Origin of the sequence: Bartonella sp. AA23NXGY (assembly GCF_042197165.1) — a bacterium.
In the GTDB taxonomy this organism is placed as follows: domain Bacteria; phylum Pseudomonadota; class Alphaproteobacteria; order Rhizobiales; family Rhizobiaceae; genus Bartonella.
Window position 1 is genome coordinate 71,736 of the sequence record NZ_JBHIRO010000004.1, and the last position, 57,671, is coordinate 129,406.

The window sequence follows — 57,671 nt, forward strand, 5'->3', positions numbered from 1 at the left end:
GGAGCCGCAATGAAAGGGCTGAGTTGCTTTTTCATTGTGGTGACAATGGTGTACGTTATGCTTTCGTTCTTGGGGGGAGAGAGCTTTGCGGGGGCTTGGGGGATTTTCTTAGCCGATATGGAAAAGGGGGAGATACGCGGCTTTGGGAAGAGAAATGTTGGAGCGGGATGAGGAGGAAATGGTGGGGATGAAGGGGGCAGGTCGTTATCCTGTGACTTGGAGTGACACGAAAGCATGCTGGAGAACAAAAATGAGGTTTAGGGGGAAGGGAAGCAGCAGTGCAGACAGGTTCCAACCTATAAAAAGGCACGTTCAAGGAGGAAAAGAGCTGGTTTTTGTGTTGGAGGAGGGTGCAAGCAAAGAGCGCAAAGAGTGCAGGGAGCACAAAGAGCTTGGTCATGAATGTGAAAGCATGGTGGGAAAATGGGGAAAGAAAGGGTGCTTGGAGCGCATGCAAGGCGGCGCGGTATGCTGGAGGGGAAAACGAGAATGGGGAGTAAGGCTAAGTGTTCAGAGGTATGGAGGCTGTGATTTTGGGTGCTTTTGTGGTGAGTGTTGGGGGGGGGGAGCCGCAATGAAAGGGCTGAGTTGCTTTTTCATTGTGGTGACAATGGTGTACGTTATGCTTTCGTTCTTGGGGGGGAGAGAGCTTTGCGGGGGCTTGGGGGATTTTTTTTAGCCGATATGGGAAAAGGATGTAGGGGCATGAGAAAAAGTCTGTGTGGAGTCAAGTGGGCTTGTTGGGGAAAAGATTGGGGGCAGGTTGTGGAAAAAAATAGAGGGGTGGAGGAAACGGGAGAATAAGAAAAGAACGGATAGAGACATTATAATCTCTATGTTTTTCTACACTACCTTGTTATAGAAAATCAAAAATTACCACACCTTGTGAATTCACTGTGGGACTGATCTTAAAGCTCTTCAGATTTTACAAAAATAACTATCAATAGAATATGAAGGGAACGGCAATAACAGCTAAGGCGGTCATTATTGCAAATAAAAACGCTGGAATCTTTAACCTAAATCACCAAAGTATGTTAATCGGAAGAGACATTTATAGATCACTCTGTTTCATTAAGTTCCTCTAATCAAAATACCGAAATATAATAATGGTACCGCCAATATATATTACGAAAAATAGTATTAGAGCAATGACAAAGACAGCTATTTTTTTTAAAGGTGATATTAACACTAAACCTATATTATCTCGGCTTTTATTACTTTCAGAAGCCTTGTCATTATCTTTAAAAGTTTCATGATAGAACTGATTGTAAGCAGCTCTCTTTTGAGGATCTTTAAGAACTTCATAGGCTTCACAAATTTTTCTGAATTTTTGTTCTGCTTCGGTACTAGAATTATGATCAGGGTGGTATTGCAGAGCTAATTTACGAAAAGCAGATTTTATCTGTTTATCGTTGCATGCGTAGCTTACACCAAGAATTCCATAATAATCGTCTTCATTTACTATCATTAAATACAGCTACTTTGTGTATTGCTCTTATTTTATAAGATCGTTTAATTGATCTCTTTTGAATGTATCGACATGTGTTATTTTTATGTTAGAAATATGTGCAAAAACATGTTTAATGAAAATGGCTATAGTGATTATACTGTATCTAGATGAGAGGAGATACAGTTCAAAACGCTTAAAAATGCAGGGTGTTTTTAATATCTTAGAAATATTTTTTACAAAAATAGATTAAAAGAGAGACGATAAATCAAATGTAAAAGGGACGGCAATAATAGCCAAGGTTGTCATTATTGTAAATAAACAGGCAGAAACCTTAAATCTAAAACGCCAAAGTAAACTTATGGGAACAGACATTATCGTTGTTATTACGAATGCTACGATAAACCATTGCAGGAATAAGTTCATTATATTAATTTCATTATTAAGACGATTTTGTTTTAGTTCTTCCTCTCAAAACACAATCGATAATAGAAAAGCCATAATAAACAGGAAATTTTCCACCTGGACAAGCGCTAACAGAAAATTGTTCAAGCTCTAACCATTCTCTTTCGCGTTCTTTTTCTAATAGCTTCTTTTTTATTTTCTGTCTTATATATTCTTTTGAAATACAATTGATCGGAGAAGTACTTCCAACAAAAAGACCATCTGTTGTACATCCACTCGTTGTATGATGCGTAAATAAAACAGCGCTTATTACGATAGCGAAGAAAATAAAGTGTTTAAACATAAGGTATTTATTGTCGTTTGTTTCTGATGAGCTTTTATAAGTCATTTCTGTTGAATAAATCAATATGTGTTATTTTGTGTTGGTAAAATACAACAAATTGTATGATAACGTTACTGTACTTTGGCACTCTGTATCTAAAGATGGCGATAGATAGTTCAAAGTGCTTGAAAATAAAAGATATCCTTTGAGAAGCACTTTTCATAAAGTTATGGAATGAATAGATCAAAGTTTATGGTAATTTTGTATATTCTATGATAACTTTGTATAAGATCTCAATTTCATGATCAAGTTTCTCAAGTTCTTTCTTGTTTTTAACTATACGCTCTTGATATGTCTCTATGTGTTTCATAAGGTTTGAGAGATGTGTATGCTTATGAGAGTGTTTTGCTTCATTCACATGTCGCATTGCATCTATTTCTAATTCTATAAGGGTGCACAGAGTATTAAATACATGATGTCGTTTTTTGATTATATTCTGCCATTTTTTTATTATATTGACATGTTTTTCATAGAGCGGTTGCGATAACTGCTGCTTGTTTTCCAAAAAAATGTTTTTTCTATCCAGAGAATTTGGTAGAATTTTTCTTCCCACCAGCGACTTCCATTAACAAGGAAAATGCGGAAGAATCTCTCTCTTTCTGTAATTTCTTTTGAAGAGAACACTTCATTCGAATGAGTATATCCCTTTGAAGAATAAAAAAGATGCGTTGTTAAAAGAGCGATAATTAAGACGCTTCTCAATAAAGACTGTTTAATTAACATTGTTTTTTATACCTTCTTTGTGCCTGATTATAGTCATTGTGAGGGGGGCTTAATGGTTCTTTAGAAGTATTTTGAAAGGCATTTTATGATCCGTTTAAAGATTTTTTAAATACTGCTTCCATTTTTCAAAAGTGCTATATCTTACGGGCGGTTTTACATTTTCTTTGGGCATCATGGCAAGGTATACCTCTCTAGCCATAACGCACATTGTTGCTGTGTTTCTAAAACGAGTGAGTTCATTGCCTATTATGAGCAGCTCTGTCTGGAGAGTTTGTTCTTTTCGACTAATGCCATTAGGGGAATCCAAAAATTTTTCTGCGTACGCAAACATTGGATCATCAAAGTTTGTTTCAAACTTTGCTTTGAGGAAAATATTTTCTATATAATCCCAATTTTTCCTGTATTTCATCCCGTTAGCTTTAAAATCCTTCAGTCTTGTTGGTAAGTCGTTAAAGGTAAGTGTGGGCATCGTTTTATCACCTTGCCATAAATCAAAAAAACGTCCACAAAAAACAAGCAATATGTGATAATGTTTAAAAATATTGAATTCTGGAGGATTACTGGGCAATGTTATTAAATGCCTCCAAAATTGACTTTTGTCATGGGGTATGTCTACAGTCCATTCCATATACGCTTTTAAATATTCTACCTCTTTTTTTGCTTTTTCTAATTTCTGAGAATATGCTAAAGGAGTGTAATTTTCATGGACATATTTTTGGTAAAGCCTATCGTATTCAGCAAGGTCGCTTACTTGAGTACAACCCAATAATATGAATACAGAAAAAAACGTTATAAATATTATGACGTACGTTCTGAATAATAATTTCATCATTTTAACTTTTAATGATTATCATGAATATTTAATTGATTTCTGTTAAATAAATCAATATGTGTTATTTTTGTGTTGAAAATATACGTAAAAACGTATTTAATAAAAATGGTTATAGTGATCATAATGTGTCTAAATAAAGGTGTGGTACTGGCTAAAACCCCGCATATGTGGGGTTTTAGCTTATTGGAGGAGATATGACAGCAGAAAATATGCAGAATATATAAGGGGATCTGTAGACAAAATGGTTGTCCTAGGGTGGGGAGAGTAGGCAATATCCAAAATACTCCAAATGAAATATACTTGTTGTTGTACATTCACGCACTTGTTTTAATAAAGATATCTCGCTCTAAGCTCATTTCACAGCCATTTTATGCCGGCGTTCATAAATTTCATACTGCCGCTTGTGAATAATATCGTGAGGGGTATAACGGTCAAGCCCCGTAGATTATAAACCCCAGAGGTTATAAAACCCTGTAGATTATAAACATTGCGCACCCTATCTTACTTTATGAAAAAGTAAGTTGGTATTATTGGGGCCCGTTGCCAAAATTGCGGCATGGGCTGTAGCTCTTGAGACGATTCATAATCTCGTTTACTGGGAGGCTTCTTACGAAGAGATATGCTTTTCTTGGAAAGTTTCTCGCCATACGGATCTTTCTGCTTGTGAAGTGTAAGCGAAGAGGGGTGATTAATTTCAATAGAACAGAGGGAGAGAGCTTTTCGCTCTTGGGGCTCTTATGCAAGACGAATAACGCTATCCGTATCAATCAAAGTATTCGTATAAAAAAGATGCGTGTTGAAAGAGGGATGGCTTAGAACACGTGGAAAATCATAGTGTATAAAATTGGTAATGAGGGATCTTCTTTGAAACCGCGGGCTATCAATTTTCTGGTATATGGGATGTCTGGTATATGGGATTTTTGCCATATGGGAGCGTGGGGTGGCTTCTTGAAAGCTTCACTGTGGAGGGGTATCACTGTTTGTTTTTTTTCTTTTGGTAAGGGGTGGGGAGAATGGGAAAGGCGTTGAGAGGAGGTTCTGGAAATGGCTCTGTTAGATTTGTTGTAAATGACGAATAGGATCGATGAAGCTTATTCTAATTTTTACAGGGAATACTTGTGTTGCTTGAGGTGGGTAGAGAGGCTGGAAAGATAAGATTATTCGTTTTGGGGCGGATAAAGGTATCAATGGGATATGTTCAAACAATGAGTTTATAATAATTCATTATTGAGATTTAATTTGAATTTCAATGAGAGCCCGAAATAGTGTGAGATGTTCTTATTTCAACCCTTCTTATTCAGACGCTCTTATATTGAATCAAGTAAAATCGTTTGTTTGCATATTACAAACAGGGTGAGCTTGTGGGGAAAAATATTCAAGAAATAAAATATTGAAAAAATAAAAATGCCTATACCGTCTCAAGTGCTAAGAGCTGTTGCAACAGTGAGGCTTGGTAAAGAGAAGGAGTAAAGGGGGACAATCTTACAGAAATGAAAGAGAGGGGAGGCAAGGAAAGGGGAGGGAGGCAAGGGGTGGGGGGATATTCTTTGGGGGCGGTCAATTTCAAAAGCCGTTCGTAAGGCATTTTAGAGATTAAGCGTGGCATTGAGGCTCTTGATTTTGAAGCTACTGATTTTGAGGCTATTGAAGCGCATGGTTTAAAGGATGGAGGATTTGATGAAGCCGATGAAGGTTGGGGGAAAAGATTTAGGCTTATAGGGAAGACTTATAAGGGCAAGAAGAGAGAGGCAAAAGAAGAATAAAATGGTGCTGCGAGAGAGGATTGAACTCTCGACCTCTCCCTTACCAAGGGAGTGCTCTACCACTGAGCTACCGCAGCCCTTTTCAATCTTTGCGCTGTCTTGTGCCATATTGTCAGAAAATAGGCAAGAGAACATTTGTATATTCTTGCAAGAAAACGTATCTTATGTCATGACATATGTTTCTTATATGCTTAAATATTTAAGGTTATGAGTTGCTTGGATAGAAGCTCAACACTGTTTAAAAGGTTGCGCAATGACACAAATGCATCAAAAACAAAAACAAAATGAAATTAATCATCAAGATGAAAAAGCAAAACGACGTCAAGAAAGATTGGCACAACAATTGCGTCAAAACCTGAAACGTCGAAAAGAGCAAAGTCGAAAAAGAGCACAACCAGAGCTCTAAAATGCAAAAAGCTCTAAAATGCAAAAAAATGTTTTTTAGTAAATTTTTGCAACCAAACTTCTCAATAATTTGTTCTCATAGTTAGAATGCGTTCTAAAACGATTAATAAAGCATAACTTCCCGAAGGGGGACAATCCTTTGGAAGGGCAGGCACAAAGGAAAAGAGGGAAAACACGATGGATTCTATTCAAATTGTTGGGGGAAAAAAACTTCAAGGAACAATTCCTATATCAGGGGCAAAAAATGCTGCATTGCCTCTTATGATTGCGGCGCTGCTGACAGAAGAAACGCTCACTTTAGAAAATATTCCGCATCTGGCCGATGTTGAATTGCTTATTCGTATTCTCAATAATCATGGTGTTGGATATGCCGTTGATGGACAAGAGTTTAACGATGAATGTGTGAATTCAAGAACAATTCATTTTACGGCGCAAAAAATAGCCACAACACGGGCACCATACGAACTGGTGAAAAAAATGCGTGCAAGCTTTTGGGTTATCGGACCACTGCTTGCACGATGCGCAGAGGCTTATGTTTCGCTTCCTGGAGGATGCGCTATTGGAACAAGACCTGTCGATTTTATCCTTGAGGGACTTAAAACTTTAGGCGCACAGATTACTATCGAAAATGGATATGTTCATGCAAAAGCGCTAAAGGGGTTAAAAGGTGCTCACTATCGTTTCCCTAAAGTCACTGTTGGTGGAACCCATGTGCTGCTGATGGCGGCGACAATGGCAAAGGGAACAACCACTCTTGAGAATGCAGCTTGTGAGCCAGAAGTGACAAACCTTATTCGAACCCTGAATGCTATGGGGGCTCAAATAACCGGTGAAGGAACAACAACGCTTACAATTGAAGGGGTTAAAAAACTCAACGGTGCTAGAGTACGCGTTATTGCTGATCGAATCGAAGCGGGAACATATGCAATGGCTGTTGCTATGACGGGAGGAGATGTCTTTCTTAAAAATGCAAATCCTAATCATCTCACAAAGGTGCTTAAGGTGCTCCAAAAAACAGGACTCGAGATTCAAATAGAACCTCAAGGAATTCATATTAAGCGAAATCCAAAGAACACCAAAATTATGCCCGTTGATATTAAAACAGGACCTTATCCTGCTTTTCCAACTGATCTCCAAGCGCAATTCATGGCGCTCATGACACGGGCTGAAGGAATCGCGCATATTACAGAGACGGTTTTCGAAAATCGTTTTATGCATGTTCAAGAACTCAATCGCTTAGGAGCACAGATAAAGCTTGATGGGCAGACGGCAACTGTCTATGGAACAGAGAATTTGCAAGGGGCTCCTGTCATGGCGACGGATTTGCGTGCTTCTGTTTCTCTTGTGATTGCAGCATTGGCAGCAAAGGGAGAAACAATCGTCAATCGTGTTTATCATCTTGATCGTGGATTTGAGAGATTAGAAGAAAAATTGGCTCGTTGTGGCGCAAAAATCCAACGTATCACAGTGTAAAGCTTTCAAAGTGTAAACCTGTTAAAGATATGCTGAATGCTTTGCGCTGTGGTTGAGGGGGGCGATTGCTTGGGGGCGTTTTAACACAATGTTTGCTTGTTGGAGGGGCTGGGCTTGGGGCGCTGGGCTTGGCTGGTGCATTTTTAATGGTTTACTCTCTTGCTTGTGGAATTTTGGAGCCGTACATTCTTGATGATTTTCTCAATAGTTCTTTCAAATCTCCATCTTTCAAGGGTATGGCTTTTGTGGCTGCTGTTTTCTTTTCGGAATGGTTTTTCTTTCGTGTAAAGTTTTGCTTCTCTCACTCTTGAGGAGGCTCGTGATTATTGTCTAAGTTTCGTTCATGGCGCTCATGACGCGGGGTTGAGGGAAGCGCGTGAAATTACAGAGACGGTTTTCGAAAATCGTTTTATGCATGTTCAAGAACTCAATCGCTTGAGGGCACAGATAAAGCTTGATGGGCGAGAGAGCAACGCATCTCATAAAACAGAGAATTTGCAAGGGGGCCTCATCATGGCGACGGATTTGCGTGCTTGTTGTTTCTCTTGTGATTGCAGCCCTCTTACTCTTGTTACATTGGCAGCAAAGGGGGAAACAATCGTCAATCGTGTTTATCATCTTGATCGTGGATTTGAGAGATTAGAAGAAAAATTGGCTCGTTGTGGTGCAAAAATCCAACGCATCACAGTGTAAATCTGTAAGACGTCTCTCAAAAATGGCTTTGGGAAGGGGTGATATGTTGTTAGGTGTGCTTTTGGGAGGCTTGATCTCAAAAATAAAGGGTTATTAGTCCTCTCAATAAACGTGGGTTTTATTTCATGGTTTTGGAGTTTTTACGAGCGGGCATAAAAGTTTGAGAGGCGGGGGTGGAGCTCATAAAATAAAGACTGTTTTTAAATTTTATTGCTAATTTCATGAAATTACTTTATACCTTAAAGGGTGACTTTGGTCGTCTACGCAGCGATCAGTAGGGTCTGAAAGCCCTAAAGTTCGATCATAAAATGAACCTACTCTTGTAGGTATCTCGGAATTCTGGGAGTTTTTGCTATGTCTAGGTGCTCTCTAGCACTAAAAGCAAAAAAAGCTGACTGAACTCAGTACTTTCAGACTCCCAGAATACGCATAAGAGGCGCTCGCAACCGGCAGTGGAGCTTGACGTGCAAACTAAAAATCCACACTTTAACGATATTTCGATAGGCAGAAAAATTCGCTTTAAAAGAGCAATGCTGGGAATGCCGCAAAAGAAATTAGGTAGCCAGTTAGGTGTGACTTTTCAACAAATCCAAAAATATGAAAAAGGCTCTAATCGTATAGGAGCGGGGCGTTTACAAGAAATTGCTGATATTCTCAATGTTCCCATTTCTTTTTTCTACTCCGATCTCTCAACAAAAGAAAATGTCTTGTATTGCTGTGATGATGAGATCTCAAGCAAAGAAGAGCACATCCTTTTGAAAAGTTTTAGAGAGCTCAAACCTAAAAAGCAGAAAGCAATTTTAAGATTAAATTTTCGTTAGAATCAAAAAAAGATTAAAGAGGCTCTTGCTAAATAATAAATTATTATATAAAGCTTTTTCTAGAGAAGGGGGTTAACATTTCTCCTCCCCCCCCCCCCGCAGAAATGTCCAAATAAAACCTCCTTCTCATCGTTTTAAAAATCACGAAAAATTTTATCCTTTATCCTTTATTTTTTTTAAAAGAGTGACTTATTTGTGCTAGAAAAGTTGCTGTATTAGGCAAATTGGAGGGCGGGGTGTTTTTAGTAGGGATTTGGGAAGGGCTGGAAAAGTCGTCTTGCCAAATAGAGTTCTCAAAAGAAAATCTTGGAAAGAAACTATCAAAGGGGTGGCTTAAAAGAAGCTACCAAAAATCCGGAACTTCAGGCTTTAAATGAGGACCAATCCGTACCGCTGAGACCTTTTCTGCTAAACCGGTGCGATCTGAAATCTCAACCGCTAAACCACAAAGGGTGGCGGGACCACACGCCGGTTCAAAACGATCTTGCTTCGTCTTATAAAGAAAACGGTGTAAGGGTTCTTCTTTATCCATTCCAAGAGAGGAGTTATAATCTCCACACATGCCTGCATCTGTTAAATAGGCGCTCCCACCTTCTAAGATCTGCGCGTCAGCCGTGGGAATATGCGTATGGGTGCCAACGATAACACTCACACGACCATCAAGAAAATGGCCAAAACATTGCTTCTCGCTTGTCGTTTCTGCGTGAAAGTCAAAAATAATCGTATCGGCTTGCTCCATCAACGAACAGGCAAGCAGAATATTTTCCGCTGTTTCAAATGGATCTTCTACTTTACACGGCATAAAAACGTTGCCCAACAGATTGGCGACAAGAACACGGGCGCCATTTTTTGCCGTAAAAACACCAGAACCTTTTCCAGGAGTTTCTTTCGAAAAATTGGCAGGGCGTAAAAAACGATCACTCTCATGGGCATACTGCAATGCTTCTTTGTGAGAAAAAGCATGATTACCTGTGGTGACAACATCAACACCGGTCATCAAAAGATCTTGATACGTTTCTTGTGTGAGACCAAAACCACCAGAGGCATTTTCACCATTTACCACAACAAAATCAAGCTGCCATTTCTCAATCAGTTGAGGAAGGTATTCAAAAACAGCTTTACAGCCTGTGCTACCAACAATGTCACCTAAAAATAAAAAACGCATAGGCGCTTTAATCACATTTTAACATTTTAAGAAACCTTTTTCTGTAAAAATTCCTTGTACCTGTAGATCATATTCTGTCGGAGGAATAGAGGAAACCTCCTGACATGAAAATCCTATGCCCCATAATATCATTTGATGCCCTTGTTTTTCAAGAGCTGCAACAGCACGGTCATAGTATCCTCCTCCATAGCCAAGACGGTGACATTGACGATCAAATGCAGAAAGCGGAACAATAATATTATTGGGGGCAACAACGTCATTGTCTGCACCCGGACCAAAGGTGCCAAAACGCATGGGCTCTAAAATTGTGCTGGGCAAAAATGCACGGAAAATCATGGTGGTGGAATCAAGAACTGCTGGTAAGGCTAAATGCCCACCGCGTAACGCTACAGCATCCAGTAAAGGACGCGGGTCAATTTCCGATTTAATGGGCCAATAGCCTGCTAAAATGAGGCGTGAAAAATCGGTTCCCTTCTTTTCAAGGTATTCAATAAAGTGGCAACAAGCACGCTGCGAAAAGAGTGCACGCTCTTCTGTTAAAAGAGCATCACGACGCGATAAACCGCTTTTGCGTTGCTGTGTGCGAAGGGATGAAGCAGATTCATAGAGGGGATTATTTGTCATTGTCTCGTCAATTGTTTTATAAGATGCTGGTATTTTATCCATTGTTGGCGTTTTGTAAATCTCTGTTAGGACAAGAGCTGTGCTCATGAAAAAAAAAGCATGAAAAAAAGTGTGTGCTCTTTAGGGGGTATTTTGGTGCGACAAGCCGCTTTTGCGTTGCTGTGTGCGAAGGGATGAAGCAGATTCATAGAGGGGATTATTTGTCATTGTCTCGTCAATTGTTTTATAAGATGCTGGTATTTTATCCATTGTTGGCGTTTTGTAAATCTCTGTTAGGACAAGAGCTGTGCTCATGAAAAAAAAAGCATGAAAAAAAGTGTGTGCTCTTTAGGGGGTATTTTGGTGCGACAAGCCGCTTTTGCGTTGCTTGCGTGCGAAGGGGTGAAGCAGATTCACAGAGGGGATTATTTTGTAAGTGCTGTCTGTTTTATAAAATAAAGCTTATCGTAATTTTTATTTCTTGAAAAGAGAGTATCGTCATTGGTCTTATGTAAAAGGACGCTCTCAATTTTAGCTGGAAAAATTTGATGTAAAAAAGTTATATAAATAAAGGGTGATCCACAACAGCCGATGGAAAAAGCTGATCCCGGGAACCTATACAAATAGGTGGGCGCCATATGAAAAAGCCCACGGGCTTGATCAGGGACAGCTCCCTTGGAGATCATTAAGGTCTCAGGAATACATTATTTCCTGTCGAGAAGCGCAGAACACCCTCCTTAATATAAAACAATTTCAGAGTTTCTGCTAGAGATAAAATAACCTCGCTCTCTTCTTTTTCATAAAGTATTTCAGGAGAGATTGATGATATTGTCGGTGGTTGCTCGAAATGGCTGTATGATGGATGGCTTATTCAAAGTAAAAAAGCAAAAAATATGAGTGGGGGTGGGTGTTTGAGTGACGTAGAACGGTTTATTGCCAATTGCTTGATTTTTATGTTTCGGGGGGAATGTTTCTGGGAGCTTTGAAGGGGAAATATTTTTTATTTAAGGATGTTTGTTGAATTGATATTGCTTCTTTGAAGTTTTTTCCTTGTAGGGAATATTTCAGTGCTGTTTTATCAACTTTGAGGGCAAATTGTGAACGCTTTTCGTTTCTATGATTTTCTAAGTGTAAAAAGGTATCTCCAATCATGGGGTGAAGGCTATGAGAGTGTTCGTGAAGAGCGAAATATAGTAAAAGATAAATATTTTTTGTCTTTAGAATGAAGCAAACACAATAAAGAGGTGATAAAATCTAAAAAGGGAGGAAACATGAGACTTATCAACTTTAGAAAATTATATACTTTTACTTTCAAGGCGACAATTAAAGAACCTGTTAAGCCCTATATGGTTTCAATTGTTAATGTTGAAGATCTAACAGATATCACTGTTTTTACAATAAACGATGGTGATCCTGTTAGACTTTTTTTAGAATTTGTGAAAAAAATAGAAAACAGTACAAGATTTTATGCTTATAACCTAAACTATGATTATGCTATTATTCGATCTTGGTGTCATTTTAATCAAAATGATCTTATAACACCTAAATTTTATGATTTTATCTCGCAAAATGCTAGAGTTCTTAGATCGGAACTTGCATTTCAATCAAATAAATCAAAAAGAGTTTATCTATTCGATTCATTAGAGTTATTTTTAGTTCCTTTGCAAGACATAATAACAGCTTTTACCGATTTAAAACAAAGTGAATCTTCTCTCTTTGAGTGCATTGATGATGTTATTATTCATCAAAATGATATCGATTGCTGTGTGAATGAAAGCAAGGGATTAGCCATTGCTCTCAAAAAAAGACTCCAATGGGGAAGAAATAAAATGACTTTTGCAGCTGATGCTAAAGCTGTATGGTCAGAAAAAATGTTTAAAAAATTTACAAAAATTAAAGCAGAAACATATTTATTCCCATCTTTAGAAGAAGGTGATGATTATATTTTTAGAAAAGCAAATGACGGTGGTTTTTGTTTTTTTAATAGATATATGGGTAAATTCATAAATAAAGAAATTGAAATTTATGATGTCAATAGTATGGGCCCTGCTATGATGTTAAAACAATTACCTATAGGGGCACCTCTTTATAAAAAAGGTAAAATTGAAACTAATGACTTACACCCTCTAGGTCTTCAAAGATTTTATATAAATTCAGCAGAATTAAGAGAAAACAAAATACCTATTTTAAATAATAACACACAATCATCATCTGGGGGTGTTGAATATTTACAAATTTTATCTGAACACGAATGTGAACATAAAAAAATATTCATGTTAACATTACAAGAATTTGAATTGTTTAAACAATCTTATCACTACCAAAATTTGGAATTATTAGATGGTTATCTCTTTCAAGCAAGAGATGACCTTTTTACTGATTATATTGATGAATTTTTTGAATTGAAAAATTCTTCAGATAAAACAATCAGCAGAATAGGAAAAATGTTTCTTAATTCATTATGTGGAAAAATGGCTGAACGTCCTCATAGAATTAAAAGATATATCGAATTTGAAAATGATGTTCTTAGATTTATTTGGGGTGAAACAATATTCCAAAAATGTGGTTATTTGCCAATTTCTTTATTTGCTGGAAGTTATGCTCGTATGTTTTTAATTGAGTCTATTTACAAAATTGGACTTGAAAATTTTATCTATTGTGACACTGATAGTATCCATTGTTTCAAAACTGAAAATGCTAAAAAATTAGATATTCATCCCTCTAAAATAGGGGCTTGGAAATTAGAAAATAAAAAGAAAATTATAGCAGCTAAATATTTAGCTCGTCGTCGGTATTGTTTGCAATTTGAAGATAATACCTTTCAAGCAGTTTGCCCATATATACCTTCTGACAAATTAACGCCTCATATCAAGTCATTGGATGATTTTCAACTTGGTAAAAGCGTTAAAATGACAGATTTTAAAATGGGTGTTGGTGGTCTATACCCAATAGAAAGATTTGTTCCAATTTAAAGGAAAATAGGAAAGTGACTATACTGGGAGATGAAAACGTGCATAGAAAGTCGTGATGGTATCAAATTTTATCCTGTTATGGCGTAACATACTGTTATTTACTGGCAATATAAGGTTGCTATCCTTGATAGGTTCAATGTTTTTATGTGTGTGGTCAATGTCCTTAAGTTTAAGAAAATCCCATATGTGGGAAACCAAGTGAAGTCTACTAGAATTCGGATTGTTTACAGTCCGAAGTGGGTTAAGAGACTTCGTGCTTTAAGGTGTGGGGAGGATATGCATTGGCAATCGCTTGATTTTTATGTTTCGGGGGGAATGTTTCGGGGAGCTTTGAAGGGGAAATATTTCTTATTCAAGAATGTTTGTTTAACTGACGTTGCGTCTTTGAAGTTTTTTCCTTGTAGGGAATATTTCAGTGCTGTTTTATCAACTTTGAGGGGGGAAGAGAGCCGATATGGTATGTGCTGCTATGGTTTTATAAAAATAAAAAAAAAGACGATGACTATTTATCAGAGGGGCTAAGCGATGTTTTAAGCTTTTTTCAAAAAATATTTTTTGAGGATCGTGTTTTATCATCTTTTTATCCATGATGGAGGGATAGTGAAAAAAAGAGGCGGTGTGAAGAGAACGCAGGCGTGCAGCGTTTTTTTGCTATGAGAGAAATTCTGAAGGAAGTATATTGGAAGTGTTTGGACCCTGCCTTCAATACAAAAAAGGTCCAAATTCAAAAAAGACATTGTCAATTGCTTGGGGGGGGAATTTCTTGGGATGGTATTTGATGGCGTGTGCAGGGACTGAGTTTATTGAGTGGAATGTGAAGCCGGCTTGCGTCTTATCTAGGTTTGAAAGGATGTCGTAAAGTGTCTCGTTCTTGAATGGTTTTAAAGAGCTTGGGGTGATTGTTCGTCTAACAGAGCTTGCACGCGCTTTTGAATTCTGCGCATTTGTGGATAGTAATCCAATGCTGTTTCATAAGCTTTAAGAGCAAGTTTTGGACGCTCCGTTGCTTCCATGACAACGCCAAGTTCAAAAAAAGCACTATAATTGCGCGGCTCAAGTTCAAGAGCATGGTTGAGATCAAGCAGGGCAAGCTTGAAATCGTTCAGTTGAATGTGAATCCAAGCACGCCTTACCCAAGCTTCAGAATGAGTAGGTAAAAGTGCAAGAGCATTGTCAATATAATCAAGCGCAAGTCCATAATCGTCGCTGTTGAGTGCATTTTCAGCCCATGACATTAAAAGATCAATCGTCTCACTCCCCGATTGGGACCATAAATGTTGAAGTTGTTGACTGATCTTTTTCGCTTTAGCAACATCAGCACAATATTTCAACTCTTTGAGTAAACGTGAAATTTCTGCTTCTTTGCGCTGCTTAACTCTGTCAACATGGGAAAGCTGCTCTTTGTCAAGATCTTCAAGAATAACCGCCGAGGAATCAGAATCGGAGGGCGTTGAGGAAGGGGGAGGAGAATTGGGAATAAGATCATCTAACGGTAAAAGCGATTGTGGAGAAGGCCGATCTTCAGGAAGAGAAGGAGGATTTTGCCCATAGCTCGAGGGAACAAAACAAAAAACGCCAACAAAAAAAAGAAAAAACGCGCGCTGAAAAATACAGAAAAAACGCAGCTGAAAAAATCGAAAGGCTTTTAAAAAAATAGAAGAATCCATAAAAACAAGCCCCCAAAAGATAAATCACCAAATATTATCAAATACTAGACTTGTAATCAACGGACTTATAACCAAAAAAACGCAATAAAATTTTTCTAAGCCTACAATTAAAGTAGGCATAAAAACATTGATCCTAAAGAAATTAGTCCTAAAAGAATTAGCCCTGACGTGCTCTAAAACGTGGGTTCGTTTTATTAAGAATATAAACACGACCCTTACGACGCACCAAACGATTGTTACGGTGGCGCTCTTTTAGTGCTTTAAGCGAATTTTTAATTTTCATCATATTCACCGTTTAAATAGTTTACGTAACACAATACTATAATACAATATTAAAACACGAAAATACAATATTACAACCCCAATAGACTGCTTACTCTATGAGCATTGCATTGCGATATCGTACTTGCATGATAACATCACACGATACACCTTTTCACTGTGATCACAAAAAGAAAAGCGCACTCTTAAGGTACGCATTAACCACTTCATTAGCACAACGATAAGTGAAAATTGCAAAAAAGTAGGAGAGATTTAACAAGAAGTCTTATTCTTGTCAAGGGTATATCCCTTACAAATTCCTTAGGGTGTGTTAATGGTTGCCTTGAAGGTAAAAATTTTCTCGTAAAAAAAGGACACAAAAAAGCACAAAGAGTGGAAAAAAGTAAAAGCCTTTTCAGCTTTAAACAAATAAGCTCTGTTAGGGAGTGTTGAAAGATCAGGAGCGCTGTTGAGCCGTTGGATTGTTGAAGTGGTGTGGGTTTTTGTCGTTAAGGGCAAGGTGTGGCTTCTTAAAACGCAAGGGGCTTGTTTGTGGGGGCTCGTGAAGCCCTATCAGGTGCATGCGCCGGCTGAAATGCTTGAAGTGGGGGGAAGAGGGGACGCCGTTGGATTGTTGAAGTGGTGTGGGTTTTTGTCGTTAAGGGCAAGGTGTGGCTTCTTAAAACGTAAGGGGCTTGTTTGTGGGGGCTCGTGAAGCCCTATCAGGTGCATGCGCCGGCTGAAATGCTTGAAGTGGGGGGAAGAGGGGACGCCGTTGGATTGTTGAAGTGGTGTGGTTTTTGTTGTTAAGGGCAAGGTGGCTTCTTAAAACGTAAGGGGCTTGTTTGTTGCGGGCTCGTGAAGGCCCTGTCAGGTGCGTGCGCCGGCTGAAATGCTTGAAGTGGGGAAGAGGGGACGCCGTTGGAATTGTTTCTTGTATTGGCTATACGCACATAATATCATGCCGATAGTTTCAAACGTCCCCTTATGAAAAATCTCATACCCTCAATATGGGTCATCAATAACTGGTAATCACATTAAATACGTCTAGAAATATGAAAATAAGGATTATGGTATTTTAATACCACGTTTTTCACGACTTTTTTTATTTATTAATTTCTTTATTACATTTTTGAATTGCTAAGTTTAGTCCTGTAAGCGCTTTACGGTACAGTTTTCGATATTTAATGGTAGAATAAACAAGCCAAACGGATAATGTTATTATTGCACAACCGACAATGATCCCTAGAATGCGCCCTAATATTATAGCTTCAGTCATTTTCTCTCCTTATTGTATTTTGATTAGCAACCGCTTCGTCTAGTTGTTTCATTACTTTTTTCAGTTTCTTCTTTACTATGATCCGTAGCACCAAAGAGATTGGTATCGAACCGTACAGAATTAATGCGCATATCAGCCCGATTGCAGTTGCTACATTCATCTGAGGTTTATCCGCACTGCCTAATATTGAGAGGAAAATGTATAAACAGATGCTTATAAAAATTATGAATATAAACTCTCTCAGTGAAACAACACCAGCCTTTAATGTTTCCTTAACTTCTTTTTGGATATCGAGGACTAAGTCCCATTGAGAAGATGTATCATTTTGTTCTTTTGGTGATGCATTTGATAGGTTTGGTTTTGTCATGTTGATATTCGTTTGTTTCTTGAGGGTTTTGTCTTTTGATAAAGCGAATAACTCAGTTTCTCAGACTATGTTTATGAAATGAAAAAAGATTTCTGTAGTTGTTAAAATGATAATACGAATGACTTGCTACGTCTGTAGCGCATCTTCCCTTTATTATTATGAGGCATGTACAATTTTTCGTGCCGCTGTATAAAAGATTCGTTTTGTGAGTACAATTATATTTTATGACTAAACTATAGGCGAAGAGGCATTTAATATTGAAGTGTTCATATTGGCTAGAATTTACTTAAGAGAAGCTTGATTGTTGATAGATCGGCACAGGAATCTTCGTCCTTGAGCGCGGTTAGGCGCGCAAATTTGAATAATGTAACTTTATAGGGGAAAGAACGAAGGCGATAGACATAACGGAGGTCACAAATATTACAAATGTTAAAGTGAGTGATATTTTAAGCGGTTGGTGTTTTAGCGTGTAAGCTAAATTTACGGTTTTCTTTCAGTGTGGAGTGTATGTACATCTGCTCTTTTAAGCCTTATCGCGAAATGAAATAAGGAGAGACGCTTCAAGCCCTAGAAAATACAACACAGGTAATATCGCCTTATGAGGGGAGAGAGGATATTGCTATGATGGATAAGCTTAGTACTGTAATTATATCTTTGACATGAAACTCAAGGGGTGGTGCGGAGCGGCGCTTGGCACTTTTGTGAAAGAATGAACACAAGAAGGGAGACTAGAGGCAATGAGAACGCATTGTTAGAATGCTCTCTATAGGCCGCAAGAGGTAAGTTTATCCTCTAAAGGTTGGAATTAAAAGGCTTAAAGATTGGCATTAAAAGAAAAATGAAGGGGCTGCGTATGTTATGGGGGAATATTTATGCTGTGGGAGGTGGAGGGGTAGTGAAGTTGGGGGCTGGTGGATTATTTTTAGCCGGGGGGATATTTTTGAGAAAAGGAAGGGGAGAAGAGCTAGGGGGTGGAGTTGAAGGGTTGGGAGCGCTTGTTGTACTGCTTGGATATTGGTGTGGAGTGAAGCTTTGTTTTTGAGGGCGGATGAGATGTTCGTGTAGGATGAAGCGGTTTGGAGGGGGAAGAGGTGATGTTTTTAAGAGAGAAGGAGCTTGTAGGAGGGCTTCACGCCCTTTCAGGGGAGAATTAAAAGGTTAGGGGCGCTTTTGAAGCCGATGGATATCGGTGTGGGGGGAGAGGTTGTTTTTTCAGTTCATTTGGGGGAAAAGTGTGAAAAAGTATTTGTATATATGTGGGCTTAAGATTTGTTGGCTGGTCCCAGTAATTGGATGATATGCCCCATTTTGCGGTTGGGGTGAACAGTGCTTTTGCCATATAAATGGATCGAGGTGCGCTCTTGTGTGAGGAAATATTTTAACGTGCTAAAATTGTTACCAATAAGATTGGTCATTTGGCAATCGCTATGGCGATAGGGACTGCCTAAGGGAAGTCCGCAAATAGCACGGATATGCTGTTCAAATTGTGAAGTTATGCATGCCTTTTGTGTCCAATGACCAGAATTATGGACACGCGGTGCTAATTCATTCACTAAAAGATGACCATTCGTTAAGACAAAAAGTTCAATACAAAGAACACCAACATAATCGAGGGCATCCATGACTGTTACACTGATTTCTTGAGCTGCTTTTTGCACGTCAAGTGGAATATGTGATGGAACAAAGGATTTATGAAGAATTCCATTTTTGTGTTGATTTTCAGGGCAGTCATAAAAAATATGTTCTCCTTGTTTTGTACGTGCCGAAAGAACCGAAATTTCCGATAAAAAAGGGACTATTTCTTCTAAAATACAAGGCTGTTCCTGAAAAGTCCTTAAGGCTTCGTCAAGGGTTTGTTCATCTGGGTGATCAAGCTTGATCTGGTTTTTTCCGTCATAACCAAAACGACGCGTCTTTAAAAGACCACGTCCGCCTAAGGTATCAAGAGCGGAAAGAAGAGAAGAAGAATTGTCAACAGCGTGCCATAACGCGGTGCCAATCCCTTGATCACGCAAAAATTGCTTCTCAAAAAGTCGATCTTGCGTGATCTCTAATGCTTTGGAAGAAGGATAAACAGGCTTACTCTTTTCTACATATTGAACCGTTTGAAGCGAAAGATTTTCAAATTCATAGCTGACAACATCACACTGAGAAATAAAATGATCTAAAGCTGATATATCGTCATAGGAGGAAACAATATGGTTGTTTGCTGTTTGAGCGGCTGGGCAATCGGCTTCAGGGCAAAAAATAACGGTTCGAAATCCTAATTCTGCGGCCGCTATGGCGAGCATCCGCGCTAATTGTCCCCCCCCGATTAAACCAATGACGCTGCCTGGAGGTAACATGGTGAAGGGAGTGGTGTTGGACGAGGTGGTGTTGGACGAGGTGGTGTTGGCTAAGGTGGTGTTGGAGGGAGTGGTGTTGGAGGGAGTGGTGTTGGAGGGGGTGGCGTTGGATGAGGGGGGGGTGGAAAACGGTGCCATTTTAAACCTCCGTTACAGGCGTTTGGGCGACATTGGCTGTTTGTTGTTGACGCCAATCTTCTAATCGTTGGGCGAGATCATGGTCATAAACGGCCATAACGGCTGCGGCTAAAAGGGCTGCATTAATTGCGCCTGCTTTGCCAATTGCTAATGTGCCGACGGGTATCCCTGCTGGCATTTGCACGATTGAAAGCAAAGAATCTTGACCAGAAAGAGAGTGAGAATGCACTGGAACGCCAAAAACAGGAAGAGGAGTAAGGGCTGCTAACATACCTGGAAGATGCGCTGCCCCCCCCGCACCGGCAATTAAAACTTTAAACCCTGCTTCTTTTGCTTCTTTGGCAAATTGATAAAGGCGTTCAGGAGTTCGGTGTGCTGAGACAATATGCGAACTATGAGAAATACCAAGATTCGTCAAAATATCTGCACTATGGCACATCGTTTGCCAATCCGATTGGCTCCCCATTAAAATCGCCACATCACATGATTTTTTCATCATTCTCTATCCTTTTCAAAGGTTCAATGCGATTCTTTATCATTATTTTTTTAAAGTTTTATATTCTTTTTGCAAAGCCAATTGATGACAGAGAAACAGTTATTTTTCAAATAAGGCGGAAAGCTAAAAATTTAAAGGGGATCTCGAGAGATGAAAAACTAAAGTATTGAAGGCATGAAGCACTTCTTGTGAGGGGGGAGGGGAATGCCACGGGGTGGTGTGGGACCCATGAGGCTGTTGAGCTTGCGGCATTGTCTTTTATTTAAGATAAGAGGGAAAAATGCATTGAGGAAAAGCCATTGATTATAAGTTTTTTTTAAAAAAATGTCTTATTTTTTATTTGCTAAAATAAACAAGATCACCATATGATATAAAATCTGTTGCAATTTGAAACATTGCTTATGAGAAAAAGAGATTTTTATGTCAAAAATGTGTTGCAAAATGAGGATATTCTTTTGAGAAAAAAAGAGATGTATATCTCTCGATTTCAAAGCCTATTTATTTTGTTGTTCAAGTGATTCTTTTGTGAGTGGGGGATATAATCTTTATAGGGGATATAATCTTTATAATTGTCGATATATCTTTAACAATGGCAGATATAAGGGGAAGCGAATAATCAACGCTTTTGTGCTTTTAACGCTTTTGTTGAGATGTGCTTCTGAGCGATTATATCGTTTTTTCACTTAAATATAATGGCAATATCAATCGCGAGTGACGAATTGTGAATAATAAATCCATGGTCTCTTTTTTGCCCAATTTTGTAATATGGTGAACGCTGAAATAAATAAGAGTTAAACAACGGATGTAAAGGAGATTTAAAAGCTATGTTTCTTCCATTTTTAATCGCTTTAGGTACTGCAGTAACGACTATGTGTGGTAAAAAAAATATAAGTTATGCTTTGTGGGCAATTTTATTCGTTGTCATTCTTCTCACTTTCAATCATCACGCAACTTCTACTTTAAATTTATCTTTTTGAGAGAATAGCCATGGAACATGTTGAACAAAAAAATCCTCACTTCGTCATCTTTATGAATACGCTAGGACTCTTTGGGTTATCTATTGTCTTGGTGGTGGCTTTTTATTATCAATTGGTAAAGTTTGAGTTACCTTGTCCCCTTTGTTTGCTGCAGCGCGTTGGATTGATGCTGGCAGGTTGTGGGTTCTTACTCAATATTCACCATAAGGTGAAAAATACCCATTATGGTATGGTTATTCTTGGTTGTATGGTAACCAGTGCTGTGGCAGCACGGCAAGTGTTTTTGCATATCACACCCGATGATTTAGGATATGGTTCAACGTTCTTTGGATTGCATTTTTATACTTGGGCTTTCATTATTTCTGTCCTTTGTATCTTTGCTGTCTCATTTGTCATGATTTTAGGCGAATTGGCACACAAGTTCAAAGAATTTTCTCCTTTTCCAGCCTTGAGTAAAACGGCAAGTTTCTTATTTGTGTTTTTGATTGCGGCAAATTTGATTTCTACCATACTGGAATGTGGTGGTGGGCAATGTGCCGATGATCCTGTAAGGTATGAATTGTTATCAAATTGGTTCCCTTCACAGTCTTGAAATTTTTTAATAATCCCTCATCATAATTTTTATTGTTAAAGAGGCGGAAATATTTAAGAATCCGCTTCTTTTTTATTTATTGGGAAGACATTTCAGCAAGATTGTTCGATAATCTGATCTTTTATACCAACGCTGGCTTTTATGAGCGCTGGCGATTGATATTTTTTTAGCGAAGACTTGTACTGTGAACCTTTTATGCTGTCTTTTGAGAGAGATGAAGGGATTGATTGGCTTGGAGGCGTTTGTAGAAGAAGCCCCAGACTTTTGAGCCGCGTAGGTTAAGAAGCCTCGTTTTTTAAAGGTGTATTAACGATAAAAATTTTTTGTTCTTGATTTTTCTTAACATTGTGTTAAATTGATCTTTGTATTCATTTTGGTGCTTCTAAAGCGTTTTTATTGCTTCTAGGGGGATTAATTTAAAATTTTGAAAGTTATGTGAATAATTTTCTGCAGAGGTTTGTTTATTAGAGGCAAACCTTTTTTTTTATCTAAGTTTTAGATGTTTTCTTTCAGTGTGAAGCCTTTTTTTAGAAAAAGGTAAGCGTCTTGATGATGACTCTCTTCTTTATTAATATATTGATTTATAATAATAAATAACCATTTTTTACCGTGAAGCGCGTTGCTGAATATAATAAAATTTCTCATCACCAGTTCTCTCATATTAAATCAATTAAAATTACTTGGCTTATACATCATAAGTGAGTGGGCCATGTGGGTCAAAACTGTACAAGAAAGGCATGCCTTTAATGAAGTGTCTCTTGAACCGAAGGCTGTCTGCAACATTGGGAGCTGGCAGAGTTTTTGTGATGATGCCGGCCTTGTTCTTCCATAAGCGTAAACTTGTTCTTCCATAAGCGTAAAGATAGGGGGGGCTGAATGGATTTTATATCCTTCATGGGAGCTTACCATTCCTTTACGGGCGGCGTTTTGCAAAATGGGTGTGATGGAGCGTTGAGAGATCTTTCTTTAAAACAAGCGCGTGAATATGCAACACAAGTCTATTCCTTTTGGTGCGTTTTGTATTACGAAAAAAATTGATTTATAAGAAGGAGTTATCGTTGTGGATGTTGAACAAGAAAAACGAAAAGCTTCTCTCATTTCAAACTTTCTTATAGTCAATTAATTAAATGTGCTCTTCTACGTTACAAAAAAGCACTGGGTGTAAATAAAAATTCTTTTAAAAGTCGTAAAATGCTTCTTATGCACCCTTTTGATCGCTAGAATTTGTCGAAAAATTTTATGCTGCTCAATACAATAATAAGGCGGTTTATATCTATGATTTAAGTGAAAATAGGGGGATTTAGATGAAAAGGGAGGCGAGATTTTAATGACAGTTGTTGAAAACGTTATTGTGTAATGCATTTTTTACAGATTTTCTGCTTTCTGTAAATATGTAAAAGCGTAAAAACGGAAATGTGCAAAAAAGGAAGCTGGGACTTTATGCGTGGTGTATGATTTTATCATGGCATGGAATGTGGAGAGAAGATTGGGGTGTGGGGATGAAGAGTTTTATGAAGGGGGGGAAGCTTGGATGAAGAGGCGGGTGTGTTGACGAGAGAGGAGAGAGGGTGTGGGGAAAGTTGTTTTTGAAGTGGGATTGACCGGTGCTTTGCGTGATCTTACTTTAGGGTGGTGAAGGGGCAAGAATATTTTAAAATAGGACGTATCTGTCGCGTTTGATGCAACATTATCCTTTGTGGTGTCGTGATCTGAAATCAGCAGGGGAATTGGCTAGAGTAAGAAGCTGTATTGTTGACAAACCTATGTTTACAAAGTGGTGCGGGGGGGAATTTGAAAGTTTCATTTGGCTGCTTTCTGTAAATGTGGAGAAGCATCAAACCGTTGATCCGTAAAATAAAAACGTATATCCGTAAAATGATGCGGAGGATTTATGCTTTGTGTGCTCTTTTGCTTAATCAGAAATCAACCATAAGATTGCTTTTTGTTTTTTCGGCTGGAGCTCTCTAAAATTTTTCAAAAGGGAATGTTCTTTTTCGCTGTATGTTTCTTGATCATAGTGTGCGGCATGTGTTGAAAGATTTTCTTTTGTGGCAATATCTGCATAAAAAAAGCTTATGGGAACATCCAGTTTTTGGGCGATTTTGAGTAAACACCCTGCGCTTACACGATTGAAGCCTTTTTCATATTTTTGGATTTGTTGAAAACTGACACCTAAATAGCTTCCTAATTCTTTTTGGGAAAGTCCCATGGCAATTCTTCTATGACGAATTCTTTTGCCTATCAAAATGTCGATAAAATTTGGATTTTTAGTTGGCACTTCAAGCCCCCCCTCCGGTTGCGAGCGCCCTCGCATTGGTATTCCGGGAGTCTAAAAGTACTGAGCTTAATCAGCTTTTTGCTTTTAGTGCTTAAAGCACCTGGACATAGCAAAATCTCCCGGAATTCCGGGATACCCGCAATGCGGGATAAATTTATGTATTAAGCTTTCGGGCTTTTAGCTCCCTATTTGATCGTTGCGTGGACGATCAAAAACACGTGCTTATCAATAAAGTAATTTCAGGAGATTGGCAAGAAAAATCAAAATAATCTCAAAGACTATAAGATTGGGTACTTTTTAAAAAAGTGCGAAATATGGATTATAAATCGCGTCTTTTGCTTAATCAGAAATGTCGAAAAATGTGGATTTTTGGTTTGCATTTCAAGCCCCCCTCCGGTTGCGAGCGCCCTCGCATTGGTATTCCGGGAGGTTGGATTCACTGAACTTAAACAGTCTCTTGTTTTTAGTGCTTAAAGCACTTGTACATAACAAAAGCCCCCGGAATTTCCGGGATAGCCATAATTGTTTATGTGTTAAGTTTTAAGGAATACAACTCCTTATTGACCGCTGCGTAGACGACCAAAAAACACAGGCTAATTCATAAAGTAATTTCAGGAGATTGGCAAGAAAAATCAATATCCCATAAAATGGCGTGATTTGGAGGGGTGTGGAGTGCTGGTTTGAATTTGACTTAAGGGGTATATGAATGGAATAATATTAATTGTTACTCTTTTGCTTAATCAGAAATCAGCCACAAGATTGCTTTTTGTTTTTTCGGCTGGAGCTCTCTAAAATTTTTCAAAAGGGAATGTTCTTTTTCGCTGTATGTTTCTTGATCATAGTGTGCGGCATGTGTTGAAAGATTTTCTTTTGTGGCAATATCTGCATAAAAAAAGCTTATGGGAACATCCAGTTTTTGGGCGATTTTGAGTAAACACCCTGCGCTTACACGATTGAAGCCTTTTTCATATTTTTGGATTTGTTGAAAACTGACACCTAAATAGCTTCCTAATTCTTTTTGGGAAAGTCCCATGGCAATTCTTCTATGACGAATTCTTTTGCCTATCAGAATATCGATAAAATTTGGATTTTTGGTTTGCACTTCAAGCCCCCCTCCGGTTGCGAGCGCCCTCGCATTGGTATTCCGGGAGTCAAAAATACTGAACCTAAATCAGCTTTTTGCTTTTAGTGCTCATCGCACCTGGACATAGCAAAAACTCCCGGAATTCCGGGATACCCACAAGAGTGGGTTCAATTGTACGCTAGGGTTTAGGGCTTTTAGTTCCCTGTTGATCGTTGCGTGGACGATCAAAATTACACTTTAAGTGATAAAGTAATTTCAGAAGATTGGCAAATGAAAATAGTTTTTATTTATAAACTTTATTTTTTAATGAGAGGCTTTCCGCCTCTCAAACTCTCCGGAACGCTCACCAAAATCATGAGATCAGACCCGCGTTTAATGAGGGGACTAACAATCCTAGGTTCTTAAGGTCAAGGAGACCATTACATGGCGCCTAACGGCGTCCTTGACCCCCAGAACTTAACGGCTTGTTTTGTCCCTCTCACGCGGCTCCGAAATCATGATTAGAAGGGGAGCTTAAAAACGTATATTCGTGAAAAAGGAGTAGAGGATTTGTGCATTGTGTATGCTTTTGGCATGGCATGGAATGTGGTGAGATAAATGGGGGAAAGAGTTTTTGTGAATGGAGTGGTAAGCTGGGATGAAGCCTGCGGGAGATTGAAGGGAGAAGAGAGTGTGGGGGCGGAATAGGAATGAACAGACTAGAGGGGGGTAAGAGGCGGTGGTGCGAAGGGATGCGTAAAGGATGGTGTGAAGGAGATAGCGCTTTGTTTTTATGGTACTTGATGAAGTGGTGTCATTTGAGGGGAATCTGAAGTCCGTGGGTGGGTGATCTGAAGTGCTTGGGGAGATTGGCTAGGCAAGAAGCTGGGGTAATACTATTGTTTATAGAGTGGTGCGGTGTGGAAGTTTCATTTGGCTTTATTCTGTAAATACGTAAAAGCGTGAAAACGGAAATGTGTAAAAAAGGAAAAGGCTTTATGTCGTTAGAGGCGTTGTGGTTAATGATACGCAATGTATAGGGATCGTGTTTTCGAAGGTAGGAAGAACAACATAAATGGAAAGAGTGGCTTAGAGGAAGCGTGTGAAGAGAGAGAAAATGGGGAAGGCTGTATGGGAAATGCGTAGAGTATGAAGTGTGGGGCAGTGAAGCATGTTGTGAATGGTGTGTGAAGAATGGAGAAGGTTTTTGAGAAAAGGAAGGGCTTCTGGCGTGGGGGGAGAGTGGTGTTTATCTGAAGGGCGCATGTTTAAGGTGTGGAAGGTGAGGAAAAGTTGGAGAGAGGATGATTGTGAGTAAGTTGTGGAGGGATTAGTCAGAGGTGTTGGGAAAATGCTTTAGGGGAAAAAATTAGCGTAATTTCTTGTCACACTGAAACCAAAATCATCATAAAAATTGAAGGAAATTAGCGGGTAAAATTGGTGGAAAAAAAGTTTTGATTCTTAAGGTGTGGGATGACGTTTTTTGAGAACATGAGAGAGTAAACTTGAAAAACCTTTCCCTTTTTGTGGAATTTTTATTCACAAACTTAAGAAAATAGGATATGAACGCTGGAAATAACGCGCAGCTTAACAAAATATGTGCACTGTAAAGGAAATGTTTGTTTATGTCAAAAGAAGAAGTTTTAGAATTTTCTGGTATCGTTACTGAACTCTTACCTAACGCGATGTTTCGTGTGAAACTGGAAAATGATCATGAAATTATTGCTCATACCGCTGGTAGAATGCGGAAAAATCGTATACGGGTGTTGGCCGGTGATAAAATCATGGTGGAAATGACACCTTATGATTTGACAAAAGGGCGTATTACATATCGCTATAAGTAGCCTCGTGGGTGGCTTGCACTTTTTTCTAAAAGCTATCATATTATTTCTATTATTTTTTAACAGTTTTTTAGTTTGCTTTTCATGAGTGAAAAAAGGGGAGTGTTTGAAGAGCCTTGAAAAACTGTAAAATCGATGCGGAAAAAGGATAAGGAGATCAATAGCGCTTAAAAGGGAGGCTAAAGGGGCGCTTAAAAGGGGGTGCTTAAGGGGGTGAGAGGGAAGTCAATTGTGAAGGGGTGGAAATGAGAAATATAAGAGAGTGGGGGGAAAAACGTTTGGCAGATACTCTTACAGAAGAAATTCATTTGGTGCTTGCCTCCGCTTCGCCAAGGCGTTTAGCGCTCTTGGCACAAATAGGGATTGATCCCCAGCAGGTTTATGCAAGCGATATTGATGAAACGCCAAAATTAAAAGAACATCCTGCAAACCTTGCCAAACGTTTGGCAAAAGAAAAAGCACTGAAAGCCCAAAAAATTTTGCGCTGGTACAGTCAGAATGGTCAAGACGAGTTGCAGAATGGTCAAGAAAAATTACCTGGACAGAAAATGATTATCTTGGCGGCTGATACGGTGGTGGCTGTTGGGCGGACCATTTTCCCCAAACCAGAAAGCGAGGATGAGGCTTATGAATGTTTACGATACCTTTCTGGGCGTTCGCATAAGGTCTATGGTGCCATTTGTGCGCTCAATGAACGTGGAAAAATAACCGTAAAATTGGTTGAAAGTCGTGTTCGCTTTAGACGCTTAACCTCTGCCATGATGAAGGCTTACCTTGCTTCAGGAGAATGGCAAGGGAAAGCAGGTGGCTACGCTATCCAAGGAAAAGCAGGGGCTTTTGTTGTCCATATCACGGGTTCTTATTCTAATGTTGTGGGATTGCCTTTGGCTGAAACAGCCGATCTCTTGACCGCTTATCACTATCCACTTTTCACTCACTGGGCTGAACAAACGCATTAGAAAAACTCTAAGGTAAGATCAATGCAAGGTGAAAAGCAACAAAAAGAGAAAAGCAAAAATGAAAAAAAAGCAACAGAAGAAAAGTTAATGAAGAAGCCAATGACAAAGGTGTGCCAAGAACAAAAAGAGCTAAATTTGCAAAAAGAGACCCGTCCTCCGCATCCTTGTCCTATTTGTGGTCAGATGTCACAAAAATCTTCTTATCCTTTTTGTTCCACACGGTGCCGAGCTATTGATCTTAATCGTTGGCTTTCAGGCTCTTATATTTTACCACCCCCACCACAAGTAAGTGATGAAGAAGAATAAAGAGTTCTCTTGAGAAAGAACGCTAAAGCGTTTTTTTGTGTGGAAACTGAAGGGGAGGCGCGCGGGATTATCGTAAATGTATTTAAGAGCTGGATTAACGGCTTGCTTATTATCGTCATTCGCAAAGACGCAGATTAAGTTCAATCAACGATGGAAGTTTTAATACATATCTAAGACTTATCTCCAGAGGTTTTGTTTACCATGGATAATTATAAATTGCTTTGTTGCATGAAGGTCGATGGAGCTTTGTTGCGTGAAAGTTGTTGGTGCCTTTAGGGTGTGAGAGAAAAATTGGTCATCTAATCAGTATTGCTAACGAAAAAAGAGGGGCGCGTGTTTTGGTGCAAAGAGACGGGGCAGTAAAAAATCGCTTGTTAGTGCTTTGTTGCGTGAAAGTTGTTGGTGCCTTTAGGGTGTGAGGAAAAATTGATCATCTAATCAGTATTGCTAACGAAAAAGAAGGGGTGCGTGTTTTGGTGCAAAGAGATGGGGCAGTAAAAAATCGCTTGTTAGTGCTTTGTTGCGTGAAAGTTGTTGGTGCCTTTAGGGTGTGAGGAAAAATTGATAGTTCAATCAGTATTGCTAACGAAAAAGAAGGGGTGCGTGTTTTGGTGCAAAGAGACGGGGCAGTAAAAAATCGCTTGTTGGTGCTTTTGCTGGGTAATGGCGTGGTGTCATTTGGCGGTTGGATTGATTATATCGTGATTTTGACCGTATCTGTGTTCACGTGGAAAGCTGATCAATATGACGTCGCTTTTATTGGAGCGGCAACATTATTACCTGGTATCGTTCTGTCTAAGCCAATTGGAATGTTGGTAAGTCACCGTTCTATGATCCATTGGTTGCGGGCGTCACTGCTGTTACGGGCACTCTGTACTGTCGGTTTATTGATGGCGACGAGTTTGCAAGGATTTATTATACTGGCAGTTATTCGAGCGACATTCAACAGTCTCGCCATGCCTGCAATTTCCGTTCTCAGTGCAAATTCGGTGCCTGAAAACGGACGGACTCGTTACTATTCTGTGCTTAACATGATCAATAGCGCGGCAAAGATGATAGGACCTGCTTTGGGGAGTGCTCTGTCTGTACTTTTATCAGATACCTATACTTTATTGTTTTCTGGATTTTTGACATTGCTAGGCTTTATGGTGTTTTGTTGTCTTGGTGCACAACCTGTCTCGTCACTCATGATAAAAACAGCGAATACCATAAAATCAAAGCAGAGGCTTTATGGGACAACTTGGTATGCCTATGTGGCGGTGATGTTTGTGTATTTTGCCATGATCTTTATGGTGAATAATCAGTTGCCGGTTATTCTTAGTGCAATGAAAATGAATAAACAGGCTCTTGGGATGCTGGTATCGGCTTCGGCAATCGGTAATTTTCTCTATGGATTTTGGCGTGTGAAACAATCAAAGCATAAACCCCTTACAGGCAAAATATCAGAGTTGTTAATGCCGGCAATGTCAACAATGATTGGTTTTGTCATGATCTCAGTGTGCTTTTTTTACTTTGATTTACTCCGTATTGAGACTTTGTTGCTCTGTTTTTTCCTTATTGGAATGGTTAGCGCTTACTTTTCCATATCTTCTAATGTTTATCTGGTAAGCAATTTCAATGAACAGATTGGATTGGCTTCCGGATGGGTGCAGTCTATACAAAATTTAGCTATGTTGGTGGCGCCGTTTGTTGGAGCGTTTGTTTTAGGTCACACTTCGGCTGGAAAATTGTTCCTTCTTTCTGGATTGAGTGGATTATTCTGTTTATTGGCTATCAGGATATTGCTGAACCGTTCTTTGTTAATTGTTCGATCTCAATGATTGGCTCATCAATAAAACAAATGTTTTAAATCATTTTTCTGAGATTTAGAGGACGTGGAGATAATCCAACATAGAGCAGCTTTTTTGACGTTATAGGTTTAATCTTTGATTTTTACTTAAACGCTCATATGTTTTTTTCGGGGCTTTGCCTTCTTGATACGGTTCCACTGTCTCGTAAACGCAATAGGGGGCATGGTTTTGAGCGACAATGTCATTTTTGTTTAACTCCGCTTTGCTACAAATAGTCAAACTTAAAAACTCAGCTGCCAATCCTTAATCATCTTGACTTGAAGCAATAATGGAAACAGAAAACGAGGAGCTATAGTGTGAATTATCTTATATGCCGTAAAATATCATTCTTGGAGGTATGGTGATATCAGGTATGGGAAACTTTAGGCAGGGGGTATGGTAATTGTTGTGCTTTTGCTTAATCAGAAATCAACCACAAGATTGCTTTTTGTTTTTTTGGTTGGAGGTCTCTAAAATTTTTCAAAAGAGTGTGTTCTTTTTCGCTGTATGTTTCTTGATCACGGTGTGGGGTATTTTCTTTTGTTGAGAGATCTTCTTTTGTGGCAATGTCTGCATAAAAAAAGCTTATAGGAACTTCCAGTTTTTGAGCGATTTCCAGTAAACATTTGGCACTTACACGATTTAAGCCTTTTTCGTATTTTTGGATTTGTTGGAAACTGACACCTAAATGGCTTCCTAATTCTTTTTGGGAAAGCCCTATTGAAATGCGTCTGTGACGGATTCTTTTGCCTATCAGAATGTCGATAAAATGTGGATTTTTAGTTGGCACTTCAAGCCCCCCTCCGGTTGCGAGCGCCCTCGCATTGGTATTCCGGGAGTCTGAAAACACTGACTTGACTCAGCTTTTTGCTTTTAGTGCGGAAACGCACCTGGACATAACAAAAACTCCCGGAATTCTAAGGATATTCGCAAAAGTGGGCTCAATTGTACGTTAGGGTTTAGGGCTTTTAGTTCCCTGTTGATCGCTGCGTAGACGATCAAACTTACGATATTTATTCATAAGGCAGTTTCAGAAGGTTGGCAAGAAAAATGAAAAATTTTCTATTCTGTTATACCGTAAAACGGCGCTATTTGAAGGAGGAGTGAAGAGCTTGAATATTCAGGGTAGGGCTTGATTTGTTGAGCCTGATGAAGTGCTGTCGTTTGAGGAGGGTAGTCTGAAGACTGTAAGGGGACTAGGCAAAAAGCTGGGTTCGTTTTCAGAACAGTGTTTACAGAGCGGTGCGGGGTGGTGATGTGGAAATTTTATTTGGCTGACTTCTGTAATAACGTAAAAGCGTTAAAACGTATATCCGTAAAATGATGCGGAGGATTTGTACTGTGTGTATGCTTTTATTTGGCGTGGAATGTGGTGAGAAAACTAGGGGACGCATTTGTGAGTGGAGAGGGGAAAGCTGGGATGAAAAGGGGTGTTAAATGCATTTTCTGGAGAAGAGTATGTGGAGAATATTTGGAGGAAGGGCTTATTTGTCTTGTCTGATAAAGCGCGTCTTTTGAGGGGTGGTGATAATTATATGAAGTGATCAGTAGTCCTTCCCTAGATAAGAAGCTGGATTGTTTACGGACCAGTGTTTATCGAGCGGTGTGGGGTGGTGAATCTTTCGTTGGCTGTTTTCTGTGAATGTGTAAAAGCGTAAAAATGTGAATCTGTAAAAGTGAAGAGGAGGATTTATGGATTTATGCATTGTGCGTGTTTTGGGGTCACGTTGGGCTTTTGCATGGATGGGGTGAGATAAATGGGGAGAGAACGAGCTTGTGAATCGAGGAGGGAAGCTGGAATGAAGAGTGCTGTAAGTCGTAAATGTTTGATGGGAGAGAAAAAGGAGTGCGTGGAATGGGAGAGTGCCTATGGACAAGGGGGAGGGTGTGGATAAGAGGCGGGGGTAGTTCAGAGGGATGCGTGAAGGGATGGTGTGAGGGTGATAGAAGAGGGAGGTGAGGATTTTATTAAAGGGTGTTGTGGTTTTGAAAGGGGGTGAGAATGGAGAAAATGCGCTGGAAAGTATGATGATGAGGGAAGTTAAAGGGGACGACGGGATGAGAGCAGAGCTCGAAAAAATAACTGGGAAAGGGAGCCGTGGTGGGGAAATGAAAAAAAACTTCCTCACCCCCATTTATTTTTAAAGGGGAGTGAGGGGCTTATCAAGAAGAAAAAAGTTAGTTTCTTTTCATAATCTTCCAAGTTTTTCCATCAGACATATACATAATCTTTTGACCCGTGGTTATCTTTTGTGTGCTGTGAGTGGTGTGAAGCGTAGAACTAGAAGCCGCTAGATGATCTATAAAGATTGATTTCCACTTAAATGAAGCAGGAGATGGAAAAGAGATATTGGGTGCCCAAGAACGATCTTTTGAACGAATAACGACAAGCTCTTTTTGTTTCAAGATGTTAGAAATTGTTTCTGCAGACAGATCTTTCCCATTGGAAATGGGGACTTCTGGTTTAGCTGTAGGCGAGGCTAAACCTCCAAAGTCGCTTATACTTGTCATACAAAAAGTGAACGTACATGATGTTTGGATGAGGTCAGAATCTCGACACTTTCCTTGATTAGAAACTTTCAGACTCCCTTCGTGTAGCTTGTTTTGTTTTAAGCCATTAGGATCAAAAAAAATCGAACTTTGCGGACTTAAATCATAACAGGAGGAAAGATGTCTCTTCCAACGAGAATGGTCTTCAACAAAACTTGAAGATTTACGGAGTTTGCCAAATGTATTTGGTACTTCTATGGTCCCAATATTCACTTTTTTACCCGTTGTAAAATCGACTACTTTCGCTGTAACTAGATTCTCATTTTTTTCAACATATAATCGATATCTGCGTCCCATCTCCCATGGAAAGTTAATTTCACATCGTACTCCTGAACCTTCCTGAGTAAAATGCTTACATTTATCACCCTTCCATCCCGTTGCATTCCAGATAGAAAAATGAATGGTACGGCTGCTCCTGTTGAAAAAACCAATTTGTCCACTTTTTCCGTTTTGGAATTCAAATTTATTTCCCCAGAAATAGATGGAGTTAGGCCCACCATCGTAATTTACTTGCTGGGTGAACACAAATAGATCAAATAATGCATTTTCAGGCCATTCATGCTCTATTGTAATAACTTTGCCGGCAAAAACGGCATAGCTTGGTTTACTTATTAGAAGGAATAAAAGTATCAAAATAACCTTTTTTACAGTATGGTACATACTCAAATCCTCTATCTTAATAAAAATAGTGTAACTTTATAAGTATTAAAGCACATATTCAATGTTTTGTTAAGTAAAATTAGAGAAAATACTTTAATGTTTACTCTAAACTATATGCTGTAAAGACTACTTTGTTTAAAGTGTTTTTGCATGCTCCTTTTCTGCTGTTCAAATTTAAGTTTTAATGGTGGAATTTAGGGGTGATGGTTTAAAAGGGGGAGTGATGATGGGGGTATAAGAAAAGTTGCGGTTTTTATTTAAATGATAGCGTATTTTTTTTCTCCCTCTTGCTATGAGGCTTGTAGAAACCCATATTCTTTTTAGCACTATGGTTCTTCTTCTTGCTGCTTTTTTCGCGGTGTTTTTTAGAGGCTGGAAAATCCTTTCTGGATGTTTCTTTTGTGGAATATTGGAGAGGTTAAAGTGTGGTGATGGCTTGAGATTTAAGGAAAAAAAATGAACTTGGAAAAATATAGCGAACGCGTGCAGGGTTTTTTACAATCAGCACAAAATAGCGCTCTTGCTTCTGATCATCAGCAGTTTATGCCGGAGCATTTCCTGAAAGTGTTGTTAGACGATTCTCAAGGATTGGCTGCATCGCTTATCCAAAACGCTGGTGGTGATCTTACTCTTATTCAAAAGGCGCTAAAAGAAGCACTTGATGCTTTGCCTAAAGTGCAGGGGGGAAATGGACAGCTCTATCTTTCGCAGCCATTGGCAAAAGTTTTCGCGCTGGCTGAGGATATTGCGAAAAAAGCCGGTGATCAGTTTGTGACCGTGGAGCGCATGTTGCAAGCGCTGATCATGGAAAAGACCGCAAAAACAGCCGATATTTTAACAAGTGGAGGATTGACCCCGCAAGCGCTTAATCGGGCAATTAATGCGCTGCGGAAAGGAAAAACAGCAACAAGCCCCCATGCTGAAGGACAATATGATGCCTTGCAAAAATATGCCCGGGATCTCACAAAAGATGCACGTGAAGGAAAACTCGACCCTGTGATTGGGCGGGAAGAGGAAATCCGCCGCACTATTCAGGTGCTTTCACGGCGTACCAAAAATAATCCCGTGTTGATTGGTGAGCCTGGGGTGGGGAAAACAGCTATTGTGGAAGGGTTGGCATTGCGCATTGTTAATGGCGATGTACCTGAAACTTTGCGGGATAAACAGCTTCATGCGTTGGATATGGGAGCGCTTATCGCTGGTGCAAAATATCGTGGGGAATTCGAAGAGCGCCTTAAAGCGGTGCTGGCAGAGGTGCAAGCTGAAAATGGACAGATCATTTTGTTTATTGATGAATTGCACAATCTTGTTGGCGCTGGAAAATCTGATGGTCCTATGGATGCTTCTAACTTGTTAAAACCTGCTCTTGCACGCGGAGAACTCCATTGTGTGGGCGCTACTACGCTCGATGAATATCGAAAATATGTCGAAAAAGATGCTGCTTTGGCACGCCGCTTCCAGCCTGTCTTTGTACCTGAACCCTCTTTGGAAGATACTATTTCTATCTTGCGCGGTATTAAGGAAAAATATGAACAACATCACAAAGTGCGCTTGGCAGATAGTGCTTTGATTGCGGCGGCGCGTTTGTCTAACCGCTATATTACAGATCGTTTCTTGCCGGATAAAGCTATTGACCTTATCGATGAAGCGGCGGCGCGTTTGCGCATGCAGGTCGATTCAAAGCCGGAAGAACTCGATGCTGTTGATCGGCGTATTTTACAGTTGAAGATCGAACGGGAAGCTTTGAAAACAGATGTCGAGCCAACAGCAAAAGAACGGTTGAAAAATGTGCAGGAGGAACTCAAAACATTGGAACAACAGTCCGCTGAGATGACAAGTGCTTGGCAGGCTGAGAAACAAAAATTAGGGCATGCTGCTGATTTGAAAAAACAACTCGAAGAAGCTCGTAATGCTTTGGCTATTGCACAACGTGATGGACAATTCCAACGCGCTGGAGAGCTTGCTTATAGTGTCATTCCTGAACTCGAAAAACAATTGAGTATCGCGGAAAATGATGACCAACAAAATCATCTCGTTGAAGAGACGGTTACTGCTGAACATGTGGCGCGGATTGTTTCACGCTGGACCGGTATTCCTGTTGATCGAATGCTGGAGGCAGAACGTGAGGCGCTGTTGCGGATGGAAGATGAAATTAGCAAACGGGTGATTGGGCAGGGAGAGGCTGTTCAAGCTGTTTCTCGTGCTGTACGCCGCGCGCGTGCAGGGCTGCAAGATCCCAATCGTCCGCTGGGGTCTTTCATGTTTTTGGGTCCTACTGGTGTGGGGAAAACCGAATTAACCAAAGCTCTTGCCGCTTTTCTCTTTCAAGACCCAAATGCCATGTTGCGCATCGATATGTCGGAATATATGGAAAAGCATGCCGGGGCGCGGCTGATTGGGGCACCTCCTGGATATGTTGGATATGAAGAGGGGGGGGTGCTGACCGAAGCTGTACGTAGAAGACCTTACCAGGTCATTCTGTTTGACGAAATTGAAAAAGCACACCCTGATATTTTTAATCTCTTGTTGCAAGTGTTGGATGAGGGACGCTTGACTGATAGTCAAGGACGTACCGTCGATTTTCGCAATACCTTGCTGATTATGACTTCTAATCTTGGTGCTGAGTTTTTAACTGCTTTGCCTGAAGGGCAAACAACCGATCAGGCAAAAAATGATGTTATGAATGTCGTTAAAGCGGCTTTCCGTCCTGAATTTTTAAACCGTATTGATGAGATTATTCTCTTTCAAAGGCTGCAACGTCACGATATGGAAGCGATCGTCGATATTCAGATAGAACATTTGCAAAATTTGCTCAATGAACGCAAAATAACTTTGCAAATCGAGCCAGAGGTGAGAAAATTTCTTGCCGATAAGGGCTATGATCCCCTTTATGGTGCGCGTCCGCTTAAACGGATTATCCAAAAAGAAATTCAAGACCCACTGGCGGAAAATATCTTATTTGGAAAAATTCACGATGAGACAACGGTGAAAATTACAAAACAAGGAGATCGGTTGGAATTTTTGCCTGAAGATTAAGTGTGGAAAAATTCATGGTATAAAGGGCGGTGATAATCCTATTATGTGATAAACACCGCTCTTTGAGGCGTGCTGATTTAGAAAAATTCACGATGAGACAGCGGTATTTTATTGCAAAGCAAAGGGAGTGGCTGGTGTTTTTGCATGTTAAATCAGCGTTTTCGAATATCGTAGGATTCTTTTACTTCTGTTTGTCGTGAAAACTATTTTCTTGCAATTTTATAAGTGAAGTCACAAGCGGGATTGCTTTATTGCTTTGTGCGTAAAAACGTTAGAGAGAAATGCCGTTTATCCGCCGTAAAACATTGCTCTTTGAGGGGGTGTGGGGGATTTTAGACGAAGATATTTTGATGATGGATTGGAGTTTTGCTGTTTAAGAAAAAGGTGGAGGATGCGTAAAATGCACTGCTCTCTCATTTTTTCGGTAATGTGCGTTTTTCTGCTTTAAAATTTTGCTAAAAGTTTTTTTAACTGTTTGATTGATTGCACTCTTGTCGGTGGCTCGTAGATGAGGGAGCATGATTATCTGCACAATCAAGTTTGCTCCTTTGCAGTTTTTTAATCAAGATAAAGACTTAAAAAAAGCTCCCTAACCTGTTTTGGTTAAAATTTTCGCTATTCGTGTTACAAAGACAAGTTTAAGTGGAGGTGTATATTAAAAATATCATCTATATCTTAATTTAGTTTACTTTACTTATTTACCAATAAACTATAATATGGTAAATATTAAGTAAAATAAACAGATAATGAACTTTTTTCAAGAACTTTAATAAGAACTGTATTGGAGTTTATTGATAAAAAGGGTCATTTGAAATTTAAATGGGGGGTATAATCTCATGAAATTAGCTACAAACTTAGCCACAAACAAGGAATTAATTAACAGCTGGTTTGCAAAGGAAGTTAAGAGTTACAATCGGCGTATTCCAGAAGGCTTAAAGGATTTCTACGAGGATAGGAAAGATTCGTTAATAAGTGATGATAAGCTTCAACAGGAAATTTTGGACTCTTTAATACAGCGTATATCGTTAACACCGGATGATTCCAATCCATTAAAGATGTTTCTTGAACAAGGCATTTCTTTTAGGGAGGAGCAAGGGGCGAGAGTTTTTGATACTATTAGAGGTGAGCATTCGATATCTGTTAAAAGTGGAGAAAGCGTTGATCCATTTAAAGTGAATGATCCAAAAATTGACGCATCATCTATACCGGACAAACGAGAAAATACCCATACATTTACGATGACGTGTGATCGAAGAGAGCGTGCTTTTAGAGAAGAGTGTGGGCTGGACAATCTTTTAGAAGAGATTAGATCGTCTGTCCGAGAGCAGGATAATGTTGAGAGTTACAATTGGTTAGAAAAGCTTATTGATCGTGCATTAAACAGTGAAGTTGCACCGTTACAAGAAACACAAGAAATCTACATTCCAGACATTCGTGATCATCGTTTAGATGAAAAATCATATGAGCTCGCTATAAAAATCATTCGACGAGCAGTCGGATGTCTTGGGATTCGCTCACGTTTGTACAATGCTTGTTATTTTCAAAAAGCTTGTTCTTTGCGTGATCTTGTATTCATTTTTGTCAGCAATGCTCAATTTGACATAAATGATCAAGTTCTTAACGAAGTCATGAATATATCGACGGTTTGTGACGCTAAAAATAACCTTTTAACAGTGAAAGATTTTGGTGAGAAAAATAGCGATGTTATTGGTCTTGCTATGTCAAAAAAAGCGATATCTATCGATGACTTAAAAAGAAAAGGGTATAGCGAGTGTGATCCAAGCAATTTGCGCACGAATATCTTTTTTCATATTTCGCAATCGTCATTATTTCGTCCGTTTGAAACAATGATTGTCTTTAAAGCAGGGACTGATGATCAGATTGAAAAAACAATAAAAAGGTACGAAAGCGCCAATGACATGAAGTTAAAAGAAGAAGCAGAGAAAGAAGCTTTAAAAAGAGTAAAAGTGCTATAAAAAGATTAATAGAGGCATTCAAAAGTCATTGGAAAATTATAAGTGACAACAAAAATGCAGCTGATTATCCTATCTGCCATAAAACACCGCTCTTTGAAGGGGTGTGGTGTGCTAGAATATTTGAGGGCAGGGCTTGATTTTTTGAGCCTGATGAAGTGCTGTTGTTTGAGGGGAAGCTGATCTGAATTTGACTTAAGGGGGATATGAATGGAATAATGTTGATTAGTGCGCTGTTGCTTAATCAGAGATTAGCCACAAGATTGCTTTTTGTTTTTTCGCTTCGAGTTCTCTAAAGTTTTTTAAAAGGGTGTGTTCTTTTTCGCTATAGGTTTCTTGATTGTGGTGTAAGAGGGTTTCTTTTGTTGAAAGATCTTCTTTTGTGGCAATGTCTGCATAAAAAAAGTTCATAGGAACTTCTAGTTTTTGAGCGATTTCCAGTAAACATTTTGCGCTTACACGATTGAAGCCTTTTTCGTATTTTTGGATTTGTTGGAAACTTACGCCTAAATGGCTTCCTAATTCTTTTTGGGAAAGCCCTATTGAAATGCGTCTATGACGGATTCTTTTGCCTATCAAAATGTCGATAAAATGTGGATTTCTAGTTGGCACTTCAAGCCCCCCTCCGGTTGCGAGCGCCCTCGCATTGGTATTCCGGGAGTTAAAGGTACTGAATCCGAGTCAGCTTTTTGCTTTTAGTGCCAAAGCACCTGGACATAGCAAAATCTCCCGGAATCCCGGGACACCCGCAAAGCGGGTTCATTTTTACGCTCGGATTTAGGACCTTTAATCCCTCTTGATCGGTGCGTAGACGATCAAAATTACACTTTAAGTGATAAAGTAATTTCAGAAAATTGGCAAGAAAAATCAAGAATTTTCTATTCTATTATGCCCTAAAACATTGCTCTTTGAAGGGGAGCTGGTTTGAATTTGACTTAAGGGGGATATGAATGGAATAATGTTGATCGTTGTGCTGTTGCTTAATCAGAGATTAGCCACAAGATTGCTTTTTGTTTTTTCGCTTCGAGTTCTCTAAAGTTTTTTAAAAGGGTGTGTTCTTTTTCGCTATAGGTTTCTTGATTGTGGTGTAAGAGGGTTTCTTTTGTTGAAAGATCTTCTTTTGTGGCAATGTCTGCATAAAAAAAGTTCATAGGAACTTCTAGTTTTTGAGCGATTTCCAGTAAACATTTTGCGCTTACACGATTGAAGCCTTTTTCGTATTTTTGGATTTGTTGGAAACTTACGCCTAAATGGCTTCCTAATTCTTTTTGGGAAAGCCCTATTGAAATGCGTCTATGACGGATTCTTTTGCCTATCAAAATGTCGATAAAATGTGGATTTCTAGTTGGCACTTCAAGCCCCCCTCCGGTTGCGAGCGCCCTCGCATTAGTATTCCGGGAGCCTGAAAGCACTGACCTCGAATCAGCATTTTGCTTTTAGTGCTCATCGCACCTGGACATAGCAAAATCTCCCGGAATCCCGGGACACCCACAAAAGTGGGTTCATTCTTATGTATCGAGGTTTCGGGCTTTCAGTTCCCTATTGATCGTCGCGTATACGACCAAACTCACCCTTTAAGTAATAAAGTAGTTTCAGAAAATTGGCAAGAGAAATCAATATGCTATAAAACGGCGTTATTTGGAGGGGGGATGATATCAAGTATATCAATTTCCACATTTAGGTGTTTTTTAGAGTGTGTGGTGAATATTTTTGGCTGGGCTTATCTTGTCTGGTCTGATGAAACATTTTCTTTTGAGGGGCGGGTCTGAAGACTGTAAGGGTACTAGGCAAAAAGCTGGATTCGTTTATAGACTATTGTTTATAGAGCTGTGCGGGGTGGTGAACTTTTCGTTGGCTTTGTTCTGTAAAGATGTAAAAGCGTAAAAATGTGAATCTGTAAAAGTGAAGTGGGGGGATTTGTGGATTATATATTGTGCGTGTTTTTGGTCACTTTGGGCTTTTGGGGGCGTGGAATGTGGTAGCGAGGATTGGGGGGAAGTGTTTTCGTGAATGGAGGGGGAAGCTGGGAGGAAGAGGGGTGTTCAGTTGTTAAGTGTGTGACGGGAGAGAAAAAGGGGGAATGGAGGATGAAGAGAGTGCGCATGGATAGGGGGAGAGTGTGGGTAAGGCGGTGGTGCAAAGAGATGCGTGAAGGATGGCGGTTTTGGAGATAGGGCTTGATTTGTCGAGCCTGATGAAGTGTTGTCGTTTGAGGGGGGGGGTGTCTGAAAATTGTAAGGGTACTAGGCAAAAAGCTGGGTTCGTTTATAGACTATTGTTTATAGAGCGGTGCGGGGTGGTGAACCTTTCGTTGGTTTCGTTCTGTAAAGATGTAAAAACGTATATCCGTAAAAGTGAAGTGGGGGATTTGTGGATTATATATTGTGCGTGTTTTTGGTCACTTTGGGCTTTTGGGGGCGTGGAATGTGGTAGCGAGGATTGGGGGGAAGTGTTTTCGTGAATGGAGGGGGAAGCTGGGAGGAAGAGGGGTGTTCAGTTGTTAAGTGTGTGACGGGAGAGAAAAAGGGGGAATGGAGGATGAAGAGAGTGCGCATGGATAAGAGGAGAGTGTGGGTAAGGCGGGTGTTGCAAAGAGATGCGTGAAGGATGGCGAGGAGATAGGGCTTGATTTATTGAACCTGATGAAGTGTTGTCGTTTGAGGCGTGGGTGGGTGTAAGCTTTATTTTGTGGGGAAAGCTGCTTTTTGACGTGGGATTGTAGATTAGTGCTGGTTGGGAATTTTCATTCTTTGAAACGTGGGGCGGAGGTCAATGTACTAATATAGCAGATTGTGATCTCATAATTTTTACATTCTTTCTTTTTTAAAGATATTACTTGATATTAGAGTAAATGCTTATATCAAGAGGAGTATTTCTTTAAAAATTTTCACTTAACTTATTAAGCGATTTATTAGAATAAAAGACTCTTCTGAAGTTCATATCACCAATTGTATCGAAGGAAGTGTAACTTTAAGTGTAGAAAAGTTTAATATCGGATGGTTGATATGAATTTGTTTTTAAAAAAGAGTCCATTAGCTCTTTTTTGCTCTCTCTTTATTTCCAAAGTTGGTGATTATGCTTATGAAGTTGTTTTTATTTTACTGGTCTTAGAATTAACAGATAACACCTTTTTTACAGGTCTTGTGTATTTTTTTCGATTTATCCCTTTTCTCTTTTTTGGCCCTATAGGAGGTTGGTTAGCGGATAATTTTTCTTTGAAGAAAAATATGATCTTAAGTGAAGTTGTGAGATTATTAGCTTCATTGTTTGTTTTTATAACTTATATAACAGGTACGGCACATATCATTGTTCTTATTTTTGCAGCAATATGTACAACGATAGGAAGAAGTATTTTCCAACCAAGTTTTCAAGCTGCTATTCCCAGAATGTTTTCAATAAAAGATCTTACAAAGGCCAATAGCATTGCTCAAATTATCATGGAAACGGCAGCCGTCATTGGCCCTTTGGTTTGTTCCATACTGCTTTTTTTAGCAAATAAATCGGCAGTACTCATTTTTGATTTTTTTACCTATTTTATATCTATTATCATGTTATTTAATCTCATGAATTTAAATTCAAGCGAGAATAAATCATTCAATTTTATAAAAATTTATCGAGAAACAGCTTCATATCTTAAATATATTTCTACAGAACATAATAATTTATTTATTACGCTCGTTGGCTCGTCGTTTGCTATTCTCTTTACGGGTGCAATTTTAAGATTTTTAATTCCAGCTTTTGTTCTCTCTATAGGGGGAGAGGAAAGCTTTGTGAGTTATATTTTTTCTCTCATGGCTGTTGGAACTATTGTTGGTGGTTTGTTATATAGTAAAATTATATTAAATATTACTTCGTTGAAGCTCATGATATTTTGGCTTCTTTATGGGGTTATTCTGTTTGTTATGCCCTTAGCTGCAGAAATTTATTTAAAATTCCTTCTCGTGTTAGCATTTGTTTTAGGATTTATTGGTGCCTTTGTGGATATTGGTTTAGTCTCAGCTATTCAATTATATTCTCGTCGTGAAGATTTTGGTAAGAGTTTTGGAACCTTTTCAACTTTAGCAAACTCTGCGGAAGCAATGTCTGGCTTTATTGCTGGACTTTTGGCACTCGTGGGATTGTTAAGCTCTTTTTTAGCTATGTCCGCATTAATTATTTCCACCGGAATTATTGGCGTTGTAAAAATTAAGAAAAATAAAGAGTTAACACCTCTTAACACGACAGTCGATGACGACCATTGATATATTTGATATCTCCATGCCGTTTCTTTTTTCTAAAGACGGTTCGCTCATTATCTTATTCATGAGGTAAAAACACCGCTCTTTGAAGGGGGTGATCTGAAACGAATGAGTGGTCAGTGGTGGAAATTTGCTAGGCAAGCATTTGAATTCTTTACAGACCGTTGTTTATAGAGTGGTACGGGGTGGATGAAGCTTTCCTTGGCTTTGTTCTGTAAATGTGGAGAAGCGTAAAAATGTGAATCTGTAAAAGTGAAGCGGAGGATTTATGGGGTCATATATTGTGCGTGTTTTTTGTCATGATATGGAGGGGTGAGAAGGATTGGGGGAAGTGTCTTCGTGAATGGAGGGGAAATGAAGGGTGCTATGCGTTGGTTTATGTAATGCAACACACCATGAAAGTAAGTATACATATACTATATGCTTTACATGTGTTTTTTCGTACTTTTAACATATATATTTTGTGTCTTAAACATAAGCTTTGAGTACTATGAGAGATGGTGGTCGTTTTTTAAACAAGCGAGAAAGTGATTAACTAATGCTTGATAGTAAAGCAGTATGTTGTTAAGGCTATTCTTTGAAAGGAGGCTCTTATTTCTGGTGTAGGAGCTTCTCAGAAGAGAATGCAATTAATAGGGGAGTTAAGATGTCAAAATATTTATTTCCGTTACCGCTTGTATTGGTGGCTGGTTGTGCATCTATCAATAATTATTCATCAAGTTATGTTAGTCCAAATATTACGCAAGATGATATAAAATTAATTGCTAACGATTTTGTTCGTAATCTTAAAAAACCTTTACCGCCCGCTACAACAACACTTATTGTGAAAAAAAATAAAACAGAAGACAACTTTACTCCTGTATTTATTGATCTCTTGCGACGGAATGGATATAACGTGATCTATACAGATCAACCAAACAAACAGCAAAATGGTGTAATCTTGACTTATCAAATAACGCCAATAAAGACAGGTATCATGTCTATGGTTTCTTATGATGAGGTTGGAGTAACGCGTTATTATATCCGCACTTATAATCGATGAAACCCCTTTGCCGGTTTGTCTCAAAAAAGTAGATAATGAAGAAATGTGTTTCAGGGGAAGTGTTGGGATTAAATTAATCAATAAAAATTTGCAGATATGAAAATTGCATATTCAGATGACAATTATTCGTCGTCTCGTTTACAATTTCAGTGTTGTAACGAAGAAAGATGTCGTTTTATCTGTTTGCAATTCTTCATGTTCTATCTCAGTTATATAGCGCTTTTATCGTTTCTGTCTTATAGAAAATTACTTTCTGTTCTACGGCTCTATATGCCAATCTAATAGTCAGATCTAAACAATCAAATTCATATGAACTCTTTACAGAAATCTGTTGTTTGAGATTGTTGGAAAGGTGTTTTGTTTTTATCAAATTGTCGCGTGGTGGTTTGGGAGTTTCCTTTGGCTGCGTTCTGTGAAGATGTAAAAGCGTAAAAATGTGAATCTGTAAAATGAAGTGAGGGATTTGTGCTTTGTGAGAGCTTTTATTATGGCATGGAATGTGGTGCGAGGATTGGGGGATGTATTTGTGAATGGAGCGGGGAAAGTTGGGATGAAGAGGGGTGTTAAGTGCGTTTTCTGGAGAAGAGTGTGTGGAGAATATTTGAGGGCAGGGCTTAATCAGTCTTGTCTGATGACACGGTATTCTTTGAGGTGTCGTGATAACCATATGAAATAATCAGCAGGGGAATTTGATAGACGAGAAATCAGATTGTTGCAGACCAGTGTTTGCAGAGCGGTGCGGAGTGGTGATGTGGAAATTTTATTTGGCTTACGTTCTGTAATGATGTAAAAGCGTAAAAACGGTGATCTGTAAAATGATGCGGAGGATTTGTGCTTTGTGTATTGTGCATTTTTTTGTTATGGTATAATGATAAATCCATTGAGCACCCCTATCTTTACGCTTCATAAAAGAGCAAGCCGGCACACTATCATTATATTTGTGCTAGCTCGTGGGTGTTGGCTACAGCCCTTGGCATACAGCCCTTGGCACTTGAGACGGTTCATAAGAGCCATTTTATTCCTTTCTTAATCGTTTTTTATCCATACGGGCTCTCCCCTGCTTTTGACGTGCAAGCGAGTGATTTTGATTGATTCAACATGGGAGGGATTTGAAATGAGAGAATCTTACGATGTTTGGAACTCTTAATCAGTATCAATAATGCTAAATTATTTCTTATAAATCAATATATTGTCATGGTGTCGAGGGGTGAGAAGGATTGGGGAGGTGAAGAGTGTGTGAATGGAGGGAAATGAAGAGTGCTGTTCGTGTGTTGGCTAGAGAGAAGAGTTTTGGAATAGCTGTGAACAGATTGCAGAGCTGATGTGTAAAGAGATGTGAAGAGATAAAAACTGTGGTTGGCTTTTATATTCTATGCGAAATTTAACAATTATATTTGCGTCTATATTTGTATGGGGGATATCCGTGAAATGGGTGTGAGAAGCATTGAGAGGTGTTTTTTTAATAAGTGGGTGAATGAGCAATACAATGAAAGCCTATTTAGAGGGGAAATCCTATTTTAGCTCTTGTTGTTTTAGACATTGTGTTTTGTATAAGGGGCATTTTGCAGGAAAGGTGTTTTGAGGGATGTGGCTCCCTTAAAGAAAAATACAAAAATATCAAAAGAAAAATATAAAAACTTGACAAGGTAAATGTAAAAAGGTATCATAATGATACAATCGGAATTGTGCGTTTAAATCAGAAGAGATCTCTTGATAAAATTCTGTGGGAGGGGTGGGGATGTTTTTCCAAGGTTTTGGTGTTTTTATCCTATTTTGAAGTTTGTTATCCTATGATGTCGTAAACCGGTGCCGTAAACCGTTTTTTTGAGATGTGGTGATATCAGGCGGCAAGGCTTTAGGCAGAGGGGAATATTGGCAAAGGATGTCGATTGATGCGCTTTTGCCTAATCAGAAATTAACCACTGTCTAATCTGAAATTAACCACAAAATTGCTTTTTGTTTTTTCGCTTCGAGCTCTCTAAAGTTTTTCAAAAGTGCGTGTTCTTTTTCGCTGTATGTGTCTTGATCGTGGTGTAAGGCATGTTCTTTTGTGGGAATATCTGCTGTTAAAAGGTCCGCATAAAAAAAGTTCATAGGAACTGCTAGTTTTTTAGCAATTTCGAGCAAACACCCCGCGCTTACACGATTTAAACCTTTTTCATATTTCTGGATTTGTTGAAAACTGACACCTAAATAGCTTCCTAATTCCTTTTGAGAAAGTCCCATTGAAATGCGTCTGTGACGGATTCTTTTACCTATTGAAATGTCATTAAAATGTGAATTTTTAGTTTGCACTTCAAGCTCCCCTCCGGTTGCGAGCGCCCTCGCATGAGTATTCCGGGAGTTTGAAAGCACTGAGCTCAGCCAGCCTTTTGCTTTTAGTGCTGACAAGCACTTGGACATAGCAAAAGCTCCCGGAATTCCGGGATACCCGCAAAGCGGGATAAATTTATGTACTGAGCGTTCGGGCTTTCAAATCCCTATTTGACCGTTGCGTGGACGATCAAAAACACAGAACTATCAATAAAGTAGTTTCAGGAGATTGGCAAGAAAAATTAAAATAATTTCAAAGACTATAAGATTGGGTACTTTTTAAAAAAGTGCGAAATCTGGATTTTTAGTTTGCACTTCAAGCTCCCCTCCGGTTGCGAGCGCCCTCGCATGAGTATTCCGGGAGGTTGAAAATACTGACACTCGGATCAGCTTTTTGCTTTTAGTGCTCATGGCACTTGGACATAGCAAAAACTCCCAGAACTCCGGGACACCCACAAAGTGGGGTAATTTAACGTTTGAGTTTTCGGGCTTCAACACCCTATTGATCGCTACGTGGACGATCAAAAACACAAGCCTATCAGTAAAGTAGTTTCAGAAGATTGGCAAGAACAATTAAAAGATTTGGAAAATGAGAGCATTTTTTGTATCTTAAAAATTGTCTCGTTATCTTCTTATGCCTTATGCTGTAAAATATTGTCATTTGAGGTAGGCTGAGATGGGGGCATTAGAGGCAAGGATATGCCGTCGAGGGACCTTCAAGCATATCAATTTATACGGTGCTTTTTGTGAGAGTGTCTGGATATTGGAGGGTAGGGGTTATGTCCGTTTCTGGTGAAACAGTATCCTTTGAGGCGTGGTGAGGGGTGTTTTCCAAGTGCAATATACGTGATAAAAGTTGAATTGTTTACAGACTCTTGTTTATCGAGTGGTGGGTTAGTTTGGAAGTTTCGTTTGGCTGATTTCTGTAAAGATGGAAAAGCGTAAAAACGTGAATTCGTAAAATGATGTGGAGAATTTATGCTTTTGTTATGGCATGGAATGTGGTCAGAGGACTAGAGCGCGCGCATTTGTGAATGGAACGGAGATCTGAAGTCAATAAGAGGGATTTGTTGAGTAAGAGGCTGGATTATAGTTTACAAACCGGTGCGGGGTGGAAGCTTTATTTAGCAGAGGAAAATTTGCTTTCTGAAGTCGAATTGTAGATCAGAGTTTATCTGGCGTGTTTGATGAAACACCATTCTTTGAAGTGTGGGATAGCCATATGAAATAATCAGCAGGGGAATCTGATAGACGAGACATCAGCTTGTTGCAGACCCGTGTTTACAGAACGGTGCGGGGTAGTGATTTGAGCGTTTCGTTTGGCTGCGTTCTGTAATGATGTAAAAGCGTAAAAATGTGAATCTGTAAAATTATGCGGAGGATTTGGGCTTTATGTGGGCTCTTATCTTTTTGGGTGTGTCCCATTTTTTTTAATTGTTGAATGCTTGTCAAATTTTGTTGCTGATTTTTATGTCATTTTTTGTGTTTGAGGTTTTGGTTTCTCTTTAGTTGGAAGGAACATGATGATGGTAGATGAACATTGTCTTCCCTTACGTCGAAGAGGGCGGAAAAAAGGGGCTTTAAATAAAACAACAAAGCGATTTAATGAAGCTCTTTTGACAGCGGCGGAGCAGGCTGGATATCACTATGGTGAAGATGGGCTGGTGTCTTATCTTCAGTATCATGCGTTGAATAATCCTGTTCCTTTTTTTTCGCTGCTGGCAAAAGTCTTGCCTCTTCAGGTTACGGGAGAAGCAGGGGGAGATGTTAAAACAGTTTCGCGTATTGAGATTGTACCAGTGAAGCCCAAAAATACTGAACCGAAGAAGCTTGATCCTTTGGTCACTGAGGCTTGAAGTTATGAGAAAATATTGGGTTGGGCATATGATGTTTAAGGGATATTGTCTTTGAACGGGAATGCTAGGTGTTTGTCTGAAAGCTTATGATTGAAATTGCGTTGAGGGGTGTGTGCTTTAGGCGTGTGAGCTGTGAAGTTGTTGGGCTTTGGTGGGGGATGCATGAGGACGTGGACTGGAGGAGACTTCGGTGCATATGGTGTTTTTGGGGGTATATGGTGTCTGGGGTGGTCTGTGTGAAGCGGGCAAGATGCTTTTATGGCGATGTGTGAGGGGCGCGATACCTGAAAGATGTTGGGGAGTGCTTGATGATATTTGCTGTTTTGGATTTCTGGTGAAGGTTTGGTCTTTTCTCGTTATTGAAATGGGGGAGATGTTAAAACAGTTTCGCGTATTGAGATTGTATCAGTGAAGCCCAAAAATAGCGAACCGAAGAAGCTTGATCCTTTGGTCACTGAGGCTTGAAGTTATGAGAAAATATTGGGTTGGGCATATGATGTTTAAGGGATATTGTCTTTGAACGGGAATACTAGGTGTTTGTCTGAAAGCTTATGATTGAAATTGCGGTGAGGGGCTGAGTGCTTTAGGCATGTGAGCTGTGAAGTTGTTGGGCTTTGGTTGGGGGGATGCATGAGGACGTGGACTGGAGGAGACTTCGGTGCATATGGTGTTTTTTGGGGGTACATGGCGTCTGGGGTGGTCTGTTTGAAGAGGGGCCGGCAAGATGCTTTTATGGCGATGCGTGAGGGGCGCGATACCTGAAAGATGTTGGGGAGTGCTTGATGATATTTGCTGTTTTGGACATCTGGTGAAGATTTGGTTTTTTCTCGTTATTGAAGGTGTGGAGATATCAAAAACAGTTTCGCGTATTGAGATTGTACCAGTGAATGCAAAAAATAGTGAACCGGAGAAGCATGATACCTCGATAACTGAGGCTTGTGATATTGAAAAATGTTAGGCTGAGGTGGGTGATGTGGGGTGATGTCTTGCAAGGGGGCTGCTTTGGTGATTGCCTATCTTGAGGGGATTGAAGCGGAGGCTATCGTGTTTGTGGGCGCTCGTGATATTGGGAAGGGGCTTTGGTGAATGATGCCGTAAGGGCCCCCGTGTGCTGGAGGGAATTTGGTGCAGGGTATTTGTGTGGTGGATATGGAACAGTGTTTTGATGGGGGAGGGGCATGAAACTTGAGAGAAGTGTTATGCTTGCGGGATGCATGTGTTTTGGTGGGGGTATCTTGGGGGATAAAGTGTGAGGATTGGTGATGCTTGAGAGGCATGATATTGGAGGATGTTGGGCTTTGGATATGCCTGAGAGCCATGTGCTGAGGCTATGATTTGGTTGGGGGGATACCTTGCTTGTGGTTGGGGGATGACAGGCGCGGTGTTTGAGGGGGTGGGGCTTTTGTGCCTTGGGGGCTTGGGGCGCATAGGTGGGGTCAAGGGGATCTCATGCAAAAAAGTGAAATTTATTGAATATTAGGATGAAGAAAAGATAAAGCGCTGCTTTTGAGAAGGGCGTTTTTCGTTCAATTGCTCTTTTCGTTCAATTGCTCTGGGATCATTAAACTTGGGATAAGCAAAAGGGTGCAGCGCAATTATTGCTAAAGTATGAAAATTTATAATGACAACTGTTCAGAAAATTTCTCAAAAAATTGAGCAGAAAACGGCTCAAGTGGCTCTTATTCCAAAGCTTATTCCTGTTTTTACTGGAAAAGCAGATGTGCGAGCCGCTTGGGGAGGACGGGGTTCTGGAAAAACACGTTCTTTTGCTTTGATGTCGGCTGTGGTGGGATATCGCCATGGAATGGCTGGAGAACGCGGGATTATTCTTTGTGCAAGGCAATTTCAAAATTCTCTTAATGAAAGTTCTTTGGAGGAAATTAAACGCGCTATCGAGTCTTATCCTTTTTTACAAGACTATTATGAAATCGGCGATAAATATATTAAGTCAAAAGATGGACGGATTGTCTATGTGTTTGCTGGGCTTGATCGCAATATCGCAAGTATTAAATCAATGGGACGCGTTTTCCTTTGTTGGGTCGATGAAGCCGAGCCCGTGACAGAAACTGCTTGGCAAACACTTATTCCAACTTTGCGCGAAGAAGGAAAAGATTGGAATGCAGAATTATGGGTCACATGGAACCCATGCCATGAAAATGCAGCCGTGGAAAAACGTTTCCGAAATGTCGATAATCCTCATATCAAAGGGGTGGAAATCAATTGGCGTGATAATCCGCAATTTCCTGAAAAACTCAATCGTGATCGAATGGACGATTTGCAGCAAAGACCAGAGCAGTATAACCATATTTGGGAAGGCGAATATCTCCAAGCTGTCCAAGGGGCTTATTATCAGAAATGCCTGCTGGAAGCCGAAATGGAAGGGCGGATTACCACTGTTCCACGGGATCCTTTGATGCAGGTGAGAATCTTTTGGGATATCGGGGGAACAGGAGCAAAGGCCGATGCTACCGCATTGTGGGTGGCGCAATTTGTTGGACGTGAAATCCGAGTGCTCGATTATTATGAAGCCCAAGGACAACCTCTCTCAGAGCATGTGGGCTGGGTTTTTCAAAGGGGATATGAAAAGGCTCTTATGGTTTTGCCTCATGATGGCGCAACAAAAGATCGTGTCTATAATGTGAGTTTTGAAAGTGCCCTTCAACAAGCCGGTTTTCAAACCAAAATAATTCCTAACCAAGGAACAGGCGCTGTGAAAATGCGTATCGAAGCCGTAAGGCGGTTGTTTCCTGCACTATGGTTTAATCGTGAAACGACATGTGCGGGCAGAAAAGCGCTTGCTTGGTATCATGAAAAGCGCGACGAACAGCGCAATATCGGACTAGGGGCTGAACATGATTGGGCTAGCCATGGGGCCGATGCCTTTGGACTGATGTGTGTGGCTTATGAACAACCAAATGCTAAAGCGCGAAAAAAACCTTATCGCTCGTTTCACCATTCTCAAACTTCATGGATGGCTTTTTAATGAATAGTTCTACAGATTCTTCTTTTAATCAAATCGAAACGCTTGAAAATCAAGCTCTCTTTAAAAAACTCGTGGGTTGGTATCAGGATGATATTGATCATGTCGAAAAATGGCGAAAAAATGCCCAGGAAGATTACGATTTTTATAATGGACGGCAATGGAATGAGCAAGACTTGGCTGTCTTGCACGAACAAAACAGACCGGTGATGACTTTTAACCGTATTGCGCCTTTAATTAATGCCGTGATTGGGGCTGAGCGCAATAATAAAAGGCAAGTGCAATTTATTCCACGACAAGAAGGAGCTGCCTTTGCAAACCAGATTTTGACAGGGGCGGCTGAGTGGTTTCGTGATGAAGCTGATGGGGAATACGAAGATTCCGATGCCTTCCAAGATGCTATTATTTGCGGAATGGGCTGGACAGATACACGCCTTGATTATGAACAAGATCCGCAAGGAAAACCAATCATTGCACGTTTAGACCCGATGAAAATGGTGTGGGATGCTAGTGCTGTCAAGCCTAATCTCATTGATGCACAACGCTTATGGTATATTGATGAAAAACCCCTTGCTGTGGCGCAGGAAATGTTTCCAAATGTTCATTGGAGTGATCTTCATGCGGATTGGGTGAAACATCAGAGCTTTTTACAGCCAACCAGCAATGGGATGACACAAAGTTATCAGTCCGAGAGGGGGGATCAAGGAGAAGAGGGGAGCGGCTATCAACGTCCTAAAATGGTGACATTGGCAGAATGTCGCTGGTTTGAACGCGAGGTGGTTTATAAAGTCCTTGAGCCTCAAAGTGGAAGGTTTGTCGATTATTCAGAGCAGGATTTCCAAAATTTAAGCAAAACCTTTCCGCATGTTCAAGCAACAAGGTTGAACAGAAAAATTGTCAAACGGGCATTTTTAGGTAGAAAGCTGCTTGAAGCGCCTGATAAGCCCTTGGTTCCACCCAATCAATTGGGATGGGAGTGTATTACCGGTACTTTTGATAAGTTAAGTCGGCAATTTTACGGAATTGTGCGCCCTACAAAAGATCCGCAACGGTGGGCAAACAAATATTTTAGTCAAGTGATGCATTTGCTCAATAGCCAATCAAAAGGCGGAATTATGGCAGAGCGCGATGCTTTTGATGATGATCGACAAGCCCTCGAGAGTTGGGCTAGAGCCGATAGTATTACTTGGTTGAAAAGTGGGGCGGTGTCTGGGGGAAGAATCCAGCCTAAACCCATGGCACAATTTCCGCAAGGGTTTTTCCAATTGTTTAATGAAGCAAAGAGCGCTCTCGAACAGGTGACGGGGTTGTCTTCTGAATTTATTGGGACGCGAGCTGTCAATCAGCCTGGCATTCTTGAGCAACAACGGCGACAATCGTCACTTAATCTTTTGGCTTCCTTTTTTGATGGGTTGCGTCGATATCGGCAACGACAGGGAAAAATTATTCTCTATCTTATTCAAAATTATCTGTCCGATGGGCGGTTGGTGCGTATTGCTGGTGATGAAAATGCCCAGTATGTGCCGCTGACACGCGAAATGGTGACAAGCTTGGAATATGATATTGTCGTGGATGATGCACCAACAAGTCTTAATGAAAAAGAGCGTACTTTTGCACTGATCATGCAATTGCTGCCTTTGATGCAAAATTTTACAACGCCTGAGATTATGCTCGATCTCTTACGCTATTCGCCTTTACCGGCTTCACTTATTCATAAAATTGCGATAAAGGCGCAAAACTCTTTTCAAGAAGAGCAAAATGCCTCAGCGCAGATGGGGGATAATGTGGGAGCAGAGCAGATAATGCAGATGTTGCAGACAGTAAAGGCTCAACAATAGGACGCTTTGTCATGCGCGACTTCTGATAAATTCCATCTACCAGAAATTGCTTATCGATACAATTTCCATAGCGTAATGTCGTCTTCCTTTATCTTCGAAGAGCTGTTTTATGAGACTATCCCTGTTGGGGAAAAACAGGAGAACGAGGGAGTCTTGCCGTTATGTGGGGTGAACTTGGTGGGGCATGGTGGGCGCAGAATGAGCTTATCGATTTCCATAGTGCATGGGCTTCCTTTTCCCAAAAGAACTGTTTTATAGGGCTGGATTGTTGGGAAAAGTAGGGTGGAGAGGGAGTTTTGCTGTCATGTGGGGTGAACATGGTGGGGCATGGTGGGCGCAGAATGGGCTTATCGATTTTCGTAGTGCATGGGCTCCCTTTTCTTAAAAGAACTGTTTTGTAGGGCAGGACTGTTGGGAAAAGTAGGGTGGAGAGGGAGGCTTGCTGTCATGTGGGGTGGAGAGCATTGGGGAGAATGCTGGTGCTAAATGATGAGAGAGCATTGAGGGGATAAGTGCTTATGGGGCTGTTTTATCTGAAAAATTTGATTTTATTGTTTAAAAAAAGAGAAGGCTAATGTCATGGATCAAGAACACTTAACGCCGGCAGAACAAAACCAATTGAAACAAGATTTTCTGGTCTCAACACAAGAGGGAGAAAATGGTGAAATTGGAAGAGAAGAAAAAACTCTTGAAGATAATTTTCAAGGGCAAATGCTTCAACAACAGGACTCTTCGCAAGAGGCTGGAAAAGAGGTTCAAGGGGGCGAAGATGCTGCGCCAGATCCGCAAAAAGACTTTATGGGCTATATGCAATGGTTGGGAAAAACACTCCAAAAACAAGGGCTTGTACATGAAAAACAACAACCTTCTCTTGCTCGCGAAGCAGAACAGTTGCATGCGTTTTTTCAGCAGTCTGTTGCAAGTGTTAAACAAAAGCATCATGATTTTGATCAAGCAGCTGATTTTATTTATGAAACACGGGCTAAACAATTGGCAGCTTGTGCTTCGCTCTATCCTGAGATGGCCGATCCCAAAAATATTGATGCGTTGATTGGTGATGAGTTGAAGCAGATCTTGCGCGATTGTGCGCAAAAAAATCAAAATCCGGCTGAAGTGATTTACTCTATTGCACAAAAAATTGGCTACACAAATGTTCCCAATAACATGGGTGAAAATTTACAGGAAAGACACAATTCTGCACGTACTCTTGCTGCTTATAACGGCTTGACGCCAAATGGGCCGATTTCTTTGGATATGCTTGATAAAATGTCAGAAGCAGAGTTTAGCGCTTGGGTTTCTGATCCTAAAAATAAAGCCGCTTTTAATCGTTTAATGGGGGGAAGAGAATTTTAAAAACAAGAATGTGGCAGGTGTTTTTTTCGGGAACGTTAAGAGGCTTTTGGCGCAGAAGAATGTGGCAGGTGTTTTTTGCAGGAATGTTAAGAGACTTTTGGCGCAGAAGAATGCGGGGGGATTTCTCACAGCACGGATGTGGTGAGGAGAGCTCTTATAAGGGGGAGGCAGACGCTAACAGAAATTAGATAAAACTCACAAACAACCTATTCACCATTTGAAATGAAATGTGGTGTTTTAACAACCGGCGCTTTGCCGGGTTTTTTATGTCAATAAAACTTTTAGAGGACAAAATGACTGTAACTTATATCGGACTTAATGACCCAATGGCAGTGCGCACATGGTCTAAATTACTAAACCAAGAAGTCTCAAAAGCACTTCCAATTGCACCGTTGATTGGAAATGATTCAAACAGTATCGTACAATTAAAAGATGAAACCACGAAAGCAAGTGGGGATGCTATTAGCTTTAATTTGCGTGTGCAGTTGCTAGGCGATGGGGTGAGCGAAGGGCAGACATTGGAAGGCAATGAAGAAGCTTTACAGTTTCTCAATGATCGCTTGGCAATTAATGAACTCGTTCATGCCGTGCGTGTCAAAAATGAGGGAACGATTGATCAACAACGAATTCTCCATGATTTGCGCACCGAGGCAAAAAATGGTTTGGTTGATTGGTATGCAGATCGTCTGAGTATGATGTTCTTCATTCAAGTTTGCGGGTATACCGCAAAAACAATTAACTTTGAAGGACGCACGATTACCCTTAAACCAGTTCATTATGGGTTTAATGCGCCAACGGCACCAACCAATAAACGTGTGGTACGTCCTAATGATAAAGCAAAAGATGAGGACTTAAAAGAAGACGATGTTTTTGATCTCAGCTTGATTGATAAAGCAGTTGAACGGGCTAAATTGGCAAATCCTAAAATTAGACCTGTGCGGATCGATGGGGAAAATGTTTATGTGCTTTATCTTCATCCAACCCAAGTGACACAATTGCGAACCAATACTGATGCGGGGCAATGGCTCGACATTACTAAGGCAATCTATAGTGGAAGTCGTATCAAAAATCCGCTCTATGATGGGTCTTTGGGCATGTATAATGGTGTGGTTTTGCGCGAAGCTGAACATATTACCGAAGGGGTCGAAGCTGGAACCGCTAACAAAGCTGTACCAAATGTGCGGCGGGCTGTTCTGCTTGGTGCGCAGAGTGCTGTGATTGCTTTTGGTAAAGATCGAGGGGCGACACGCTATAAATTGGTGGAGGAACTCTTCGACTATGAAAGAGAATTCGGGGTTGCGGCAAAAACCATTATTGGGATGAAAAAAACTTGCTTTACCTTGCCAGGAAGTACGCAAGGGGCTCAGGATTTTGGCACTATCGTCATCCCAACTTATGGAGCACCCGCTTAAAGCGAACGCTTGCTCTCTTCCCCCAACAAGAGGGATCTGTTGGGGGAAAAATTTAAAATGCTTCCAGAAACAAGGACAGGCTTATGACCACTTTATCCACTGATCCCCAAAATCTAAACCTTACACATTCAGACCATTCTAAAACTTTTGCTTATATGGTCGCGCTTATTCAAGATGAAATTGACGATACAACAGCGGAATATTCCCTGCAAATTCAAGATTCAATTTTTACGGCTTTGCGTTTGTGTGAACGCGAACCCTTTTTCTTTAATGAAAAAAGAGAAAGGACGTTTAAAACACAAAGTGGTAAAACATGGTATGGGCAAGAAGAAGGGGTTTTTATTGAAGCAGAAAAGAGTTTGGAGGGCGTCTTTTTAGTAACAAAGAGTGCAACACCAACAAAGTTGTTCTTTAAGCCCTTGGAAGTGTTGCATCAACAATATGGTATGCATCCTGCGCTAGGAACGCCATTCTTTTATACCTACCTTGATCAAAAAATAGGACTCTTTCCAACACCAGAACATCTGGAAACTGTACAGCTTTCTTATGCTCCTGTTCATTTTGCCGATGAACAGCTGAAAGAGGATGATAACCCTTGGTTGATTTATGCTTTTGATCTTATTAAAGCACGAGCAAAATATGAACTTTATAAAAATATCCTTAAAGATCCTGAATATGCCGCCGTTTCTTTCAGAGATTTTCAAGAACAGCTTCAAGCTTTGCGCATTGAAACATCGCGCCGAAAAGGTTCTTCAAAGATTCGCCCAATGCGTTTTTAAAAGACTTTTTTCCAAATCGTTTATGGCTGGCGTTGAAGGTTGGTTTGGCACTGGTGGCTGGTTTGTCACTTATGGCTGGATACACGCGTTGGGTGTTGATGGTGAAGGGCTGGTGGATGGCGTTGGGGTGGCCATTATTGATGGTATCGTTTTTTTGGTGCGTTAAACAACTTGAGGTTGTTTATTTTGTTGAATTTTATGCCTTTAGAGTTTTAAGAGCTTTTGTGGTTTTTTATCCATAAACCTTTGTATTTTGAATGGCACTGAGCTTTTCAAAGATTTTATGGGGGGCTCTTGATGGCTCTTTCCCCCGTCATTGTGGGGGGTGATGTGATTGCGGGCAGTTGATTTTGGTTTGGCGCTGGTGGATGGCGTTGGGGTGGCTATTATTTATGGTATCGTTTTTTTTGGTGCTTTAGACAATCTAAGGTTGTTTATTTTGTTGAATTTTATGCCTTTAGAGTTTTAAGGGCTTTTGTGGTTTTTTATCAATAAGCCTTGGTGTTTTGAATGGCACTGGGCTCTTCAAAGATTTTATGGGGGTCTTGATGGCTTTTTTCCCAATCGCTGATTATCGACCCGATGTGGCGGATATCAATGGAATTTTTACCGATGAACTTGTTAATGTGCTCCCGGCGGATGGCTCCTATATCCCTATGCCAAGTTTTGAACCTTTATCAGAGCCTTGTCCGGAGCCAATCTTAGGCACTCTTGCGGTTAAAACAAAAAATGGGGTTTCTATTATTGTCGGGACAAGAGATAAAATCTACTTACTTGATAATACAACAATGAACTGGAAAGATATTAGCCAAAAAGGAAAACCTTATCTGGCTAATGTTGATGCTCCGTGGTCTTTTGCTTTGTTTGGTGATTTTATCATTGCTGTGAATGCCAATGATAAACCACAAGTGATTGATATTAATCATGATAAAACATTTAGAAATTTAGGAGGAAATCCACCACAGGCAGGGATTGTTCGAATCTGGGGAGATTTCGTTTGTTTGATGAAATTAACCGAAAATCCAAGACGGGTTCATTGGTCTGGATTAAATGATGCTGAATTTTGGACCGTGGGAAAAAAAAGTTGTGATTATCAAGATTTTCCTGATGGCGGATTCGTCCAAGGGGCAACGGAGACAACAAATCCAATTATCTTTATGCGTTCTGCAATCTATGCTGGTTCTTTTATTCCTGGCTCTAAGATTATTTTTAGTTTCCAAAAAATCCACGATAAACGAGGCGCAAAAAATGCTGAATCAATTGTTTGTAGAGGCGATTTAGCATTCTTTGCCGATGAGGGCGGGTTTTATCAAATAACAAATGAGGGACAGATTATACCCATTGGGTTCGAAAAAGTCGATCGAACGATGACCGCAAAATCAAGGAAGGATAATCTGTACACTCTGTCTGCTGCTATCGATGGGGTGTATAATCGTGTTTATTGGATGGTTGATTCTGATGAGAACCTTCATAAACGTATCTTGCTCATTTATGATTGGGGATTGCAAAAATGGACAAAAGCTCTCGTCGATATCAAAATGATATTGCCTATTTTCTTA

The 57,671-nt window shown here is 39.9% G+C and carries 56 protein-coding genes, 1 tRNA gene, 1 other RNA gene and 2 pseudogenes (1 of these 60 only partly in view); 37 read left to right on the forward strand and 23 right to left on the reverse strand.

What is annotated here, in order from left to right:
- Window positions 1-154: 154 nt before the first annotated feature.
- Window positions 155-679 carry a hypothetical protein gene (locus tag ACFINY_RS03410; protein WP_375700837.1) on the forward strand — a complete coding sequence of 175 codons (525 nt, stop codon included), beginning with the start codon at window positions 155-157 and terminating at the stop codon, window positions 677-679.
- A gap of 549 nt (window positions 680-1,228) precedes the next feature.
- Here ACFINY_RS03410 and ACFINY_RS03415 read toward each other — a convergent pair.
- The 5 genes and pseudogenes from ACFINY_RS03415 to ACFINY_RS03435 all read right to left on the reverse strand — a co-directional run.
- Window positions 1,229-1,468 (reverse strand): annotated as a pseudogene (locus ACFINY_RS03415) (DnaJ domain-containing protein); the annotation flags it as partial.
- 228 nt (window positions 1,469-1,696) lie between these two features.
- The gene (locus ACFINY_RS03420; protein WP_375651127.1) at window positions 1,697-1,873 is read right to left on the reverse strand and encodes a hypothetical protein; all 177 of its coding nucleotides are present in this window, start codon (window positions 1,871-1,873) and stop codon (window positions 1,697-1,699) included.
- Between the two features lie 16 nt (window positions 1,874-1,889).
- Entirely contained in the window at window positions 1,890-2,195 is a 306-nt protein-coding gene (locus ACFINY_RS03425) for a hypothetical protein (protein WP_375611649.1), read from the reverse strand.
- 229 nt (window positions 2,196-2,424) lie between these two features.
- Window positions 2,425-2,787: a hypothetical protein gene (locus ACFINY_RS03430; protein WP_375611650.1), complete on the reverse strand. Its 363-nt coding sequence runs from the start codon at window positions 2,785-2,787 to the stop codon at window positions 2,425-2,427.
- 264 nt (window positions 2,788-3,051) lie between these two features.
- Window positions 3,052-3,789: a hypothetical protein gene (locus tag ACFINY_RS03435; RefSeq protein ID WP_375611651.1), complete on the reverse strand. Its 738-nt coding sequence runs from the start codon at window positions 3,787-3,789 to the stop codon at window positions 3,052-3,054.
- A gap of 521 nt (window positions 3,790-4,310) precedes the next feature.
- Here ACFINY_RS03435 and ACFINY_RS03440 point away from each other — a divergent pair.
- Complete coding sequence (locus tag ACFINY_RS03440; protein ID WP_375611652.1) at window positions 4,311-4,463, forward strand: hypothetical protein; 153 nt, start codon at window positions 4,311-4,313, stop codon at window positions 4,461-4,463.
- Between the two features lie 1,091 nt (window positions 4,464-5,554).
- Here the strand turns inward: ACFINY_RS03440 and ACFINY_RS03445 are convergent.
- Window positions 5,555-5,629, reverse strand: a tRNA-Thr gene (locus tag ACFINY_RS03445).
- A gap of 176 nt (window positions 5,630-5,805) precedes the next feature.
- Between ACFINY_RS03445 and ACFINY_RS03450 the strand changes: the two genes are divergently transcribed.
- From ACFINY_RS03450 to ACFINY_RS03470, 5 genes and pseudogenes are all read left to right on the forward strand, one after another.
- Window positions 5,806-5,958: a hypothetical protein gene (locus tag ACFINY_RS03450; RefSeq protein WP_375607050.1), complete on the forward strand. Its 153-nt coding sequence runs from the start codon at window positions 5,806-5,808 to the stop codon at window positions 5,956-5,958.
- Window positions 5,959-6,134: 176 nt separating this feature from the next.
- Complete coding sequence (murA, locus tag ACFINY_RS03455; protein WP_375611654.1) at window positions 6,135-7,430, forward strand: UDP-N-acetylglucosamine 1-carboxyvinyltransferase; 1,296 nt, start codon at window positions 6,135-6,137, stop codon at window positions 7,428-7,430.
- A gap of 65 nt (window positions 7,431-7,495) precedes the next feature.
- Window positions 7,496-7,741 (forward strand): hypothetical protein, encoded by a 246-nt coding sequence (locus ACFINY_RS03460; RefSeq protein WP_375700838.1) that lies wholly within the window; start codon window positions 7,496-7,498, stop codon window positions 7,739-7,741.
- Window positions 7,742-7,770: 29 nt separating this feature from the next.
- A pseudogene (locus tag ACFINY_RS03465) lies at window positions 7,771-8,123 on the forward strand (UDP-N-acetylglucosamine 1-carboxyvinyltransferase); the annotation flags it as partial.
- Window positions 8,124-8,587: 464 nt separating this feature from the next.
- Window positions 8,588-8,944, forward strand: a complete 357-nt coding sequence (locus tag ACFINY_RS03470; protein ID WP_375611656.1) for a helix-turn-helix domain-containing protein — start codon at window positions 8,588-8,590, stop codon at window positions 8,942-8,944.
- 343 nt (window positions 8,945-9,287) lie between these two features.
- On the opposite strand, the gene ACFINY_RS03475 is transcribed toward ACFINY_RS03470, so the two are convergent.
- The 4 genes from ACFINY_RS03475 to ssrS form a co-directional block, all read right to left on the reverse strand.
- Window positions 9,288-10,109 carry a TIGR00282 family metallophosphoesterase gene (locus ACFINY_RS03475; protein ID WP_375611657.1) on the reverse strand — a complete coding sequence of 274 codons (822 nt, stop codon included), beginning with the start codon at window positions 10,107-10,109 and terminating at the stop codon, window positions 9,288-9,290.
- An 18-nt stretch (window positions 10,110-10,127) separates the two neighbouring features.
- Window positions 10,128-10,733, reverse strand: coding sequence for a 5-formyltetrahydrofolate cyclo-ligase (locus ACFINY_RS03480; RefSeq protein ID WP_375611694.1), 606 nt, complete (start codon window positions 10,731-10,733; stop codon window positions 10,128-10,130).
- Between the two features lie 120 nt (window positions 10,734-10,853).
- Window positions 10,854-11,027, reverse strand: coding sequence for a hypothetical protein (locus ACFINY_RS03485; RefSeq protein WP_375700839.1), 174 nt, complete (start codon window positions 11,025-11,027; stop codon window positions 10,854-10,856).
- Between the two features lie 257 nt (window positions 11,028-11,284).
- Window positions 11,285-11,445: non-coding RNA, 6S RNA (ssrS, locus tag ACFINY_RS03490), on the reverse strand.
- A 538-nt stretch (window positions 11,446-11,983) separates the two neighbouring features.
- Between ssrS and ACFINY_RS03495 the strand changes: the two genes are divergently transcribed.
- On the forward strand, window positions 11,984-13,684 hold the full coding sequence (locus ACFINY_RS03495) for a DNA polymerase (RefSeq protein ID WP_375654331.1): 1,701 nt from the start codon (window positions 11,984-11,986) through the stop codon (window positions 13,682-13,684).
- A gap of 881 nt (window positions 13,685-14,565) precedes the next feature.
- Here ACFINY_RS03495 and ACFINY_RS03500 read toward each other — a convergent pair.
- Window positions 14,566-15,351 carry a tetratricopeptide repeat protein gene (locus ACFINY_RS03500; protein ID WP_375622768.1) on the reverse strand — a complete coding sequence of 262 codons (786 nt, stop codon included), beginning with the start codon at window positions 15,349-15,351 and terminating at the stop codon, window positions 14,566-14,568.
- Between the two features lie 157 nt (window positions 15,352-15,508).
- On the reverse strand, window positions 15,509-15,634 hold the full coding sequence (gene ykgO / locus ACFINY_RS03505; protein WP_004863016.1) for a type B 50S ribosomal protein L36: 126 nt from the start codon (window positions 15,632-15,634) through the stop codon (window positions 15,509-15,511).
- Between the two features lie 447 nt (window positions 15,635-16,081).
- Between ykgO and ACFINY_RS03510 the strand changes: the two genes are divergently transcribed.
- Entirely contained in the window at window positions 16,082-16,327 is a 246-nt protein-coding gene (locus ACFINY_RS03510; RefSeq protein ID WP_375700840.1) for a hypothetical protein, read from the forward strand.
- Window positions 16,328-16,717: 390 nt separating this feature from the next.
- Here ACFINY_RS03510 and ACFINY_RS03515 read toward each other — a convergent pair whose 3' ends face one another.
- A complete protein-coding gene (locus tag ACFINY_RS03515) occupies window positions 16,718-16,891 on the reverse strand; it encodes a hypothetical protein (RefSeq protein WP_375611660.1) in 174 nt (57 codons plus the stop codon).
- Window positions 16,884-17,258 carry a hypothetical protein gene (locus ACFINY_RS03520; protein ID WP_375638481.1) on the reverse strand — a complete coding sequence of 125 codons (375 nt, stop codon included), beginning with the start codon at window positions 17,256-17,258 and terminating at the stop codon, window positions 16,884-16,886. Before ACFINY_RS03520 ends, ACFINY_RS03515 begins: the two co-directional genes overlap by 8 nt.
- A gap of 853 nt (window positions 17,259-18,111) precedes the next feature.
- On the opposite strand from ACFINY_RS03520, the gene ACFINY_RS03525 reads away from it, so the two are divergent.
- Entirely contained in the window at window positions 18,112-18,300 is a 189-nt protein-coding gene (locus ACFINY_RS03525) for a hypothetical protein (protein WP_375700841.1), read from the forward strand.
- A gap of 220 nt (window positions 18,301-18,520) precedes the next feature.
- Here the strand turns inward: ACFINY_RS03525 and ACFINY_RS03530 are convergent, their stop codons facing one another.
- Window positions 18,521-19,741 (reverse strand): 5-(carboxyamino)imidazole ribonucleotide synthase, encoded by a 1,221-nt coding sequence (locus ACFINY_RS03530; RefSeq protein ID WP_375700842.1) that lies wholly within the window; start codon window positions 19,739-19,741, stop codon window positions 18,521-18,523.
- Window position 19,742: 1 nt separating this feature from the next.
- Complete coding sequence (gene purE / locus ACFINY_RS03535) at window positions 19,743-20,240, reverse strand: 5-(carboxyamino)imidazole ribonucleotide mutase (RefSeq protein WP_375610656.1); 498 nt, start codon at window positions 20,238-20,240, stop codon at window positions 19,743-19,745.
- Between the two features lie 821 nt (window positions 20,241-21,061).
- Between purE and ACFINY_RS03540 the strand changes: the two genes are divergently transcribed.
- From ACFINY_RS03540 to ACFINY_RS03555, 4 genes are all read left to right on the forward strand, one after another.
- Window positions 21,062-21,214 carry a DUF5993 family protein gene (locus tag ACFINY_RS03540; RefSeq protein WP_273790835.1) on the forward strand — a complete coding sequence of 51 codons (153 nt, stop codon included), beginning with the start codon at window positions 21,062-21,064 and terminating at the stop codon, window positions 21,212-21,214.
- A 10-nt stretch (window positions 21,215-21,224) separates the two neighbouring features.
- The gene (locus ACFINY_RS03545) at window positions 21,225-21,806 is read left to right on the forward strand and encodes a disulfide bond formation protein B (RefSeq protein WP_375610657.1); all 582 of its coding nucleotides are present in this window, start codon (window positions 21,225-21,227) and stop codon (window positions 21,804-21,806) included.
- A 709-nt stretch (window positions 21,807-22,515) separates the two neighbouring features.
- A complete protein-coding gene (locus ACFINY_RS03550; RefSeq protein WP_375700843.1) occupies window positions 22,516-22,638 on the forward strand; it encodes a hypothetical protein in 123 nt (40 codons plus the stop codon).
- 44 nt (window positions 22,639-22,682) lie between these two features.
- Window positions 22,683-22,844, forward strand: a complete 162-nt coding sequence (locus ACFINY_RS03555) for a hypothetical protein (RefSeq protein ID WP_375700844.1) — start codon at window positions 22,683-22,685, stop codon at window positions 22,842-22,844.
- A gap of 874 nt (window positions 22,845-23,718) precedes the next feature.
- Here the strand turns inward: ACFINY_RS03555 and ACFINY_RS03560 are convergent.
- Both ACFINY_RS03560 and ACFINY_RS03565 read right to left on the reverse strand, forming a co-directional pair.
- A complete protein-coding gene (locus ACFINY_RS03560; RefSeq protein ID WP_375700854.1) occupies window positions 23,719-24,084 on the reverse strand; it encodes a helix-turn-helix domain-containing protein in 366 nt (121 codons plus the stop codon).
- Window positions 24,085-24,820: 736 nt separating this feature from the next.
- Window positions 24,821-25,186 carry a helix-turn-helix domain-containing protein gene (locus ACFINY_RS03565; protein WP_375700845.1) on the reverse strand — a complete coding sequence of 122 codons (366 nt, stop codon included), beginning with the start codon at window positions 25,184-25,186 and terminating at the stop codon, window positions 24,821-24,823.
- Between the two features lie 1,586 nt (window positions 25,187-26,772).
- Here ACFINY_RS03565 and infA point away from each other — a divergent pair.
- The 4 genes from infA to ACFINY_RS03585 all read left to right on the forward strand — a co-directional run bounded on the left by infA (window position 26,773) and on the right by ACFINY_RS03585 (window position 30,073).
- Entirely contained in the window at window positions 26,773-26,991 is a 219-nt protein-coding gene (infA, locus tag ACFINY_RS03570; RefSeq protein WP_004857577.1) for a translation initiation factor IF-1, read from the forward strand.
- A 242-nt stretch (window positions 26,992-27,233) separates the two neighbouring features.
- The gene (locus tag ACFINY_RS03575; RefSeq protein WP_375611669.1) at window positions 27,234-27,947 is read left to right on the forward strand and encodes a Maf family nucleotide pyrophosphatase; all 714 of its coding nucleotides are present in this window, start codon (window positions 27,234-27,236) and stop codon (window positions 27,945-27,947) included.
- A gap of 21 nt (window positions 27,948-27,968) precedes the next feature.
- Window positions 27,969-28,253, forward strand: a complete 285-nt coding sequence (gene yacG, locus ACFINY_RS03580) for a DNA gyrase inhibitor YacG (RefSeq protein WP_375611670.1) — start codon at window positions 27,969-27,971, stop codon at window positions 28,251-28,253.
- 611 nt (window positions 28,254-28,864) lie between these two features.
- Complete coding sequence (locus ACFINY_RS03585; protein ID WP_375651163.1) at window positions 28,865-30,073, forward strand: MFS transporter; 1,209 nt, start codon at window positions 28,865-28,867, stop codon at window positions 30,071-30,073.
- A 427-nt stretch (window positions 30,074-30,500) separates the two neighbouring features.
- Here the strand turns inward: ACFINY_RS03585 and ACFINY_RS03590 are convergent, their stop codons facing one another.
- A complete protein-coding gene (locus ACFINY_RS03590; protein ID WP_375611671.1) occupies window positions 30,501-30,872 on the reverse strand; it encodes a helix-turn-helix domain-containing protein in 372 nt (123 codons plus the stop codon).
- Between the two features lie 967 nt (window positions 30,873-31,839).
- Between ACFINY_RS03590 and ACFINY_RS03595 the strand changes: the two genes are divergently transcribed.
- Both ACFINY_RS03595 and ACFINY_RS03600 read left to right on the forward strand, forming a co-directional pair.
- Window positions 31,840-31,977: a hypothetical protein gene (locus ACFINY_RS03595; protein ID WP_375638510.1), complete on the forward strand. Its 138-nt coding sequence runs from the start codon at window positions 31,840-31,842 to the stop codon at window positions 31,975-31,977.
- Window positions 31,978-32,038: 61 nt separating this feature from the next.
- Window positions 32,039-32,227 (forward strand): hypothetical protein, encoded by a 189-nt coding sequence (locus tag ACFINY_RS03600; protein WP_375700846.1) that lies wholly within the window; start codon window positions 32,039-32,041, stop codon window positions 32,225-32,227.
- Window positions 32,228-32,260: 33 nt separating this feature from the next.
- On the opposite strand, the gene ACFINY_RS03605 is transcribed toward ACFINY_RS03600, so the two are convergent.
- Window positions 32,261-33,292 carry a DUF3472 domain-containing protein gene (locus ACFINY_RS03605; RefSeq protein WP_375700847.1) on the reverse strand — a complete coding sequence of 344 codons (1,032 nt, stop codon included), beginning with the start codon at window positions 33,290-33,292 and terminating at the stop codon, window positions 32,261-32,263.
- 456 nt (window positions 33,293-33,748) lie between these two features.
- On the opposite strand from ACFINY_RS03605, the gene clpB reads away from it, so the two are divergent.
- Together clpB and ACFINY_RS03615 are read left to right on the forward strand one after the other, a co-directional pair.
- Window positions 33,749-36,328 carry an ATP-dependent chaperone ClpB gene (gene clpB / locus ACFINY_RS03610; RefSeq protein WP_375682668.1) on the forward strand — a complete coding sequence of 860 codons (2,580 nt, stop codon included), beginning with the start codon at window positions 33,749-33,751 and terminating at the stop codon, window positions 36,326-36,328.
- Window positions 36,329-37,164: 836 nt separating this feature from the next.
- On the forward strand, window positions 37,165-38,304 hold the full coding sequence (locus tag ACFINY_RS03615) for a hypothetical protein (RefSeq protein ID WP_375700848.1): 1,140 nt from the start codon (window positions 37,165-37,167) through the stop codon (window positions 38,302-38,304).
- A gap of 237 nt (window positions 38,305-38,541) precedes the next feature.
- Here ACFINY_RS03615 and ACFINY_RS03620 read toward each other — a convergent pair whose 3' ends face one another.
- Window positions 38,542-38,913, reverse strand: a complete 372-nt coding sequence (locus ACFINY_RS03620) for a helix-turn-helix domain-containing protein (RefSeq protein WP_375651091.1) — start codon at window positions 38,911-38,913, stop codon at window positions 38,542-38,544.
- A 368-nt stretch (window positions 38,914-39,281) separates the two neighbouring features.
- Entirely contained in the window at window positions 39,282-39,653 is a 372-nt protein-coding gene (locus ACFINY_RS03625; protein ID WP_375651091.1) for a helix-turn-helix domain-containing protein, read from the reverse strand.
- Window positions 39,654-41,306: 1,653 nt separating this feature from the next.
- On the opposite strand from ACFINY_RS03625, the gene ACFINY_RS03630 reads away from it, so the two are divergent.
- Entirely contained in the window at window positions 41,307-42,542 is a 1,236-nt protein-coding gene (locus ACFINY_RS03630) for an MFS transporter (RefSeq protein ID WP_375611697.1), read from the forward strand.
- Window positions 42,543-43,185: 643 nt separating this feature from the next.
- Window positions 43,186-43,581 carry a hypothetical protein gene (locus ACFINY_RS03635; protein ID WP_375638506.1) on the forward strand — a complete coding sequence of 132 codons (396 nt, stop codon included), beginning with the start codon at window positions 43,186-43,188 and terminating at the stop codon, window positions 43,579-43,581.
- A gap of 1,926 nt (window positions 43,582-45,507) precedes the next feature.
- On the opposite strand, the gene ACFINY_RS03640 is transcribed toward ACFINY_RS03635, so the two are convergent.
- Window positions 45,508-45,876, reverse strand: a complete 369-nt coding sequence (locus ACFINY_RS03640) for a helix-turn-helix domain-containing protein (RefSeq protein WP_375700855.1) — start codon at window positions 45,874-45,876, stop codon at window positions 45,508-45,510.
- A 1,052-nt stretch (window positions 45,877-46,928) separates the two neighbouring features.
- On the opposite strand from ACFINY_RS03640, the gene ACFINY_RS03645 reads away from it, so the two are divergent.
- From ACFINY_RS03645 to ACFINY_RS03705, 13 genes are all read left to right on the forward strand, one after another.
- Window positions 46,929-47,057 carry a hypothetical protein gene (locus tag ACFINY_RS03645; RefSeq protein WP_375700849.1) on the forward strand — a complete coding sequence of 43 codons (129 nt, stop codon included), beginning with the start codon at window positions 46,929-46,931 and terminating at the stop codon, window positions 47,055-47,057.
- A 363-nt stretch (window positions 47,058-47,420) separates the two neighbouring features.
- Entirely contained in the window at window positions 47,421-47,750 is a 330-nt protein-coding gene (locus ACFINY_RS03650) for a hypothetical protein (RefSeq protein WP_375700856.1), read from the forward strand.
- Window positions 47,751-48,380: 630 nt separating this feature from the next.
- Window positions 48,381-48,512 carry a hypothetical protein gene (locus ACFINY_RS03655; protein WP_375611677.1) on the forward strand — a complete coding sequence of 44 codons (132 nt, stop codon included), beginning with the start codon at window positions 48,381-48,383 and terminating at the stop codon, window positions 48,510-48,512.
- Window positions 48,493-48,708, forward strand: coding sequence for a hypothetical protein (locus tag ACFINY_RS03660; protein WP_375641003.1), 216 nt, complete (start codon window positions 48,493-48,495; stop codon window positions 48,706-48,708). The genes ACFINY_RS03655 and ACFINY_RS03660 overlap by 20 nt, the downstream gene beginning before the upstream one ends.
- Before the next feature lie 663 nt (window positions 48,709-49,371).
- On the forward strand, window positions 49,372-50,733 hold the full coding sequence (locus ACFINY_RS03665; protein WP_375638503.1) for a PBSX family phage terminase large subunit: 1,362 nt from the start codon (window positions 49,372-49,374) through the stop codon (window positions 50,731-50,733).
- Window positions 50,718-52,568 carry a portal protein gene (locus ACFINY_RS03670; protein ID WP_375700850.1) on the forward strand — a complete coding sequence of 617 codons (1,851 nt, stop codon included), beginning with the start codon at window positions 50,718-50,720 and terminating at the stop codon, window positions 52,566-52,568. The genes ACFINY_RS03665 and ACFINY_RS03670 overlap by 16 nt, the downstream gene beginning before the upstream one ends.
- 223 nt (window positions 52,569-52,791) lie before the next feature.
- Window positions 52,792-52,953 carry a hypothetical protein gene (locus tag ACFINY_RS03675; protein ID WP_375700851.1) on the forward strand — a complete coding sequence of 54 codons (162 nt, stop codon included), beginning with the start codon at window positions 52,792-52,794 and terminating at the stop codon, window positions 52,951-52,953.
- 194 nt (window positions 52,954-53,147) lie between these two features.
- Window positions 53,148-53,921: a hypothetical protein gene (locus ACFINY_RS03680; protein WP_375658165.1), complete on the forward strand. Its 774-nt coding sequence runs from the start codon at window positions 53,148-53,150 to the stop codon at window positions 53,919-53,921.
- A 293-nt stretch (window positions 53,922-54,214) separates the two neighbouring features.
- A complete protein-coding gene (locus ACFINY_RS03685) occupies window positions 54,215-55,333 on the forward strand; it encodes a N4-gp56 family major capsid protein (protein ID WP_273791303.1) in 1,119 nt (372 codons plus the stop codon).
- An 83-nt stretch (window positions 55,334-55,416) separates the two neighbouring features.
- Complete coding sequence (locus ACFINY_RS03690; RefSeq protein ID WP_375647476.1) at window positions 55,417-56,112, forward strand: hypothetical protein; 696 nt, start codon at window positions 55,417-55,419, stop codon at window positions 56,110-56,112.
- A gap of 22 nt (window positions 56,113-56,134) precedes the next feature.
- Window positions 56,135-56,278 (forward strand): hypothetical protein, encoded by a 144-nt coding sequence (locus ACFINY_RS03695; RefSeq protein WP_375647471.1) that lies wholly within the window; start codon window positions 56,135-56,137, stop codon window positions 56,276-56,278.
- Between the two features lie 168 nt (window positions 56,279-56,446).
- Window positions 56,447-56,581 (forward strand): hypothetical protein, encoded by a 135-nt coding sequence (locus ACFINY_RS03700; protein ID WP_375700852.1) that lies wholly within the window; start codon window positions 56,447-56,449, stop codon window positions 56,579-56,581.
- A 79-nt stretch (window positions 56,582-56,660) separates the two neighbouring features.
- Window positions 56,661-57,671, forward strand: partial view of a hypothetical protein gene (locus tag ACFINY_RS03705; RefSeq protein ID WP_375647466.1) — the 5' portion only. 453 nt of this gene lie beyond the right edge of the window; only the first 1,011 of its 1,464 coding nucleotides appear in the window; the start codon lies at window positions 56,661-56,663; its stop codon lies beyond the right edge, outside the window.

Bases quoted from the DNA above. Each gene is read 5' to 3' on its own strand.
- ACFINY_RS03410 (WP_375700837.1), top strand. From the start codon at position 155: ATGTTGGAGCGGGATGAGGAGGAAATGGTGGGGATGAAGGGGGCAGGT.
- ACFINY_RS03420 (WP_375651127.1), bottom strand. From the start codon at position 1,873: ATGAACTTATTCCTGCAATGGTTTATCGTAGCATTCGTAATAACAACG.
- ACFINY_RS03425 (WP_375611649.1), bottom strand. From the start codon at position 2,195: ATGTTTAAACACTTTATTTTCTTCGCTATCGTAATAAGCGCTGTTTTA.
- ACFINY_RS03435 (WP_375611651.1), bottom strand. From the start codon at position 3,789: ATGATGAAATTATTATTCAGAACGTACGTCATAATATTTATAACGTTT.
- ACFINY_RS03450 (WP_375607050.1), top strand. From the start codon at position 5,806: ATGACACAAATGCATCAAAAACAAAAACAAAATGAAATTAATCATCAA.
- murA (WP_375611654.1), top strand. From the start codon at position 6,135: ATGGATTCTATTCAAATTGTTGGGGGAAAAAAACTTCAAGGAACAATT.
- ACFINY_RS03475 (WP_375611657.1), bottom strand. From the start codon at position 10,109: ATGCGTTTTTTATTTTTAGGTGACATTGTTGGTAGCACAGGCTGTAAA.
- ACFINY_RS03480 (WP_375611694.1), bottom strand. From the start codon at position 10,733: ATGACAAATAATCCCCTCTATGAATCTGCTTCATCCCTTCGCACACAG.
- ACFINY_RS03485 (WP_375700839.1), bottom strand. From the start codon at position 11,027: ATGAGCACAGCTCTTGTCCTAACAGAGATTTACAAAACGCCAACAATG.
- ACFINY_RS03495 (WP_375654331.1), top strand. From the start codon at position 11,984: ATGAGACTTATCAACTTTAGAAAATTATATACTTTTACTTTCAAGGCG.
- ACFINY_RS03500 (WP_375622768.1), bottom strand. From the start codon at position 15,351: ATGGATTCTTCTATTTTTTTAAAAGCCTTTCGATTTTTTCAGCTGCGT.
- ykgO (WP_004863016.1), bottom strand. From the start codon at position 15,634: ATGAAAATTAAAAATTCGCTTAAAGCACTAAAAGAGCGCCACCGTAAC.
- ACFINY_RS03515 (WP_375611660.1), bottom strand. From the start codon at position 16,891: ATGACTGAAGCTATAATATTAGGGCGCATTCTAGGGATCATTGTCGGT.
- ACFINY_RS03520 (WP_375638481.1), bottom strand. From the start codon at position 17,258: ATGACAAAACCAAACCTATCAAATGCATCACCAAAAGAACAAAATGAT.
- ACFINY_RS03525 (WP_375700841.1), top strand. From the start codon at position 18,112: ATGTTATGGGGGAATATTTATGCTGTGGGAGGTGGAGGGGTAGTGAAG.
- ACFINY_RS03530 (WP_375700842.1), bottom strand. From the start codon at position 19,741: ATGGCACCGTTTTCCACCCCCCCCTCATCCAACGCCACCCCCTCCAAC.
- purE (WP_375610656.1), bottom strand. From the start codon at position 20,240: ATGATGAAAAAATCATGTGATGTGGCGATTTTAATGGGGAGCCAATCG.
- ACFINY_RS03540 (WP_273790835.1), top strand. From the start codon at position 21,062: ATGTTTCTTCCATTTTTAATCGCTTTAGGTACTGCAGTAACGACTATG.
- ACFINY_RS03545 (WP_375610657.1), top strand. From the start codon at position 21,225: ATGGAACATGTTGAACAAAAAAATCCTCACTTCGTCATCTTTATGAAT.
- ACFINY_RS03550 (WP_375700843.1), top strand. From the start codon at position 22,516: ATGTGGGTCAAAACTGTACAAGAAAGGCATGCCTTTAATGAAGTGTCT.
- ACFINY_RS03555 (WP_375700844.1), top strand. From the start codon at position 22,683: ATGGATTTTATATCCTTCATGGGAGCTTACCATTCCTTTACGGGCGGC.
- infA (WP_004857577.1), top strand. From the start codon at position 26,773: ATGTCAAAAGAAGAAGTTTTAGAATTTTCTGGTATCGTTACTGAACTC.
- ACFINY_RS03575 (WP_375611669.1), top strand. From the start codon at position 27,234: ATGAGAAATATAAGAGAGTGGGGGGAAAAACGTTTGGCAGATACTCTT.
- yacG (WP_375611670.1), top strand. From the start codon at position 27,969: ATGCAAGGTGAAAAGCAACAAAAAGAGAAAAGCAAAAATGAAAAAAAA.
- ACFINY_RS03595 (WP_375638510.1), top strand. From the start codon at position 31,840: ATGGGGAGAGAACGAGCTTGTGAATCGAGGAGGGAAGCTGGAATGAAG.
- ACFINY_RS03605 (WP_375700847.1), bottom strand. From the start codon at position 33,292: ATGTACCATACTGTAAAAAAGGTTATTTTGATACTTTTATTCCTTCTA.
- clpB (WP_375682668.1), top strand. From the start codon at position 33,749: ATGAACTTGGAAAAATATAGCGAACGCGTGCAGGGTTTTTTACAATCA.
- ACFINY_RS03615 (WP_375700848.1), top strand. From the start codon at position 37,165: ATGAAATTAGCTACAAACTTAGCCACAAACAAGGAATTAATTAACAGC.
- ACFINY_RS03630 (WP_375611697.1), top strand. From the start codon at position 41,307: ATGAATTTGTTTTTAAAAAAGAGTCCATTAGCTCTTTTTTGCTCTCTC.
- ACFINY_RS03635 (WP_375638506.1), top strand. From the start codon at position 43,186: ATGTCAAAATATTTATTTCCGTTACCGCTTGTATTGGTGGCTGGTTGT.
- ACFINY_RS03645 (WP_375700849.1), top strand. From the start codon at position 46,929: ATGGAACGGAGATCTGAAGTCAATAAGAGGGATTTGTTGAGTAAGAGG.
- ACFINY_RS03650 (WP_375700856.1), top strand. From the start codon at position 47,421: ATGGTAGATGAACATTGTCTTCCCTTACGTCGAAGAGGGCGGAAAAAA.
- ACFINY_RS03655 (WP_375611677.1), top strand. From the start codon at position 48,381: ATGAGGACGTGGACTGGAGGAGACTTCGGTGCATATGGTGTTTTTTGG.
- ACFINY_RS03665 (WP_375638503.1), top strand. From the start codon at position 49,372: ATGACAACTGTTCAGAAAATTTCTCAAAAAATTGAGCAGAAAACGGCT.
- ACFINY_RS03670 (WP_375700850.1), top strand. From the start codon at position 50,718: ATGGATGGCTTTTTAATGAATAGTTCTACAGATTCTTCTTTTAATCAA.
- ACFINY_RS03675 (WP_375700851.1), top strand. From the start codon at position 52,792: ATGGGCTTCCTTTTCCCAAAAGAACTGTTTTATAGGGCTGGATTGTTG.
- ACFINY_RS03680 (WP_375658165.1), top strand. From the start codon at position 53,148: ATGGATCAAGAACACTTAACGCCGGCAGAACAAAACCAATTGAAACAA.
- ACFINY_RS03685 (WP_273791303.1), top strand. From the start codon at position 54,215: ATGACTGTAACTTATATCGGACTTAATGACCCAATGGCAGTGCGCACA.
- ACFINY_RS03690 (WP_375647476.1), top strand. From the start codon at position 55,417: ATGACCACTTTATCCACTGATCCCCAAAATCTAAACCTTACACATTCA.
- ACFINY_RS03695 (WP_375647471.1), top strand. From the start codon at position 56,135: ATGGCTGGCGTTGAAGGTTGGTTTGGCACTGGTGGCTGGTTTGTCACT.